Below are 57,671 nucleotides of genomic sequence, written 5' to 3' on the forward strand. Positions count from 1 at the left end.
GAATACGAGTAGAATCAACACCGTGCGCCATGTCCACCAAATTTAAACCGGACAGCAGTGGGACAGGCCCGAGCATGACGATAGAGACCCTAGAGGATGGCATCCTCAAGCGAAGGCGGCAGAAATTCTCTGCCGCATCCACTCTTCGCCCTCAGAGATAATCCCGCTTCACCGTTTCCAGAACGGCGGCGAAACGCTCCTTGCGCTCTTCCAGCCGGCCATCCGGGCTGAGACGCGGCTCCGCGCGGCTTGCCTGCCAGAGCGCCAGCGTGGAAGGTGCTGCCAGCACCTGCTTGGCCAATTTGCGCAATGACCGAGGCTGCGTTTCCTGCGGCCGCACCAGCACGTCACCCTCATGCGCCGGGCCTTCATGCGCCGGAACGGAACCGGTCTCGGCAATGACGGGGCCAGGCGGCGGCGGGAAGCTCATGCCCCAGAAGCGCGAGCCCTTTTTCGCCGCCTCGGCGCGGGTTGAAACGGGCACATAGCGCGGCTGATATTCGACACCCACGCTACCGGCCCAGTCGCTCCATTTGAAGCTGTTGATCGACGGCGAGGTGCTGACCGCGACCCATGGCACGCGGAAGGCATCGGCAAGAATTGCGCCATGCATGGATTCGGCCACGATGAATTCCGACTGGGCGATGGCGCGGATCACCGCTTTCGCCTCGCCGCGCGGGTCGAGATAGGTCAGTCCCGCCGGTTCGCAGACGGTTTCCCACATGCCGAATTCCGCCGATTCCCAGTGCGGAACGAAGGTCTTCTTGTAGAGCTTCGGCAGGCCTTTGAAATCGGGCATCTCGGTGACCATGACGGCCGGATCGACAATGCCCTTTTCGGGCGCGAGCCCCAGCTTCGCGGCGGTTTTTTCGCCGCGCACGCAGCGAATATCCCAGAACTCGGTGCTGGTATCCGGCACCGCGCCATAACCATAGCCGCTGCCGATCACCAGCTTGCGCTGCTTTGCGGGCAAAAGAACGTCGTTCAGCACGGTGCCGACGCCAACGAGCATGACGTCGTCATGCACATCGCGCAGGCCCGGAAGCAGAAAATCCCACAGCCAAAGGTTGAGATCGTCACCGAAATTTCCGTGATGAGATTCCCAGTGGTAAGGTTTCATGAGGTCACTCCTGGGTGAAAAAACATATAAATTCTTGCGGGCGAGAATTCGCTCATCTGGAGCGGACGATTTTTCCAGCACCGAGCTCGAACGCGGCGCGCAGCAGTGCCGGATCGCGCATCGCCCATTTCAGGAGCAGTCCGAATTCGGGTGCCTTGCGCCGTTTCAGATTGCCCGCCTGGCTCCACAGCGCCTGTTTGCGCGCCGTGTTTTTATAGGAAGCGATGGAGGCGACATCGTCCGGCCGGCGCGAAAAACGCCCCTCCAGCGTATCGAGCGCGACCCAGGTGTTGAACTGCTGGCGCAGGAATTCCGGCGAGGTATTGTCGATGCTGTGGAAGATATTGACCCCCATTCCGCGCATCGCGCCGGCGTCGTCACACAGAAGCGTGCGCTTCGATGCCAGGATGGAATCGCAGAAAAACAGCACGTCTTCCGCCGCCAGACGAAGCGCCGGGTCAAAGCGGATTTTCTCAAAAAGAGGACGGCCGATCACCATGCAGGAGAGATGCAGGAAGCTCCAGTTGCGCAGCATCACACTTGCCAGATCCGGCAGTTCGATCAGCAGCGGCCTCTCGGAAAGCCTCGCCGCACCCTCATTTTTCTCGAGCTCGGAAATGGCGAAATGATAATAAAATTCGTCACTTGCCTGCATGGATGCCCAGTAGCACTCGCCGCCATAGGTCTGAAGCGCAAAGGCCGCATTCTGCAGATGATCGGGTGTCCAGATATCGTCGGAATCAAGAAAGGCGACATAGTCGGTGCCGTCAGGCACATTGTCCAAACCGGTGTTGCGGGCGCCGCCCGGGCCGGCATTGGCCTGCTTAATGACGAGAATCCGGTCTTTCTCACCCTGCGAAAGTTCCGCAAGTTCCTGATCGATCGGGTATGGCGATTCGTCATCGACGATGACAAGATCGAAATCCTGGTAAGTCTGCGCAAAAACCGATGCGAGTGCACGTCCCAGGACACCGTGCTGCTTTTGGTAGTAGGGAATGACGACAGTAAATCTTGCCATTGTTTCGCCCCTTGCGTTGATCAAGAAGTGTCGGGCCCGATCCTAAAAGCGGCCCCGATGGTATCGGCAACTCCCAACCGGCTTTCCTCCCGCCGGCCTCCAGAAACAGGATGCTTGTATGCCCCCAGCGCCAAATGTAAAGACCATCACCACGAATGTCGGCTGGAGCGTTTTATCAAAAACAGGGACATTCGGGCTTAAATTTGTCACGGTCCCAATTCTCGCAAGACTGCTTTCCCCGGAGGAATTCGGGGTGGTGGCGGTAGGACTAACGGTTGTACAGTTTCTGACCATGATCGCCGGCGCGGGGCTGACCTCTGCCCTCATCGTCGAAAAGGAAGAGGATATGGAAACGATCCATACCGTCTTCTGGGCCAATCTTGCCATCTCCTGCACCATGGCCGCCGTCCTCTACATCTGGGCAGAATTTTTCGGCGGGCTTCTGGGCGCGGTGGAAAGCGCTTACCTGCTGCGCATCATGGCCTTCCTCATTCCGCTGCAGCTCGCAGGCGATGTCGCCTATTCGCTGCTCGCCCGGCGCATGAATTTCAGCAAGGATGCGCTTTGGAGCATGGCGTCGGAAAGCATTGCGGCGGTCGTCGCCGTCGCTCTCGCCCTTCTCGGCTTCGGCGTCTGGGCGCTCATCATCCAGCTTTTCGCCGCAGCCCTCATCCGGCTTGTCGGGCTTTATGCCGTTTCCCGCTATTGCCCGCGTTTCGTCATGAAACCGCGCCGGCTGGTGCCGCTTCTCGGCTTCAGCTCGGGGCTGATGGGCTCGGAAATCGCCAATTTCGTTACCTTCCAGTCGCCGATGGTGGTTATTGCCCGGCATCTTGGGCTGGCGGATGCCGGCGCCTATTCCGCCTCCAACCGCTTTGCCAGCATTCCCAACCAGGTGGTTCTGTCGGCCGTCATGGGTGTCCTGTTTCCCGCCTTCAGCCGCATGATGGACGACCCGCAACGCCGGCGCGATGCGCTGATGTTCAGTACGCAGGTGCTGACCGTGCTCCTGGCACCGATGATGTTTGGCCTCTGGGCCGTGGCGGAGCCGGCCATGCTTGTCATCTTCGGGCAGAACTGGGCCTATGCCTGGCCTGTCCTCGGTCTGCTCGCCCTGTCCAAGGCCATTCTGACGCCGTGCAGCACCTTCATCCCGTATCTGAAGGGAGCAGGTTACGGCCGCGTGCTGTTCTGGTCGGCGACGATCCGCGCCATCGTCACAACCGTCGCGGTCTGGCTTGCCGCGCTTTATGGCACCCTGATCGACGCGATGGTGTGGCTCTGCATCGTCAACGCGGTAACGCTGGTCGCCTATTCCTGGGCGGTGTTCAAGGCAAGCGATACCCCCTTCTTCCGCGGCCTTTATGTCAGCAGCCGGCCGATGATCGCAGCGCTGGTGATGGCCGTTGCGGTGCGTTATCTGCTTCACCTTCTGGCTGAACGCGTTCCCAATGCCACGCTTCAGGTTCTCATCGGCGCTGCCGTCGGCGGCGTCATCTATGCGGTGCTGATCCTGCTGACCGAACGGGCGCTGCTCGGGAAAATTCTCGGAATGGTCAAATCGCGGCGTATGCGGGATGCCGCAACTCAGGGTTAGTTCAACCGCAGAAAAACGCGCCTCATTTCCGCCGTTAACCGGCCTTTTCCGCGGTGATTTTCCTCACCGCGGCAGGACGGGATGGCGGTTCTTTTTGCAGCGCAATATCACGACAAATGACAATTTCACACGCTTAGGCGATTTTTAACGATGGCGATATTTATAAAAATTCCAGTAATTTCAGACATTTGAATTTTCACAGCAACAGGAATGACCGGAACGCCAGACATTCACCCGCAAAATCTAAGCTTGTGTTTTTCCCGCGTCGCCACATTTTATCCCAAAGTCGAAACCAGACTTTCCAGTGCGGGCTTAAGTTCGCTCTGGTTGCAACGCGGCGTGGGTGGACGCCGCCCAATAGGGGTGACTGATGTGACTGTCGATCAGAACCTATCCTCCCGTATCAATTTGATGCGCATATTGCTGATCTCCGGGATCGTGTTCGTCCATGTGCCGCACGATGCCGAAACCAGCCCATTTCTCGGCCTTTACGGTTTCTTCGACTGGCTGCGGGTTTTTCTGGGCGATGCGCTGTTTCGCATCGGCGTGCCCTGTCTCAGCGCCATTTCCGGTTATCTGCTGTTTCGCCGCGGCATGAGCGGTTTCGATTATCCGGCGACGATCCGTTCCAAGTCGAAAACCGTGCTGCTGCCTTTCCTTCTGTGGAACGGCGCGCTGTTTGCAGCCGTATTGCTGATCCAGCTCTTCGATGTCGGCGTTGGGTATTTCCCCGATCTGTGGAATGCGAGCCCCCGTGAAATCATCAGCCACGGAACGGCGCTTGAGGAACTGCCGGTGAATGTGCCGCTTTATTTCCTGCGCGACCTCTTCGTCTGCATCCTGCTGTCGCCAGTGCTCGCCTTTCTGATGCGCCGTTTCGCCCTGCCGACGCTCGCCATTTTGCTCTTCATCACCGCCATGCCAGACCTGACGATTTTCATCGTCCAGAAGAAATCCATTCTTTTCAGCTTCTCGCTCGGCATTGCGCTGGCGCTTCATCGTATCGACGTCAAGGCGCTGGACCCCTACGCCGTGCCGATCATGGCGCTGACCTTTGCCGCCTCGGCCATATTGGCGACGGGACTTTATTTCACCGGCCCGGAATTCACCTTCTGGCTCAACATGTCGCGCAATCTGCTTGCCGTTTTCGGCGCGCTCGGTTTCTGGGCGTCTTCCGCCCTGTTGATCCGCAGCCGCCTTGGTCAGCGGCTTGCGGAAACCGGCAGCCTGAGCTTCTGGATTTTCTGCGCCCATTATCCGCTGCTCGTCATCATGTGGATGGTGTGGAACAAGGGCGGGCCGGATTTCTACCCCGCCTTCTATATCAGCGCGACGCTTTCCGCCTTCGTCATTCTGGTGGTCAGCAATTCCCAGACCCGCAAATACCTGCCGGCCGTCTATGCCGTGCTGACCGGAAGCCGTAGCGGCAAAGGCAAGACGAAGGCCGACTTTGCGGCAAAACGGGCCGCCATGATCGGCCCGCCGACATCCGAAACGCTTTATTCGCAACGACAGAGGTGAACCAATGACAACATTTGTCACCCGCGTTCAGACACGCATTCTTCTCGCCGCGGCCCTTCTGGCTGCTCCCTTTGCGACGCCCGGCCAGGCACAGGAAGGCAATGGCGCATCCTTCATCGAGAACTTCGATTCCATGGACAGAAGCTTCTGGTACGTTTCCGACGGCTGGAACAATGGCGCGCATCAAAACTGCACCTGGTCGAAGAAACTGGCGACGGTGGAAAACGGCCAGCTGACACTCGGTTTCGAAGAAGCCAAGGCCGGCGACCGCAAATTCGCCTGCGGTGAAATCCAGACCAAGGGGCGTTATCGTTACGGCACCTATGAAGCACGCATGAAGGCCGCCACCGGCTCAGGCCTCAACTCCGCCTTCTTCACCTATATCGGCCCGACCGACAAGAAGCCGCACGATGAAATCGACTTCGAGGTGCTGGGCAGGAATACGGGCCAGGTGCAGCTGAACCAGTATATTTCCGCCAAGGGCGGCAATGAGAAGCTGGTGCCGGTGGAAGGCGGAGCCGATGCCGGCTTCAACGATTACGCCTTCGTCTGGGAACCGCAGCGCCTGCGTTATTACGTCAACGGCAAGCTCGTCCATGAAGTGACGGATGAGTCGAAAATCCCCCAGAATGCCCAGAAGATTTTCTTCAGCCTGTGGGGCACCGATACGCTGAAGGACTGGATGGGCAAGTTTTCCTATTCCGGCGCGACGCAGATGGTCGTTGATCGTTTTGCCTTCACCGCGCTTGGCGACAAATGTCAGTTCCCGGAATCCATTGCCTGCGCCCTCAACTGATTTTTTTGAACCAAACCGTCATCCGCGGCGTCTCTGACGCATGAACCAACCGGACCCTTGCATGACCCATGTTCTATATCTCGCGCATGATCTGTCGGACCCCGCCATTCGTCGGCGGGTGCTGACCCTGCTTGCGGGTGGGGCGCGGGTGACGCTGGCGGGCTTCCGGCGCGGACAGAACCGACTGGCGGAGATCGAAGGCGTCTTACCCGTCGTGCTCGGGGAAACCGCCGACGGGCAGTTTCTGCAGCGCATGGCGGCGGTGGCGAAAGCCAGCCTTTCGCTCGGCGAGACATTGAGCGGCATCCCCGCCCCCGATGTCATTCTTGCCAGAAATCTGGAAATGCTGGCGCTGGCAAAGCGGGCCATGTCGATCTATGCCGGACAGCCGGCGCTGGTTTACGAGTGTCTCGACATTCACCGCCTGCTTCTCAACACGGGCAAGCCCGGGCAAATGCTGAATGCCGCGCAGCGTTATTTCGCACGCGACGCCAAGCTGCTGATCACCAGCTCTCCGGCCTTCGTGGAGCATTATTTCAAGCCCGTGTCGGGCCTCGATCTTCCCGTCCTGCTGCAGGAAAACAAGGTGCTGGCGCTCGATGCGGCCGTTGCCGCCACGCCGCAACCACGCGCTCCCGCCCCAGGCGAACCATGGAAAATCGGCTGGTTCGGCGCGCTGCGCTGCCGCAAATCGCTGGAAATCCTTGCCGAATTTGCCCGTCGAATGGAGGGCAAGGTCGAAATCATCCTGCGCGGCCGGCCGGCCTATTCGGAATTTGCCGATTTCGACGGCTTCGTGGCCGCTGCCCCGCATGTGCATTTCCATGGGCCTTACAAGAACCCCGAGGACCTTGCCGCCATCTATAACGAGGTGCAATTCACCTGGGCGATAGACTTTTTCGAGGAAGGCCAGAATTCCAGCTGGCTGCTGCCCAACCGGCTTTACGAAGGCTGCCTCTATGGCGCCCTGCCGATTGCGCTGGCCGGCACGGAAACCGCCCGCTTCATCGAAAAGCGCGATATCGGCTTCGTGCTGCAACATGCGGGCGCTGGCGATCTCGCCGCGCTGTTTAACCGGATGAACCCGCAAACCTATGCGGACGCCTTCAACACCCTCTCGGCAACAGACAGGAAACAATGGCTGACCGACCGCGACGATTGCCGTCTGCTGGTTCAGCAACTGTCCTCTCTCGCCAAATCCGCTTCCGGCCATGCCCGTGAAGCGCAGTTTTCACCCGTGTAGTGCGTAGGGGGCAAATCATGGAAGGTCTTGGTCATTCCGGCATCAGAACGCTGATCGTCATTCCCTGCCTCAATGAGGCGAAGACGATCGAGGGGCTGCTTGTCAAATTCACCGGCGCGATGCAGGGGCGTCTTTTCCGCATCGTGGTTGCCGATGGCGGCAGCACGGATGGAACCCCCAATATCGTTTCCGCCTTCGCGGCGGCGGATGACCGCGTGACGCTTCTTCCCAATCCGAAGCGCATCCAGAGCGCCGGCATCAATCTTGCCGTCGCCACCTTCGGCGAGGATTTCGACTACCTCATCCGCATCGACGCCCATGGCGATTATCCCGATGATTATTGCCAGCGGCTGATCGAGGATGCCGAGCGCACCGGCGCGGATTCCGTCGTCGTCGCCATGGATACGGTCGGCCACGGCCTGTTCCAGAAGGCGACGGCCATCGCCCAGAATTCCAAGCTCGGCAATGGCGGCTCCAAGCACCGCGAAGGCGCGAAAGGCCACTGGATCGACCATGGCCACCACGCGCTGATGCGGATCGCCGCTTTTGATGCGGTGGGCGGTTATGATGAAAGCTTCAGCCATAATGAGGATGCCGAGTTGGATTTTCGCCTGCGCAAATCCGGTTTCCTCATCTGGATGACCGACAAGACCCGCATGACCTATTATCCGCGTGCGAGCGTCATGCCGCTCTTCAGGCAATATCTCGCCTATGGCCGCGGCCGGGCGAAGAACCTGCTGAAACATCGCTCTATCCCGAAAATCCGCCAGATGATCCCGCTCGCCGTGCTGCCGGTTTTCATCCTCGCGCTGCTGTCGCTTGTGCATTGGGCGGCACTTATTCCGCTCGGCCTCTGGATCGCCGCATGTGTGGGTTATGGCTTGTGGATGGCAATAGGTCAGAAAAACCCATACGGCCCGCTCGCCGCCTTTTCGGCGATGGTGATGCATCTGGCCTGGTCCACCGGCTTCTGGCTGGAACTCCTGAAATTCCGGGGAAGAAAGGCTGTCTCATGACCGACAACACCGTCACCCGCACAGATGATTCGAAAACCGTCGATATCGGCATCTGCACCTACAGACGCCCGGCACTTATCGCCACACTTCTGTCACTCTTCGAACTGGAGGTGCCGGAAGGCGTGAAAGTTCGGCTGATTGTTGCCGATAATGACGAGGAGCCGAGCGCCAAGGCGAGCGTCGATCGCCTGCGCGAAACAGCACCCTTCGAGATCACCTATGTGCATTGCCCGAAATCGAATATTTCGATTGCCCGCAATGCCTGCCTGTCGGAATGCAAGGCGGATTATCTGGCCTTCATCGATGATGACGAGACCGCCCCGCCGAACTGGCTGGCTGCCCTTCTGGAAAAGGCCGATGAAACCGGTGCGGAGGCCGTTCTCGGCCCCGTAACGGCGGTTTACCGGGACAATGCGCCGGGCTGGATGAAACGCGGCGATTTCCACTCGACAGTTCCGGTCTGGGTGAACGGCGAGATCATCACCGGCTATACCTGCAACACATTGCTCAAGATGGATGCGCCATCGGTGAAGGGCCGGCGCTTCGCGCTGGCGCTCGGCCAGAGCGGCGGTGAGGACACCCATTTCTTCTCGCACCTTCACGCCGCGGGCGGCCGCATCGTTTTTGCGGAAGACGCCATGCTGTCCGAACCGGTGCCGGAAAATCGCGCAAGCTTCATGTGGCTTGCCAAACGCCGCTTCCGCTCCGGCCAGACCCATGGCCGCGTGCTGGCGGACAGGAAACCCGGTATACGCCGCGTGGTGCAGGTGCTGAAGGCAGGTTCGAAAGTGCTGTATTGCGCCGTCTTCGCCGCCTTGAACGGCTTCAACGCCGTGCGCCGCAACCGTTATGCGCTGCGTGGCGCACTGCATATGGGCTCGATGAGCGGCGCCTTCGGCGTGCGTGAAATCCGCCAGTATGGCGTGGTGGAGGCGACCTGATGGAGAACCTTGCCTCGCCGCCCGATATCAGCTTCGTCATCGCCGCCTATAATGCCGCCGATACGATCGAAGCCGCCATTCAAAGCGCACTCGACCAGCAGGGTGTGACGCTGGAAGTGATCGTCGTCGACGACCGCTCCGCCGATGACACCATTGCGCTCGTGGAAGCTATCGCCATCATCGATCCGCGCGTCCGCCTGCTTGCTCTTGCCGAAAACCTCGGTCCGGGCGGGGCACGCAATGCCGGTATCGAAGCCGCGACCGGACGCTGGATCGCCGTGCTCGATTCCGACGATGTCATTCGCCCGGAGCGCTCCGCCTGCATGATGTGCCGGGCGGAAGCCGCCAATGCGGCGATTGCGGTCGATAATCTCGATGTCGTCTATACCGACGGCAGGCCCATGGAGACGATGTTTCCGGAAGAATTTCTGGAGGAACGGCCGGTTCTCACGCTCGAGGACTTCATTTCCTCCAACATCCTGTTCCGCGCCACCTTCAACTTCGGCTACATGAAACCGATGTTCCGGCGTGATTTCCTCAATAGCGAGGGGCTGCGCTTCCGCGAGGACATCCGCATCGGCGAGGATTATATCCTGCTCGCCTCGGCGCTCGCCGCCGGCGGTCTTTGCGTCATCGAACCGAAGCCGGGTTATGTCTACAATATTCGCGAAGGCTCGATTTCGCGCGTGCTCGAGCTACATCACGTCGAAGCGATGATGCGGGCGGATCAGGAATTCCTGAGCCATTACACTTTGCTGCCCGCCGCCATGGATGCGCAGCAGGCGAGAGCCCGCAGCCTGCGGCTGGCGCATAATTTTTTGACATTGGTGGAAAACATCAAGAGCCGCTCGGTACTCGGCGCCTTGAAGACCACGATAAGGGATCCTGCCGTGCTGGGACATTTGCGAATGCCGATTGCAGTGCGGCTGAGGAGGCTGCGGGACGCGATGTTAGCGCCCGCAGCGAATACAGGGGTGAAAAGACAGATTTCGTGAATTTACGCGTGGACGAAATCTGCGCGGGGACTGGGGACAGATCAAACCTTGATGAAGGAGAACGCGATGGACCTGAACAAAACTGTCAGAAAAGCCGTCATTCCCGTAGCTGGCAACGGCACACGGTTTTTGCCCGCCACCAAGGCAATGCCGAAAGAAATGCTGACGATCGTGGATCGTCCAGTCGTCCAATATGCCGTTGACGAGGCCATGCAGGCCGGCATCGAGCACATTATTTTCGTGACGAGCCGCAACAAGACCGCCATCGAAGACTATTTCGACAGCGCGCCGGAACTCATCAACACGCTCACCCGCTCCGGCAAGACCGTGCAGGTATTGCAGCTGGAAAAGATGCTGCCCGTTGCCGGCACCGTCAGCTATACGCGCCAGCAGGTGCCGCTCGGTCTCGGCCACGCCGTCTGGTGTGCACGCGAACTGGTGGGCAAGGAGCCTTTCGCCCTGCTTCTGCCTGACATGGTTTCCTATGGCGCACGCGGCTGCATTGCCGGGCTGATGGAGCTTTACGATGAAGTCGGCGGCAATATTCTCGGCGTCGAGGAATGCCTGCCGGAAGAAGTCTCGTCCTATGGCGTCGTCGGCGTCGGCCAGAAGGTCAATCATGGCTTCGCCGTCACCGAAATGGTCGAAAAGCCGGAACCTTCGAGGGCGCCTTCGAATTATTACCTGAATGGCCGTTACATCCTGCAGCCGGAAATTTTCGATATTCTCGCCAGGCAGGAACGCGGCGCGGGCAATGAAATCCAGCTGACCGACGGTATGAAGCGCCTTGCCGAAAAGCAGTCTTTCCATGCGCAGAAATATAGCGGCCGCACTTTCGACTGCGGCAGCAAGCAGGGCTTCATCGCCGCCAACGTCGCCTTCTCGCTGCTGCGCGCGGACATGGAAGCCCAGGTTCTCGCTTCGGTGAAGGAACTGGTGGCGAACCACGAAAGCCGCGTCCAGGCGGCCTGACTTTAATCGCGCCGCCGGGGGAGGCGGCCGGCGCACCAATAACGGGAGGCGGGAAGGCGAGCATGTGTTCGGCTTCCCGCGTACCATTTTAATTCACAAGGTAGGTCCATGCACCACAAGACCTTTAAATCCAACATCGGTTTTCCGGAGTCCGGCAAGGATTCCGATACGTTCATCGACCTCGACCGCCTGTGGGCCGCCGTGGTGCGTCGCGCCAATGTCATTGCCGCTTCGGTCATCGCCGCCGTGGTTCTGGCCGGCCTTTATCTGGTGCTTGCGACCCCCGTTTACACCGCGATGACGCAGGTGCTCCTGGATGAAAGCCTTTCCCGTTATGCGGAAGAGGAATCGCCGGTGCCCGCCGCGCAGATCGTCGACAACCGCATCGCCAGCGCCGTGGAAATCTTGAAATCCAAGGAAATGGCGCTGACGGTGGTCGACAAGGCCAGGCTCGATGAGAACGACACCATCGTCAATCCGCCGATGTCGCCGGTCGAACTCGTCAAATCCTCCGTTCGGGGCATCCTCGACCTCGTGCTGCCGGGCGATCCGCCGGTCTCCGAAGCCGCAATCCGCGCCGGACGCCGCGAAAAGGCCGCCGCCGTGCTGCAGCAGTCGCTGACGGTGGAACGTGTCGGCCGCAGCTCGGTCATCGCCATCTCCACCCGCTCGACCGACCGGCAGCTCGCTGCGCAAATCGCCAAGACCTATGCGCAGGCTTATCTTACCGAACAGCTGAACGCCAATTTCGACGCCAGCGAACGCGCCTCCGTCTGGTTGCAGGAACGCATGACGGACCTCAACCAGCGCGCCCAGGCGGCTGAACTGGCGGTGCAGAAATTCAAGTCGGACAACAACATCGTCTCCTCGCGCGGCGAGCTGATGTCCGAAGGCCAGCTTGCCGACCTGAACGGCCAGCTGATTGCCGCGCAGGCCGATGCCGCGACGGCCTCGGCCCGTTACAACCAGTATAAATCGATCATCGACAGGGGGCCGGATGCGGCCGTCGACAATGCCGTCGTTTCGGCCCGTGATACCGATAATTCGGTCATTCAGGATCTGCGCAAACGCTACATCACCATTTCCGACCGGCAGCAGGGCATCGTCCAGCAATTCGGCGCCGACCACCCGCAGGCGGTCGCGCTGGACGCAGAGAAGAAAGAGGTTTCGCGGCAGATCTATCAGGAACTGCAGCAGCTTACTGGCAGCCTGAAGAACGAATACGACGTCACAAATTCCCGCGTTCAGTCGCTGCGCGACAATATCGACCGGGTGGCTGGCCGTAATTCCGAAGCCAACATCACCATGGTCCAGCTGCGCGAACTCGAGCAGCGGGCAACCGCGCTGCGCACCCTCTACCAGTCCTATCTCGGCCGCTTCGAGGAGGCTTCCCAGAAGCAGTCGCTGCCAATCGCCAAGGCCCGCATCATCTCCGAAGCCGGCCTGCCGACATCGCCTTCCAGCCCGAAAAAGACCATGACCATGGCGCTTTCGGTCGTTCTCGGCCTGATGCTCGGCGGCGGTATCGCAGCGCTTCTCGAATTCCGGGATCGCTTCTTCCACACCGGCAATGATGTGCGTGACAATCTGCGCATGCGTTTTCTCGGTTACCTGCCCTTCATCGGTGAAAGGGGCGTGGAAAACGCCAAGGCGGGCAACAGCGCCGCCACCCCCGGCGGCGAGAATGCGACGCTTGACGAAAGCGGACAGGTCTCGTTCCAGAAAATGCTGCGCCTTGCCGTCGACAGCCCGCGTTCCAGCTTTGCGGAAACGCTCCGCAACGTGAAACTCACGGCAGATGTCGTCATTCAGGAGCGCCAGTGCCGGGTCATCGGCGTCATTTCCTGCCTGCCGAACGAGGGTAAGTCGGTCGTGGCACTCAATCTCGCCGGTCTCATCGCCTCCACCGGCAAGCGCACGCTGGTGGTGGATGCGGATATCCGCAATCCCGGCCTCAGCCGCATGCTGACGACACGGCAATCCGCCGGCCTCGTCGAAGTGGTGCTCGATGAAGTTCCATGGACGCAGGCGGTGAAGGTGGATACGCGCACGAAAATGGGCATCCTGCCGGTTTCGACCAGCAACCAGTTCGCCCATTCAAGCGAGCTGCTGTCTTCCTCCGGCATGCGCAAGTTCATCGACTCCGCGCGAGAGGCCTGCGATTACATCATCGTCGACCTTGCACCCGTGGTTCCCGTCATCGACGCCAAGGCCTTTGCGCCGCAGGTGGACGGTTTCGTCTTCGTCACCGAATGGGGCAAGACGCCGATCCAGATGGTGCAGAACCTGATGGCCAACGAACCGCAGATCGCCCACAAGACGCTCGGCATCGTGCTGAATAAGACCGACATGACGGAATTGCAGCGTTATGCCGGCCCCGGCGGTTCGGAGCATTATCACGAGAAATTCTCGGCCTATTACGGCGATGCGAAGCCGCCGGTAAAGGAAGATGCGTAATGGTGAAGATTTAACAGGCCGGTTGCATCCACACTCCGTCACCCCGGCCCCGAGCCGGGGTCCAGCCAGCCCAAGTCCTTGGGCTGAAAAGAAGTCTTGACGCCGCGCAGACGCGCGGCGGCTGGATGCCGGATCTAGTCCGGCATGACGGAAGAATCACAAATTCCCCCATTCCACCCATGGCATTGCCCCCTGAAATTGCGCATTTATGGCATGAAGCTAAAATCGCAAGCAGGATCAGTACCATGCCATCACCCATTGCCTTTGTTTCACGGATGAATGCGGAAACGGAAGCCGTCTGGAAAGAGGCGCTGCGCGCCGCAATGCCGCAGGAGGAAATCCTTTCCTTTTCCGAATTGTCGGGCGAACAGCGCCGGGCAGCGGATTTCGCCATCGTCGCCAATCCCGATCCGGCCGATATCGCGGCACTTCCGGGCCTCAAATGGATCCACAGCCTGTGGGCGGGTGTCGAGCGGCTGGTGCTGGAACTGGGCGATAAGGCACCCCCCATCGTTCGGCTGAAGGACCCGGAGCTTTCCCGCGTGATGGCCGAAGCCGTGCTGGCATGGACCTATTATCTGCAGCGCGACATGCCCGCCTATCGCGAAAACCAAAAAAAGGCGCTCTGGCAGGAGCTAAACTATCGCCACCCCGGCGAGATGACCGTCGGTCTCCTCGGCCTCGGAGCCCTCGGCACAACTGCGGCGGAGCGCCTCATCCATGCCGGTTTCAACGTTGCAGGCTGGAGCCGTTCGGCCAAGGCGATAGAGGGCGTGGAAACGCTGACCGGCGATGCCGGGCTGCAGGCATTGCTGGAAAAGAGCGACATTCTCGTCTGCCTCGTGCCCCTTACCGATGCGACGCGCGGTCTTCTTGATGCCACCCGTCTCGCCGCAATGAAACAGGGCGCGGCACTCATCAATTTCGCCCGCGGCGCGGTCATCGTCGCCGATGACCTGATTGCGGCGCTTGATTCCGGCAGGCTTTCGCACGCTGTTCTCGATGTCTTCGAGCAGGAGCCGCTGCCCGCCGCTTCCGCCTTCTGGCAGCATCCCAAAGTTACGGTCCTGCCGCATATTTCCGCGCCGACAAGCCGGGAAAGTTCGGCCCGGATCGTGGCCGGCAATGTTCGCACATGGCGGGAAACGGGCGGGCTGCCGGAGACGGTCGACATGGCCCGCGGTTACTGAACCGGCGGCAAGGCGGCCTATTCGGCCGCCACCGACTTGCCCGTATGGGCCTGTTCAACGGCGGAGACGATCTGCTGTTCGTCGTAAGGTTTGGTCAAGAGAACCGCGCTTGCCGGCGCTCCTTCCGGCAAATGGCTGTCGCCCGTCGCAAACACAATGGCAATCCCCGGCTTGCGGCGCAGGGCCTCCACCGCCAGTTGGCCGCCCTTCATGTCGGGCAGGCCGATATCGGTGACGAGAACGTCGATCTGATCCGCTTCGATAGCTTTCAGCGCCTGCGCCGCATTTCCGGCCTCCACGACGGCAAAGCCGCTCTCCGACAGCATCTCCGTCGAATTCATCCGGATCAACTCGTCATCCTCGACCAGAAGAACGCGTATGGACCGGTTTTGATTTTCGACCGCCCTGACCGGCTCGGAAAGTTTGGAAGAACCCGGAGCCGATGTCGGCCGCGCTCTCGACAGCGAAACCTGCTTGCGGTTGGCGATGACGTGGCGGATGCGCCGCGCCAGCGCTTCGCGCGTGTAGGGTTTGGAGAGAAGCTCCACCCCGGCATCCAGCTTGCCGCCATGCACGATGGAGTTTTCGGTGTAACCCGAGGTGAAGAGAACGGCGAGATTGGGCAGCCGTTCCTGCGCGCGGCGCGCCATTTCCCGGCTTTTCAACGGTCCAGGCATCACCACGTCAGTGAAGATGACATCGATCGGAATGCCGCTTTCCACCACCGTCAAACCGGCCTGCGCATCGCGGGCGGTCAGCACGCGGTAGCCGAGATCGCTCAAGGTCTCGACGACGGTGTTGCGCACTTCCTCGTCATCTTCCACCACAAGAATGGTTTCCGTGCCGCCCTCCACGGGGCCGGTCGGCATCACCACTTCCCTGTCCTCATCGGCGGCGGAGCGCGGCAGATACATCTTCACCGTCGTGCCCTGCCCCACCTCGCTATAGATGTTGACGTGGCCGCTGGACTGTTTCGCAAAACCGTAAACCATCGAAAGCCCGAGGCCGGTGCCCTTGCCTTCCGGTTTTGTCGAGAAGAACGGCTCGAAGACCTTTTCGAGAATTTCCGGCGACATGCCCGAACCCGTATCGGTGACGGCGAGCATCACATATTGCCCCGCAGAAACTTCCGAGTGCTTGCGGGCATAATCGCGGTCGAGAACCGCATTTCCTACCTCGATGGTCAGCTTGCCCTGTCCTTCCATGGCGTCGCGCGCATTGATGGCCAGATTGAGAAGAGCATTCTCCACCTGGTTGGGGTCGGCATAGGTGTTCCAGAGACCGCCCGAGGTGATGACCTCCACCTCGATCGCCTCGCCAAGTGAGCGGCGAAGCAGGTCGTCCATGCCGGTCACGAAACGGGCGATATTGATGACACGCGGCTCCAGCGCCTGGCGGCGGCCGAAGGCCAGAAGCTGGCTGGCCAGCTTTGCACCGCGATGAACGCCGGCAAGCGCGTTTTCCAGCCGCCGCTCCGCACGTTCATTGCCCATCACATCCTTTGACAGCAATTGCAGATTGCCGGCGATCACCTGTAGCAGATTGTTGAAATCATGCGCCACGCCGCCGGTGAGCTGGCCGATGGATTCCATTTTCTGCGCCTGCTGTAGCGCCTTTTCGGTCTGGCGACGCTCGGCCATTTCCGCCTCGACACGCGCCTCAAGGCTCTCGTTCAATTGCCGAAGCTGCTCTTCCGCCCGGATGCGGTGGCGAATTTCGCGCTCGAGATTGCTCGCATGTTCCTTGAGGGTGTTTTCGGCCCGCCGCTGTTCGGTGACATCCGTATGGACACCGACCCATTCGGCAATGGCGCCGGCCTTGTCGAAAATCGGCACGCCACGGATCGCAAAAGTGCGGTAGACGCCGTCATGGCGACGGACCCGATGTTCCCAGATATAGGTCGACTTTTCCGCAACCGCTTTGTTCCAGCTGTCGACAGACCCCTGCCTGTCGTCGGGATGAACCGCTTCCGCCCAGCCAAAACCCTGATATTCTTCCGGAGTCTGGCCCGTCAAAGCGCTCCAGGCGGGTTGCTCGCCCAGCATCATTCCTTCGGCGCTGTTGGTCCACAGCACGCCGTGCACGGCATCCACCGCAGCACGGAAGCGATTGTTGCTGATGAGGATTTCCCGCTCCGAGCGCTTGCGCTCCTCGATATCGATGATCAGCACATAGATGCCGTCGATGGAGCCATCGGCAATGTAACGCGGAACATAGCGGATTTCGGCGGCGCGCGTGCTGCCGTCCGGTCTGCTGATCACGGTATCCGAAACGATCTTTTCGCCGCCGAGTGCGCGGTCGAGATAGGCCCTGCGGGCCTCGAAAAACGCCTCGCCGACGATTTCGGGAACGCTGCGGCCGATCACTTCTTCGGCGCGGCGACCGAACCATTCCAGATAGCCGTCATTGGCGAATTTATAAACGTAATCACGGTCGACATATCCGACCAGAATGGGCAGGGCATTGGTAAGCCGGCTCAGTTCCTCGCGGCTCTGTTCCAGCGCCTCCACGGCCTTCACCTTGTCCGTATTTTCAAGCACGGTGCATAAAACGCCGTCCACCGTGCCGCCCTCATTATAGATCGGCGTGTAGAACAGGTCGAAGATCACCTCTTCCGGCAGGCCGTGCCGCATCAGCGTCATCGGCTGGTCGCGATAGGCCATGACCTCACCGCGAAAACCGGCTTCGAGAATGCGGCTGTTCCAGTCCCATATTTCCGGCCAGATGCCGGGCACGGTTCCGCCCAGCGCCTGCGGGTGATAATTGCCGGCGATCTCCGCATAGCCGTCATTATAGATCATCACATGATCCCTGCCCCACATCAGCACCTGCGGAATGGGGGAATTGACGACGGAATTGGCTTTCTGCCTCAGATTTTGCGGCCAGTCGCAAATAGGACCGAGCGATGTCTTCGACCAGTCGAAGCGGCGCACAAGCTCACCCGTTTCACCGCCACCGATCGGCCATACCGGCGCAGCAACAAGATTGGTCATTCAACATCACCACAAAAACCGAGAGAAAATCTCCCGTAATACAGAACAGGATAAAAGTCCAAGAAAACAAAAACTTCCGCTTATTGTTCCCACGCTTTTCAGAAAATTGAAAAAGTTCCATCGCGGCGTAAATGTCGCAAGGCGAATGCTAAACCATCAAACATTTCAGGACCTTCGTGCCAGAAATTTCTCTAATATATCCCTGCGACCCCGCCGTCGTTTGACAATTGGCATCCTCAATACGCCAGAAATTGCCGCAAACGGGATGGCGACAAAGGAATTATTAAGCCTCAATAAGGGCGCTGGCGGTCGCGGTGCCGTCAGCGCCCGGGTCTTCGCCACACCGCGACCAGAGGGAACAACAATGAAAATACTTTTGGGTGCCACAATTCTTTCCGCCGGCTTCGCCTTTTCAGGCGGTGCGGCCTATGCCGCCGACTGTGGAAACGTGACGATCGCCAGCATGAACTGGCAATCCGCCGAAGTCGCCGCCAATCTGGACAAGCTCATTCTCGAAAAGGGCTACGGATGCTCCGCCGAAATCGTCACCGGCGACACCGTGCCGACTTTGACCTCCATGGCCGAAAAAGGCCAGCCGGATATCGCGCCTGAGGCATGGGTCAGCCTGCAGCCGGAAATCGTCAAGCAGGGGCTGGAAGGCGGCAAGGTCGTTGCGGCCGCCAAGATCCTCTCGGACGGCGCGGTCCAGGGCTGGTGGATTCCGAAATATGTCGCCGACGCCAATCCCGATCTCAAGACCATTCCTGATCTCTTCAAACATCCCGAACTCTTCCCCTCGCCCGAAGACAAGTCCAAGGGCGCCGTGTTCAACGGCCCGCAGGGCTGGGGCGGCACTGTCGTCACCGCGCAGCTCTTCAAGGCTTTCGGCGGTGAAAAGGCCGGCTTCACCCTCGTCGACACCGGCTCCGCCGCAGGTCTCGACGGTTCCATCGCCAAGGCTTATGAAGCCAAGCAGCCATGGGTCGGTTATTATTGGGCGCCCACCTCGCTGCTCGGCAAATACGAGATGGTAAAGCTCGAATTCGGAACGGACTATGATGCGGCTGAATGGAAGCGCTGCACATCCGTCGCCGACTGCGCCGACCCGAAGCCGAACGCATGGCAGGTGGACGACGTGCAGACGTTGGTCAGCAAGTCCTTTGCCGATCGTGCCGGCCCCGCCATGGACTATCTCAACAAACGCGCATGGACCAACGCGACCGTCAACAAGCTGATCGCCTGGATGACGGATAACCAGGCGACCGGTGAAGACGGCGCCAAGCATTTCCTGAAGGAAAACGAAGCGCTGTGGACGGGCTGGGTATCTCCCGACATCGCGGAAAAGATAAAGGCCGCCCTTTAAAAGCCGGCCCCTGCATATCTGCCCGGCAAACGGCGTCCGCCAGCGGCGACGCCGCGCCCGCATCGGCCCTGGAATGCCTCCCGGCTTTCCGGTGGCGATGCGCCGGTTCAACAGAGCGTTCCGGCCTGCGTCCTGACGGATGCGCGGCGCTCTGACGATTTTACTCCCGGAGCGCGGAGGATATCGATCCCCGCCTCCGGTTCGTCATGGAGAACAGGATATGGAATGGCTTTTCAAATTTCCGACCATGAATGACGATGCTCTGCGCGCGCTAAAAAAAGTCATCGACGAGGGGTTCCGGGCTTTCACCCGAACCTATGGCGGCGCAATCGAGGGGTTGTTTACCCCCCTTCAGAGCTTCCTCATCTGGGCGGAAAGGCTTTTGATCGGCGCACCCTGGCCGGTCGTTATTCTTATTGTCGGCGCGCTTGCCTGGTTCGGCAGCCGCAGCGCCACCATTGTTTCGCTCTGTTGCGGCATTCTCTTCGCCATCGGCTGGTTCGGCATGTGGGAAGACACGATGAAGACGGTCTCGATGATCTTCGTCTGCGCCGTGCTGTCCATCGTCGTCGGCCTGCCCATCGGCATCGCCATGGCGCGCTCCAACCGCCTGCAGAGCGTGGTCAATCCCGTTCTCGACGTGATGCAGACGATGCCGAGTTTCGTCTATCTCATTCCTGTCGTCATGCTGCTCGGCATCGGCCGCGTGCCCGGCGTCATCGCCGTCGTCATCTACGCCATTCCGCCGATGATCCGGCTTACCAATCTCGGCATCCGCATGGTCGACCGCGACGTGCTGGAGGCTGCCGATGCCTTCGGCTCTTCGAAGCGCCAGAAGCTTTTCAAGGTGCAGCTGCCGCTGGCGCTGCCCACCATCATGGCCGGCATCAACCAGACCATCATGATGGCGCTCGCCATGGTCGTCATCGCCTCCATGATAGGCGTTCAGGGCCTCGGTCAGCCGGTGCTGAAGGCCATTGCCAACCAGTATTTCACGCTCGGCGTGTTCAACGGGCTTGCCATCGTCGGCATCGCCATCATCTTCGACCGCATCAGCCAGGCCTATGGCCTTCGCCTGCAAAAACACCGGGAAGTGGCGCATGGCTAGTCAATCGATCGAAATTCGCAGCCTCTACAAGATTTTCGGCCCCAAGGCGGGAGACTATGTCGAACCCGTCAAGGCCGGCATGTCCAAGTCCGATCTCAACGCCAAACATGGCCATGTGCTCGGCCTGCGCGATATCAACGTCACCATGCCGGGCGGGCAGATCACCGTTATCATGGGCCTTTCCGGTTCCGGCAAATCGACACTGATCCGCCACGTCAACCGTCTGATCGACCCGACCGCCGGCGAAATCCTCTATGGCGGCACGGACGTGTGTCGACTCAACGAGGCGGATCTGCTGGAGTTTCGCCGCCACAAGACGGCGATGGTGTTCCAGAAATTCGGGCTGCTGCCACACCGCAACGTGCTGCAAAACGTCGTCTATGGCCTTGAGGTGCAGGGCGTCGACAAGCGCGAGCGCGAAGAAAGGGCAGAGGTCTGGATCAGACGCGTGGGGCTGGAAGGTTTCTCCAACCATTATCCCAACCAGCTCTCAGGCGGCATGCAGCAGCGCGTCGGCCTCGCACGCGCGCTCACCAACAATGCCGAGATCCTGTTGATGGACGAAGCCTATTCGGCGCTCGATCCGCTCATTCGCGTCGATATGCAGACGGTGCTGCTGGAACTGCAGAAGGAACTGAAAAAAACCGTGGTCTTCATCACCCACGATCTCGATGAGGCCCTGCGGCTGGGCGACAAGATCGCCATTCTGCGCGACGGCGAGATCATCCAGCAGGGCACGGCGGCCGAAATCGTCATGTCTCCGGCCGACAGCTATATCGAAGCCTTCGTGGAAGAGGTCAATCGCGGCCGCGTCATTCGCCTTGGCGCCGTGGTGCAGCCGGAATTTGCCGGCCAGTCCCGCCTTCAGCTCGATGCGGATATGACGGTTGAAGAGGGCCTGCGCGCCCTCGTCCGGGAAAATGTCAGCAGCGCCACAGTCGTCGGGGAAAACGGCAAATCGCTCGGCGCCGTCACCACCGATGCCATCATGCGCTGCCTCGTCAGAACCGCACATGGTGAGGAAGCAGGCACAGCTGAACGTTTGTCAGGCTGAGCCTTCAAGCCACGCGGCCATGCCCTGTGCGGCGGCCTTGCCGGTTGCGAAACAGGCGGTCAAGAGATAACCGCCGGTCGGCGCTTCCCAATCCAGCATTTCCCCGGCAGCAAATATGCCGGGGAGCTTTTCCAGCATGTAGCTTTCATCAAGGCCGCTCCATGCGACGCCACCGGCAGATGAAATTGCCTCAGCAATCGGTCTCGTCCGCAAAAGCGGTATCTCCGCATGTTTTATTCTCGCGGCGACGAACTCATCCGGCATGGCCGCGATGTCGGGAAAGATTTCCCGCAGAAGCCCGACCTTCACCGCCGATAAGCCGGCCGCCTTGCGCATGCGGTTTGCAAAACTCTCCTTGCGCCCGAGCTTCGCCAGATCGCGGCTGAGGCGTTCGACCGTACGTCCCGGCGCAAGATCGATTGCGAGCGACACTTTGCCCGCCTCTTCCAGCCGGTCGCGCAGCGCGGCGGAATGGGCATAGATCACGCTGCCCTCAATACCATGCTTCGTGATGACGAATTCACCCTGAAAGGCTCCGTCCGGCGAAATGGTGATAGTGGATTTCACCGCTTCCCCCGCAAAACGCGCGCGGAAGATATCGCTCCAGTCAGCGTCGAAACCGCAATTGGCGGGGCGGAACGGGGAAAGCGCCACGCCTTTCTCCGCCAGCGCCGGAACCCATGCGGCATCGGAGCCGAGACGCGGCCAGCTTGCGCCGCCGAGCGCCAGAAGAACGGCATCGGCCTTGATGGTGATCTCGCCCTCCGGTGTCGTGAAAAGCAGGTCCTCACCGGAAAAACCCATCCAGCGATGTCGCGTCCTGATGGTCACCCCCTGCGCCTCCAGCCGGGCAAGCCATGCCCGCAGCAGCGGCGAGGCCTTCATGACGGCGGGAAACACCCGGCCCGAGGTGCCGACGAACGTTTCCTGCCCCAGCCCCTGCGCCCAGTCGCGCAGCATGTCCGGCGTAAAATCATCGAGAGCGGCGCGCAGTCTCGGTTCCGCATCGCCGAACCGGTGACGGAAGCTGTCGTAATCTTCGGCATGGGTGATGTTGAGACCGGATTTTCCGGCCATCAACAATTTACGCGCCACGGTCGGCATCGCCTCCAACACCGTCACGGCATGGCCTGCGGCCGAAAGCATCTCGGCCGCCATCAGCCCCGCCGGTCCGCCGCCGACAATCGCGACCTGCCTCGCCTCGCTCAAAACACTCTCCATCGCCATCTTCGCCATTGCGAGCCTTATACCGATTTCCGCATGCGAATATATGCGATATTGAAACGCCCATGTTCACGCTCGACCGCCCCGTCACCTTTTCGCAGGATATCAAGAAAAGCCGCTTCATCGCCTTTGCCGCGCCGGTGGCGGGCGAAGAGGACGCGAAAAACTTTCTTGCGGCGCATTCCGATCCCGACGCGAACCATAATTGCTGGGCCTGGCGAAGCGGCCAGACCTATCGCTTCAGCGATGACGGCGAGCCTTCGGGCACGGCCGGGAAACCGATCCTTCAGGCCATAGACGGTCAGGCGCTGGACAATGTCGCCGTTCTCGTCATCCGCTGGTTCGGCGGCATTCTCCTCGGCAGCGGCGGCCTGATGCGCGCCTATGGCGGCACGGCGGCCGCCTGCCTGCGGCTTGGCGAAACCTCGCCGGTCATCGCCTATGTCAGCGCGACGCTCAGTTGCCCCTTCTCCGATCTGGCGCTGGTGAAATCACGCCTTTCCGCCACACAGAACCTGCGGGTGGAAACGGAAGATTTCACCGGCACCGGCGCGGATATGCTGCTTTCGGTTCCGGCAGAGGAAGCCGAACGGCTCACCCGGCTTTTAAGCGACCTGACCAGCGGTCGCGTCAATTTGTATATTCCCGACTAGCGCCTGTCCGAATGCGCAATTCGTGCTAAGGAAGCGACATGTCTCCAGAGCTTTCCAACCCCGTCTATCTTCCGCCACTCGACCCCTGGCTCACCATCGTGCACCGCGACGACGATCTGCTGGTGCTGGATAAGCCAAGCGGGCTTTTATCGGTACCGGGGCGCGATCCGGCGCTTTCGGACAGCCTGATGACGCGGGTGCAGAAACAGTTCCCGAAAGCGCTGATGATCAACCGGCTGGACAAGGACACCTCCGGCATTGTGCTGATGTCCCTGAACCGCAAGGCGCATGCGGCGATTGCGTCGCAGTTTGAAAACCGCCAGACGCGCAAATCCTATGTCGCCATTGTCTGGGGAGAGATTGCCGGAGACGCGGGAGAAGTGGACCTGCCGCTCGCCATCGATCCCGAAAACAAGCCACGCCACCGGGTCGACCGCGAGAACGGCAAGCCGGCGCAGAGCCTTTGGCGGGTGCTGGAACGATTGCCGCTTCCGGCAACGCGACTGGCGCTAACCCCTCTTACCGGCCGCACCCACCAATTGCGGGTGCATATGAAGGCGCTCGGCCATCCGATCCTCGGCGATGAATTTTACGCCGAAGGCGAAGCGCTCGCGGCTGCGCCGCGCCTGATGCTACATGCACAGGAGGTCGGGTTCCGCCATCCCGATGGCCGTGACGTCACCTATACCGTACCCTGCCCCTTCTGAGGTCCAAGATGAAGGAACAAAACGAAAGCTTCGTGGTGGATTTTGTTGGCGGCGCGGTCGGGCACCGTTTCCGTTCCGGCGAAGGGCGCGGGCAGGCCCTGCCGAAAGCCGCGGGTTTCAGCAAAGGCCGCACGCCAAAAATCGTCGATGCCACGGCCGGGCTCGGGCGGGATGCCTTTCTGCTTGCCTCACTCGGCGCGGAAGTGACCCTCATCGAACGCTCGCCGGACATGCATGCTCATCTCGCCGATGGCATTCGCCGTGCGCTGGAGGCGGGCGGCGCCTATGCCGAGGCGGCGGCGCGCATGACGCTGCTTCACGGAGATTCACGCCAGTTGCTGCAAGAGCTTTCACCGGAGGTGGTGATTGTAGACCCCATGCACCCACCGCGCCACAACACGGCGCTGGTGAAAAAGGAGATGCGGGTGCTCAGGGAACTGGTTGGCTCCGACCCGGATCAGGTGGAGTTGATGGAGGCTGCACTGGAGAATGCGACGAAACGGGTGGTTCTGAAATGGCCGCTCCGCGCCGAGCCAATGCCGGGCATTCGCAAGCCTTCGCATCAGATAATGGGCAAGAACACCCGTTATGATGTCTTCATGATCTTCGGGAACTCTCTCGACCCGGAGGAATGATCAGCGGAAGCTCGGCTTGCGCTGCGCATTCATCAAAAGTTCGTGCCGCGAGGCGAACTCGCCGAACAGCTTTCTGAGCCGGGTTTCCTCGGCCTTGTCCAGCCGGTAACGCCGGCAGAATTCCGCAACGTTGAGAATCGGCTTGGTTCTGTTCCCGTCAATGGTCTTGTTGTCGATGATCTGCATGGCGCCCTCCGTATAACAGAGCCCAAACGTCGCTTGCGCCTTGCGGTTCCTTATGAATTCGCATGGATGAGAAAAGAGCGTGCCGCCTGCACACGGAGTGATCAAGTTTTCTTGAAACTATCGTAGGAAACGAAATCCTCCCCAAATGGTTCTCCGCCTGATGTAAACGATGGAAGGGAGACCCATGTTCCATACCAACCGATTTCTGAGTTCGACGATCCTGTGTGCGCTGCTCGCCGTGCCGCTTGCCGGTGTTGCGCAGGCCCAGGCCCCGGCCGCCGAAACGAAACGGCCGAATGCGCCGGATCAGAAACCGGCTTTTGAGGGCCAGACCCGCGCGCCGCAGGCCGCCACCCAGCCAAGCGTCGAAAAAACCGTGGTCGCGGACGGCCTGCCGCATCTGTGGTCGATGGAGTTTCTGCCCGATGGCCGCATGATCGTCGCGGCCAAGGAAGGCGCGATGCATATCGTCGCCGACGGCAAGGCCGGCCCGGCGATCGCGGGCGTGCCTGAGGTGGCATCCGACGGACAGGGCGGCCTTCTCGACATCGCGCTGGCTCCGGATTTCGAAACATCGCGCACCATCTTCTTCTCCTTTTCCGAACCGCGCAATGGCGGCAACGGCACGTCGGTAGCCTCGGCGAAACTGACCGAGGAGGGCGGCGCGGCAAAGCTGGACAATGTCTCAGTGATTTTCCGCCAGATGCCGACCTATGACGGCGACAAACATTTCGGCTCCCGCCTCGTTTTCGGGCCGAACAACGAGCTTTATGTCACCGTCGGAGAACGTTCCGATTCGAAGCCGCGCGTGCAGGCGCAGGATCTGTCGAGCGGGCTCGGCAAGGTCTTCCGCATCGATACGCAGGGCAAGGCCTTTGAAGGCAATCCCTTCGCCAGCCAGCAGAACGCCCTCCCCGAAATCTGGAGCTATGGCCACCGCAACCTGCAGGCTGCGGCACTTGATGGTGAGGGCAGGCTCTGGACGGTGGAGCACGGGCCGAAGGGCGGCGATGAGCTGAACCTGCCGAAAGCCGGCCTGAACTACGGTTGGCCGGTCATCACCTATGGCGTCGAATATAGCGGAAGGTCGGTTGGCGAAGGCGTTACCGCAAAGGAAGGCATGGAACAGCCGGTCTATTATTGGGACCCGGTGATCGGCCCCTCCGGCATGGCCTATTATGAAGGCGACCAAATCCCCGAATGGAAGGGCGCCTTCATCGTGGGCGGCCTGGTGAGCCAGGGTCTCGTCATCCTGCATATCGATGGCGACAGGGTTGCCACCGAAAGCCGGCTGCCGCTGGAAGCGCGCATTCGCGACGTAAAGGTCGGTCCGGATGGCGCCATCTATGCCGTGACCGAAGAGCGCGGCGGCGGGAACTCGCAGATTCTGCGGATCGCCAAGGCCGGCTGATTAAAAAGGCCGCTGAGAAAACTCACGACTGGAACGACGGGCCGCCGGAACGAAGGCGGCCTATTTTTCGTTTGCCGCAGCGTGAAACCTGCCGGAAAAAACCATGCCACAACCGCCCACCCGCCTTCTTGCCAAAATCGGACTTGCCTATGTTAACGATCAGGAGCCGGGTATTTCCCGCGAAAAACGCGGACGCGGTTTCTGTTACCGCCTTCCGGGCGGCGAACTTCTCTCCGACAGCGTCGAACTGAAACGCATCAAGGCGCTCGGCGTGCCGCCAGCCTATAAAGACGTCTGGATATGCATCGACCCATCAGGGCATCTGCAGGCTACGGGTTTCGATGCCCGCGGGCGAAAACAGTATCGGTATCATCCCGACTGGCATGCGCTCCGGGGTGAGACGAAATTCTTCCAGCTCAAGAGCTTCGGCAAGGCGCTGCCCGCCATTCGCCGCCGCGCCATCGCCGATATCGAAAAACAGGATCATGGGCAGGAAATGACGCTCGCGGCGCTCACGCTGCTGCTCGATGCCGCCTATCTGCGCGTCGGCAACCGCTCCTATCTCGAAACCAACGGCACCTATGGCGCAACGACATTGCTCAAGCGGCACGTCTCTTTCGGTGAAACCATCGAGCTGCGGTTTGCCGCTAAGGGCGGACAGAAGGTGAAACGGCAATTGCGCCACCCTCGCCTTCAGAAAATCCTTGAGGAAATCGCCGATCTGCCCGGCAAGGAACTCTTCGTCTGGCAGGACAGTGAAAACCGGGTGCATTCCGTCGATTCCAGCGATCTCAACGCTTATCTCTCCCGTATCGGCGGTCAGGGTATTTCCGCCAAGACCTTCCGCACCTGGGGCGGAACGCTCGCCGCCTTCTGCAATGCTATGGAACATGTGGCGGCGGGTGAAAAACCGAGCATAAAAGGCATGTGCCAGGCAGCAGCGGCGGAGCTTTCCAACACGCCCGCCATCTGCCGCAAGAGCTATGTGCACCCGGCCGTCCTCGACATCGCCACGGAAGAGAAAGCGCAGAAAAAGCTTGGCCGCATCCTGAAGGTCGGGGCAAAGCCAGTCTCCGGCCTCAGGGCGGATGAAAGACGGCTGCTTGCCTTCCTGCCCTGAGGATCAGCGGCTGCCCGCCCATTCCGCCAACTCCCGCTCGGCCCTTTCCAGCGCGCTGTAATTCAACAGCTTGCGCAGGAAAGCGACGGTAACGGCGCGGGTTCTGAGATTATACCGGCCTTCCGCCTCGTCATCGCCGGCTGCCTGATGCACGTTCAGTTTCTCATAGAGGCTTTGCAGCCGGTTCTGCACGCTGCGCAGCGACAGGTTGCGGCGGCGCGCAATCGCCTTGTCGGTGAGGCCGAGAGCGACATCGACAAGGATTTCATATTCGGAATCGGTAAAGCCATGCGCCTTGCCGAGGCTCTTTTCCTGCAGGCCGCGCACTTCCCGGTCGATCACGCATTGCGCCTCGATGAAGATGCTGCGCAGCGCCAGCCGCAGGCGGTCGTCGGAGGCCGATTTCAGCACGTAGCCATAGGCGGCCCCTTCCGGCACGATGCGGGAGACACCGCGCACATAGGCCTCGTCGGAATAATTGGACCAGAACAGGATGCGGGTATCCGGCCTTTCCTTCCAGATGGTGCGTGCAGCCTCGATGCCGTTGCGCTCGTTCATCTGCAAATCCATGACGATATGGGCGGCGCGATTTTCCCGTGCGAGCTTTTCGCCGGTTCTGCCGTTTGCCGCCTCCAGAACCTTGTCGCATTCCGGCAGCGCGGCACGCACCGCCTCGTTCAGATAGGCGCGGTGCAGCGCATCGTCCTCAACGATTAGCACGTCCATGTCACAACTCCTCCCCCCGGTCGAAAGCGCCTGCCGGCAAGGTGACGGTGATGCGGGTTCCCGCTCCCATGCCATTGCCGCCAATATCGAATTTCGCCGAAATCAGCCGCGCCCGCGTCTTCATATTGCCGATGCCGAGGCCGCCGGAGGCCCCGCCTTCGCCGCCGCCGCTGCCATCGTCGCTGACCGTCACCCGCAAGCCGCCGTCGATTGCGGTCAGTTTCACGGCAATCGCTTCGGGCTGTGCATGGCGAATGGCATTGTTCACCGCCTCCTGCACGATGCGGAACAGCGAGATGGCCACCGTCTTGTCCAGCCTTTCCACCAGCCCATCGGTCTCATCCGTCACCGACCAGTCGATTGCGGACCCGCTGTCGCGCACGGAACGGTCCACATAGGTCTCGATGGCCTCAACGACGCCGAACAATTGCAGGATCGAGGGTTTCGCCTCCTCGATGATCTCGCGCAAATCCTGCATGCAATGCTGCAGGCTGCGCACCACCGGCTCCAGCATCTCGCCTGACAGGTCGGGGGTATGGCTCATGCGCTCGATGCGCCGCGCCAGCCGCGTCAGATCCGCCAGCGTCTGGTCGTGCAGATCCATGCCGATACGTTGCCGCTCGGCCTCCAGCGCCTCGGTCAATTGCAGCGCGCCCAGCCGCAGTCCCTCCTCGCGGGCATTGGCGCGCGCTTCCTCGATGGCGGAGCGTTTGGCCTGCTCGGCGGCACGGATGGCGTAGAAATAAGGCGCCAGCAAATCCGCGACGGCGCGGGCATTCGCCACATCCTCCATCGTGTAGGCATCCGACTGGTGGGAGGAGCAACTCAGCGCGCCGATGATATCGCCATGCACCTTCATCGGCACATGCAGCCGGCTATGCAGGTTGAGTTCGATGATCGGGCTTGAAAACGACCCTTCGAAATGAAAGCGCGGATCGGAACAGGCGTCGCCGCTCAAGAGATATTCCACCTCGCCTGACAGCAGCGAACGGATCGGGCTGCCGGTCAGAAGGGCGGGCGGCTGCCGGCTCCAGGCGCTGACGAGACCGCTCTCATAGGCGATGTGATATTTGTCATCCAGCTGCTTGATGCAGACATCCATATGGTCATGCGGGATGATATGGCTGATCTCGGTGGCGACCGCCTGGATGATGGCATTAAATTCGAGCTGCCCGGCGAGCAGCCGCGAAATGCCCATATAATGATGAAAAAGAGCGCTTTTCGGCGTATCCAGCATGTGCGGACGCCCTCCCAAGCGCCTGCCTTCGACCATCGCGGCAAGATTCAACCCCTAGGGCGCCGCATCATCCATTCTGCGCCCGGCAGTGGCGTTTCGTCCTGCGGGTTCCCGCAAGCTTTCTGCGGAAACCCGCAGGAAGATTGCCGCGATCCGCCTATACAAGCCAAATCTTCTTGGTCATTCTCGCTTCTACTGGGGAAAGGAGCTCCAGTGCAAAGGAATTCCACCTGCCGCCGAGGAGATTTGCGGCGTGCGAGGATTCCGGGCTCGAAAAGGGCAAGCCACGAGGGAGGAAATCAAATGGCTTTCAGGAAGATGCTTCTGGCATCGGCCGCTGTCGCATGCGCAGCTCTGCCGATCACCGCTCATGCCGATACGTCGGCCAAAAAAATCGCGCTTTCAAACAATTATGCCGGTAATTCCTGGCGTCAGGCGATGCTGACGAGCTGGGACAAGATCACCAAGCAGGCGGTTGCCGACAAGCAGGTCGCTGCCGCCGACGCCTTCACCACCGCCGAAAACCAGGCGACCGAACAGGCCGCGCAGATCCAGAACCTCATTCTTCAGGGTTACGACGCCATCGTCATCAATGCCGCTTCGCCGACCGCGCTTAACGGCGCGGTGAAGGAAGCCTGCGATGCCGGCATCACCGTCGTATCCTTCGACGGCATCGTCACGGAGCCCTGCGCATGGCGCATCGCCGTCGATTTCAAGGCAATGGGCGAAAGCCAGATCGACTATCTCGCCAAGGCCATGCCGAAGGGCGGCAACCTGCTTGAAATTCGCGGCCTTGCCGGCGTTTCGGTGGACGATGAAATCCACGCCGGCATCGCCGCCGGCGTCGCCAAGAACCCGCAGTTCAAGATCGTCGGTTCCGTCAACGGCGACTGGGCGCAGGATGTGGCGCAGCGCGCCGTCGCCGGCATTCTGCCGAGCCTTCCCGAAGTCGCGGCAGTCGTGACGCAGGGCGGCGACGGTTATGGCGCGGCACAGGCTTTTGCCGCCGCCAAGCGCCCGACGCCGACCATCGTCATGGGTAACCGCGAAGACGAGCTGCAATGGTGGAAACAGCAGAAGGACGCAAGCGGTTACGAGACCATGTCCGTCTCCATCGCCCCAGGCGTCTCGACGCTCGCTTTCTGGGTGGCGCAGCAGATCCTTGATGGCAAGGATGTGAAGAAGGACCTGACCGTGCCCTTCCTGCGCATCGACCAGGCCAATCTCGAGGAAAACCTGAAGACGACCCAGAAGGGCGGCGTGGCGAATGTGGAATATTCGCAGGAAGACGCCGAAAAGGCCATCGCATCGGCCAAATAGGCCGGATCGGCCCAGAGCCTGACTATTGCGGCGCTACCGGAACGGGCGCCGCAATAGCCACCATATTCTCCGATTTTCACATCACTTTTTCACATCACTGGCGTAGTTGCTCATGAATGACATCATCGAGGCGGAAGAAGTCGTCGCTGCGCGCGGCGTGAAGGTCGTGTTCGGCGCGGTAAGAGCGCTGGATGGGGCCGATCTCGTCATCCGCACGGGGGAATGCCTCGGGCTCGTCGGCCATAACGGCGCGGGAAAATCCACCATCGTCAACGTCATCAATGGCGGGCTGACGCCGCATGAGGGTTCCGTTTCTTATGGCGGCAACGAAAACCGCCACGGCATTGCCGCCGCGCGCGCGAACGGCGTTCGCTGCGTGTTTCAGGAACTGTCGCTCTGCCCGAACCTGACGATCAGCGAAAATGTCCGCATCATGCATGCCGCCACGGGTGGGCGAAACTGGCGCGGCCGTGCGCTGACGACGATCCGCCAGACACTGGACGAGATTTTTCCCGGCCACGGTATCGATTGCGAGCTGACCATCGCCGAACTTTCCATCGCCGAACGGCAGATGGTGGAAATCGCCATCAATTTTTGCCGCATACCGAACGCGCCGAGACTGGTGATCCTCGATGAACCCACCTCTTCGCTGGATGCCGGTCTCGCCGAGCAGCTGATGGATTATGTCCGCCGTTTCGTGCGTGAGGGCGGGTCGGTTCTGCTGATCTCGCATATTCTCGGCGAAATTCTTTCGACGGCCACCCGTATCGTGGTGATGAAGGATGGCCGGGTGGTGGCCGACCGGAAGGCCACCGACTTCACCACCCGCTCGTTGGTTGAGGCCATGGGCAGCGTCGTCAAGGAACAGGACAGGCGGCGGGGTGAAAGCCGCAAGGCAGGCGAGAAGGTGCTTTCCATGCCGGCACGGCGCGGCGAAGGCCTTGCCTTCGAGGCCTTTCGCGGTGAGATCGTCGGCCTTGCCGGCCTCGGCGGTCATGGCCAGACCGAAGCGCTGCTCGATCTTTATCTTGCCCGCAACAATAGCTGGCTGCCCGCGCGCAAGACCGATATCGCCTTCGTGGCGGGCGACCGCAGCCTGAACGGCACCTTCCCGCTGTGGAGCATCCTCAAAAACCTGTCCATCGCCTCGCTCAGGGATATTTCAGCCGCAGGCATGGTGGACAGAGCCAAGGAAACCGAGCTCGGGGCGCAATGGAAAAAGCGCATCGAAATCCGCACGCCCGACATGGGCAACAAGATCCTTTCGCTTTCCGGCGGCAACCAGCAGAAGGTGCTTTTTGCCCGCGCGCTTGCCACCACCGCCAGCACGGTTTTGATGGACGACCCGATGCGCGGCGTCGATATCGGCACCAAACAGGAGGTCTATGACATCTTGAGAACCGAAGCCTCCCACGGCCGCACCTTCATCTGGTACTCCACCGAAATGGACGAAATCCGCCTCTGCGACCGGGTCTATGTGTTCCGCGACGGCGCCATCCAGGCGGAACTCGTCGGCGACGATATTACCGAGCAGAATGTACTGGCGGCCTCCTTTGCCGGAGAAGACCACGCATGAAACTCTCGGCAAACGCGCTCCGCCTCATCATTCCCGCCGCCTCGCTCGCTGTCCTGCTTGCCGCCGTCTTCTACATGCAGCCGCGCGCCATGAGCTATACCGGCATGAACCTGCTGTTCAATCTGGCCGTGCCGATTGCGCTCGCGACCATTGCACAGATGCTGATCATGTCGGTCAACGATCTCGATCTGTCGATGGGCACCTTCGTCAGTTTCTGCGCCTGTGTGACCGCCACTTTCCTGCAAACCACGCCCATCCTCGGAATTGCGATTTTTGCCGGTGCGATTGCGGTCTATGCACTGCTTGGCGCCATCATCCATATCCGCGCCCTGCCCTCAATCGTCGTCACGCTCGGCATGAGCTTCGTCTGGGGCGGCCTCGCCGTCCTCATTCTTCCCTCGCCAGGCGGCCAGGCCCCCGCCTTCATCCGGGCGCTGATGACGGCAAAACCGCCGCTCGTGCCGATTGCCATCGTCGCCAGCATCCTGATCGCGGTGGTCGCCCATTACATCGTCATGCGCTCTTCCTTCGGCGTGCTGATGCGCGGCGTCGGCGGCAATTTCCGCTCGGTCGAGCGCTCCGGCTGGTCGGTCGTCGGCATTCGCGCCGCCACCTTTGCGCTGGCCGGTTTCTTTGCGGTGCTGTCCGGTATCGCCCTTGTCGGGCTGACGACATCGGCCGACGCCAATATCGCGCTGCGTTACACGCTGCTCTCGATTGCCGGTGTCATTCTCGGCGGCGGCGAATTCGTCGGCGGCCGGGTATCGCCCATCGGCGCGGTCATCGGCGCGCTGACGCTGACGCTCGCCGGTTCGTTCCTCTCCTTCATGCGCATTTCGCCGGACTGGCAGATCGGCGCGCAGGGGGCGATCCTCATCATCGTGCTGGCGCTGCGCATCCTGCTCAACCGTCTTGAAAAACGGGAGAAAAACCAATGAACGGGCTCTCTTCCCTCACCAGAAAACCATGGATCTGGTCTTTTGCCGCAACGGCAGTCGTCTGGATTGTCACCGTGCTCTTCACCGGCGGTGCAAGCTCCTTCGGCCTGTCGCATGCCGCACTCACCTTCGCAGCCTTTTCGGTCATCGTCGGCATCGGCCAGATGTTCGTCATCACGCTCGGGCCGGGCAATATCGACCTCTGCGTTCCCGCCACGATGACGCTGTCGGGGACGCTGGCGCTCAAATTCATGGATGTGTCCGACGGTCTCATCCTGCCCGGACTGCTGATCGCCATCCTGATCGGCATCGCCATCGGCATCGGAAATTATGCGCTGATCAAGCTCCTGCGCATCCCGCCGATCATCGCGACGCTCTCCATGAGCTTCATCGTGCAATCCATCGCCATCTGGTCGAACCGCGGCCTGCGCATCAAGCCGCCGGAAACATTGGCCACATTCGCCACGTCAAGTTTCTTCGGCATTCCCAACGTCGCCCTCGTGGCCCTGCTGCTCTCGGTCATCGCCTGGCTGCTGCTCGACCGCTCGTTTTACGGACGCTGGATTTCCGCCATCGGCCAGAGCACCTTCGCCGCCCGCATGACCGGCATTCCCGTGGACGGCGCACGTTTCGTCACCTATGTGCTCTGCGCGGTGCTTGCTGCCATCGCGGGTTACCTGCTCGCCAGCTTCTCCGGAGGTGCTGCGCTCAACATGGGCTCGGAATATCTGCTGATGTCCATCGCTGTCGTCGTCATCGGCGGCACGGCGGTGGCGGGAGGGGATTCCAATGTGCCCGGCATCTGGGGCGCTTCGCTCTTCATGTTCCTGGTGGTTTCGATGCTGAATACCTATGGTTTCGGCGCCGGCATCCGCCTCATCCTCACCGGCCTCATCATCATCTCCGTCATTCTTCTGGCAAGCGGCCCCAAGGCCACGCGCTGAACCATAACGACAAGCCCCCAAGCGGACCACGCTCATGACCACAGACAAGACCTCCCCTTACGAAATCCACGACGACCGCTTTCGCCATCTGATCGTCGGCAATGCCGAGTTGGAAGAGCTTTATTCCGGTTGCCGCTGGGCCGAAGGCCCGGTGTGGTTTGCCGATCTGAACTGCCTGCTGTTCAGCGATATTCCCAATGAGCGCATGTTGCGCTGGGTGCCGGATGGCGGGATCTCGGTATTCCGCCAGCCCTCCAACTTCACCAACGGCAATACGCGCGACCGGCAGGGGCGGCTCGTTTCCTGCGAACATGGCGGCCGCCGCGTCACCCGCACCGAAGTCGACGGCTCGATCACCGTTCTTGCCGACAGCTACGGCGGCAAGCGGCTGAACTCACCCAATGACGTGGTGGTGAAATCCGATGGCAGCGTCTGGTTCACCGATCCAACCTACGGCATTCTGTCCGATTACGAGGGCTACAAGGCGGAACCCGAACAGAAGACGCGCAATGTCTACCGGCTCGATCCCGCAACCGGAAAAATCGACATCGCCATCGACGATTTCCTGCAGCCGAACGGTCTTGCTTTTTCGCCGGATGAAACGAAGCTTTACGTCGCCGACAGTTCCTACAGCCACGATGTCTCCCGCCCGCGCCATATCCGCGTCTTCGATGTGGTAGATGGCGTAAAGCTCACCAACGGCCGGGAATTCTGCAATCTCGACAATGGCCTGCCGGACGGCTTCCGCCTGGACACGGCCGGCAACCTGTGGACCAGCGCCGGCGATGGTGTTCACTGCTTTTCCCCCGAAGGTACGCTCCTCGGCAAGATCAAGGTGCCGCAGACGGTCGCCAACCTCACTTTCGGCGGCCCGAAAAAGAACCGCCTGTTCATCACCGCGACGAAATCGCTCTATTCGGTCTATGTCGCCGCAACCGGCGCGCAAACGCCTTGATCTACTGAAAAACCGGAGGAAACGGGCCGGGAAGGAACTGGCAAGACGGGTTCACCGCGCTATAAAAGCGGAATGAACGACGATTCCAGCCCCTTCCTGGCCGACGACATGGCGATGGACGGCGACACGCCGGCCATTGAACCCACCAGCCGGATGCTGTCCTGGGCGCGCAATTCTGCGCTCTACCGGCTGGAACAGCGCATGATGACGGAAAAGCAGCTGCGCGACGCCATCATGCGCAAGGCGCGGGAAAAATTCGATGATATCAGCCCGGCGCAGGTCAGGGCGCTTGGCGAATTTGCCGTGACCTTCGCTTATGGCATCAAGGCGCTCGACGACACGGCCTTCGCGGAAATTACCGTGCGGAGCGGCCAGCGCAGCGGCAAGTCAAAACGCGGGCTCGCGCAGAAACTTCAGATCAAGGGCATCGCCCGGGAAACGGCAGCCGTCGCGCTTCAGGAAACAAACGATCTCGTCGCAGCCGTCATCTTCGCCCGCAAGCGCGCCTTCGGGCCGTTTCGCCGTGTCGAACTGGACGAGAAGCGCAAGACCAAGGAATTCTCCGCTTTCGCCCGTAACGGCTTCGGCTTTGAGATCGGCTCGAAAGTCATGGCGATGACCTTCGAAGAGGCGGAAGAGATTATCGCTGAAGCGCCGCTCTGACCGCTATTGCGGCATGGGATGCGTTTTCAGATAGGCGATCAGATCCGCTATATCGGTTTCGCTCCACAGCCCGAAAAAGCGCATGGCATTTCCCGGGATCGCCTTTTTCGGGCTGGCGATGAATTTTTGCAGTTCCTCTTCCGACCACACCCGGCCAGCCGCACCGGCATCCTTCAGCGCCTGCGAATAGTGGCCGTAATCGGTGATGGAAGCCATCGGCCTGCCGACGACACCCATGAGATGCGGCCCCATGCGGGTGCGTGGCGTATCGGCGCTGTGACAGGTGGAACAGCGGCTGAAGACCTTCTCCCCGTGGGCCGCATCGCCCTCGGCAAAAGCGGCTGTCGCCGAAAGGAAAGAACAGACGGTTACTGCCGCGACACTTCTGAATGTGGAAATCATGGCCCGGATAATACAACGCCCTCTCCGTCTGACAACGAAGAGGGCGTATTTTGACATGCGACAGAATGCCCGGCCGGGGCCGGGCACTTTGCCGATCAGTTCATGGCCGTGAGCGTCACGGAGGTGCCGGTGGCGGCGAGGTTGAGACCAACCTGACCCGTCACGCTGACCGTCTGCAGCTGGATGGAGCCGGACGTGCCGCCAACGAGAACGTTGGTGCCGACACCAAGACCGACGGTGACTTCAGCCGTTGCGCCCTGATAAAGGCCGCCGAGCGAACCGCGGTGGTAACCGGCGGTCGGGGCGAAAACGGCCCAGACCAGACGGCCCTGCGTGGTGAAGCCGAGGTCGACACCCATCTTGCGGATGGCGCCGGTGTAATGGTCGGTGCGACGGGCGCCCATGGTGGACTGGAAGGTGCAATCCAGTTCCTTGGCCGAGCCGAGAACGTAACCGACGCCGCCGCCGATATCGCAGGTGAGGTAACCGATCTTGACGCCGTTGCGATCGTCCTGCTCCTGCGGAGCCGGCTCATATCTTGCAAGGTCGGCAGCGAGGGCGGATGCGGTTCCGCCGAGGCCCATCGTCAATGCGGCAAAAGTTACGGCAACAGCCTTTTTCATCTGATTTTCTCCTGTTTTATTCCTACCCGCAGCAGCCCTTCTTGCCCTCTCCGGATATTGAATTCCGCACTGTTAACGTTTGTTCCCTGAAATCGATCCAAAACAACTTAATTGGAGGCGATGAAAGCGGAACGGTTAACAATGTCTGATGGCGGTAGGATGCCATTAAGACATTGTTAGGGCGGGAAATACGTGGGGAATCGCCATCAACAGCCAGTGTTGCCGGCCGTTGTTTTGCTGCAACAACCTCAAAGCGGCAGGGCGACGGGAAAGCCGGTGGCGGCATGGGTCATGACATCCATGCGGACGCCATAGATGCGCTGCAGCGTCTCCGGCGTCATGATCTCCTGCGGCGTTCCCCGGGCGATAAGCTGGCCGGAATGAAGCGCGACGATCTCATCGCAGAAGCGCGCCGCCATGTTGACGTCGTGCAGCACGACGATGACGCCGAGCCCCTTTTCGCGCGACAGTCTCTGCACCAGCGAAAGCACTTCGATCTGGTGCGCCATGTCGAGTGCGGAGATGGGTTCATCGAGAAGCAGGCTTTCGGCGTTCTGGGCCACCAGCATGGCAAGCCACACGCGCTGGCGCTCGCCGCCTGAAAGCGTATCCACCAGCCGGTCGCGGAAGGCGACGGTGTCGGTGAGTTCGATGGCTTCGTCCACCTTCTCCTGATCCGCTTTGGTGAACTGCCCAAGCGCGCCGTGCCAGGGATAACGGCCAAGCGCCACCAGTTCCTTGGCCAGCATGCCGGAGGCGGCCGGCGTATATTGCGGCAGATAGGCGAGCTTTCGCGCAAATTCACGATTGCCCCATGCGCCGAGCGCCTTACCTTCGAATGAGACCCTGCCCGCCGTCGGCTCCTGAATCCGCGCGAGAATCTTGAGCAACGTGGATTTTCCCGAACCGTTATGACCGATCAGGCCGATGGTCTTGCCGGTCGCAAAACTGGCCGTCAGCGGCTGCAGCAATGTCCTGCCCGGCACTTCCATGGTCACGCCGTCGAGAGAAAAAAGCGGAATATCGTCATAATCGACGGCAAGTGCTGCCTGACCCATGGTTCTCATCTCCGTACGTCGTTCAAAAAAATCATCATCGCCTGCCTGAAAGCCAGATCAGATAGGGCGCGCCGGCAAGCGCCGCAAAAAGCCCGAGCGGCAGTTCGTAAGGAAAGGTGACTGTCCGTGCGCCAAGATCGGAAAGCGCCATCAGCACCGCGCCGAACAGGAAGGAGGCGAAGAGATGGTCGCGCGGCGTAGTGAAACCGGCGCGAAGTGCAATATGCGGCGCCATCAATCCGACGAAACTCAAGGGACCGACAAGCAGCGAGGCAGCCCCGGTGGCAATGCCCGCCACCGCGATGACGGCGACGCGCGCCGCACCGAGCGGCAGACCGAGGGAGAGCGGCACATCGCGTCCGAGCGGCAGGATCGTCAGCCAGCGCGTGACCGATAGCGCGCCCGCCAGCAGCACGATGGAAAGAATGGCGAGAAAAATCGCCGAAGCCGGCGTCGCCGTCGAACCCGAGCCGCTGAGCCAGGCGAGGATCTGCCATGCCCGCTGGTCGCCAATGGCAAGCAGCGCCGAGAGAACGGCCGAGCAGAGCGAACTGATGGCAATGCCCGCGAGCAGGATTTTTTCCGGCGCCAGGTGCCGGCGCATGGAAAACAGCAGGACGAGGATCATGACGGCCGCAGAGCCGATGCCTGCGCCGCAAAACAGTTCGAAAAGACCGGCGGCCGGAAAAATCGTGATGGCGGCGGCAAAACCGAGGCCGGCACCGCCGCTGACGCCGATCACCTCCGGGCTTGCCATGGGATTGCCGGTAAGCCGCTGGAGAAGCGCGCCCGCCATAGCCAGAAGTCCGCCTGCTGCAACGGCCGCCACCAGCCGCGGCCAGCGGAACGGCAGCAGGCTTTGCAGATCGTCAGCCTTCAGCACCGTCCAGCCATCGGGCCCCTTGCCGATGGCAAGCGCTGCAAAAACCAGCCCCGCCATGACGGCCAGCACCGGCAGCAGGGCCGTAAGCCGGCGTCTTGTCGCCAGCTCGACGCCTTCACCGCGATGCACATCGGTCGGCCGGATTTTCGGCAGCAGCCACAGAAGCAGCGGGCCGCCGATCAGGGCCGTTACCGCGCCAGTCGGAAAAACTTCGGCGGTCGTGCTTGCCAGAAGCTGCACGAGACCGTCGCAGAACCACAACAGCAGACCGCCCAGAAGCGGGGAAACCAGGAGCACCGAAGACGAACGCCGCACACCGAGCGCCCGGGTGAGCGCAGGTGCTGCAAGGCCGATGAAGCTGACGAGGCCGACCGCCGAAGCAACAAAGGCGGCCAGCATGACCGCGACGGCGGCGACCGCCAGCCTGATCGAAAACAGCGAGACGCCAAGCGATCGCGCACCGGCATCGCCGAGACCGAGGACCGTCAGCGGCTTCATCAGCAGGCCGGTCAGAACGAGCCCGGCAACAAGCTGAAACGCGAGGGACAAGGCGTTCGACCAGTCCTGCTGGCTGAGCGAGCCGCCGTTCCAGACGACCAGCGACATCAGATATTCGCCCTGTGCCAGCGTCAGCGCGGCGGAAACGGACGCGGCGGTGATGCCGACCAGCAGCCCCGACACCACCATGGTCACCGGCTCGAAGGAGCGTCGCCAGCCGAGAAGAAACACGATGCCGGCCGCACCGGCCGCGCCGGCAAGCGCCACCAAAGCGCGGTTGCCATCCAGCATCCACGGAAAGAACAGGGTTGCGACGACGATGGCCAGTTGCGCGCCGGCCGAGATGCCGAGCGTCGAAGGATCGGCAATCGGATTGCGCAGCAATTGCTGGAACAACGCGCCCGACAGGCCGAGCATCGCCCCCGCCAGAATGGCGACCGCCACGCGCGGCATCAGGCTGAAGGCGAAAATCACCTGATCCATCGACATGGTGGCAGCATCGAACGGCAGGCCGGGCCATGCACCGAAAGGCAGCCGCAACAGCCCGGCATGCAGGGAAAGCCCGCAGGCCAGAACGAACAGCAGCCCGAAGAAAAACTGAAGAGGCCGCGCCGTCACAGGGCTTCTCCCTGCGCCGAGAGCGCTTCGGTCAAAAGCCGCGCAAAGCGCATGCCGGCGGTGATGCCGCCATAGGGGCCGACATTGCCGAGCGTGACCACCCGGTTTTCCCGCACGGCGGGCAGCGCACGCCATATGGCGCTGCTGCGCAGGGTTTCCCGCGCCTCGACCGGAATATCGGAGACGATGACGATGCGGGCATCGGGCGAAGCGGCGAGGTTTTCAAGCGGCACCGGGGCCGCGAAGGTGAATTGCGAACGATCCACCCAGGCATTGGCGAGTCCCAGCCGGCCAAGAACATCCCCGAACATGCTATCCGCACCGAAAGCGCGAAAATGCCGGGCGTCGCCGATATTGATCACATAGGTCGGCCGCGCCGCAAAACCGGCAAGGCGGGTCCGCATGGCTTGCAGCGTCGCTTCCGTTTCGCCCAGAACCCTGCGCGCCTCATCGGCCCTGCCAAGCTTTTCGCCAAGGGCGGAGACCGCCGCCAGCGCCTTTGCGAAAGGCGGCTCGCCCTTCACGTAAAAGGGCAGCGAGAAGACCGGGGCAATCGCTTCCAGCCTGCCGGTATAGCGGGTGTAGAAGGGCGAAATCAGAATGAGATCGGGCCGGGTCAGTTGCAGAAGCTCGAAATTCGGCGCGCCGCGCAGGCCGAGATCGGCGACGGTTGCAGGGATTTCCGGCTCGACCGCGTCCGCCCGAAACTGGATGAGCTCGGTCGCCGCCACCGGCATGACGCCGAGCGCAACGGCGGTTTCCAGCATGGCCCAGTCGATGGCGGCGAGGCGTGGCGTGACCGCCGCGCGCGCCTTGCCAGCAAGAGCCGAAGCAGCGAGCAGGCCTAAAAATTCCCGCCGCCCCCAAAGGGGGGACATCCATCGATCCTTGCGCGTCATGCCCCTGCTGCTTCACTTTGATATGGCATCACCAACGATAGGTCAGCTTGCCCATAACCGTTCTTCCGTCACCGTAATAGCATCCGAAAGTGGAGCAACTAGAAATATATTCTTTATCAGTCAAGTTTTGTACCAGAAGCGAGGCGCGGTAGCCGTTCTTCTCGTAGTGCACGCCGAGATCGAGCAGGGCGAGGCCCTTCATCTCGAAGGTATTGGCGGCATCACCATAGCGTTTTCCGACATAACGCACACCGCCGCCGATGCCGAAACCCTCAAGGACGGTATCTTCCGGGAAAGTGTAATCCAGCCAGAGGCTTGCGGCGTGCCGCGGCGTGCTGTCCAGCTCCTTGCCGTTATTCACGCGGCCGGAGACCTCGCTGTCCATGTAGGTATAGGCCGCGCGCAGGTCGAGCCCGTCGGCAAGGCTTGCGACGCCTTCAAGCTCGAGGCCTTTCACATGCGCCTCGTCCATCTGCTGCGTCACGCCGCCCACCGTCGTCGTAACGTTTTTCTGTGTCAGATCGTAGATCGCGGCGGAGAAGAAACCGTCGAAACCCTCGGGCTGGTATTTGACGCCCGCCTCCCATTGTTCGCCGGTGGTCGGTTTCGGCGCATCGCCGACAGCCGGCTGCGGCACCGGTTCGAAGGAGGTCGCGTAACTGACATAAGGCGCGATGCCGCCATCGAACAGATAGCTGACGCCGACGCGGCCGGTCAGCTTGTGATCGTCCTTATCGAGCGAACGGTAGGTGGTGCCGTTGAAGGTCGTGCCGCTGGTGCTTGCCCAGTCCTGCCGCAGGCCGGCGGTAACGCGCCAGTTCTCAAAAGCCATCTCGTCCTGCGCATAAAGGCCGATCTGGGAAATATCCGTCTTCACATCGGCATAAAGCGTGCGCGAGGTGAGGCTGATCGGTCCGCCATAGACCGGATTGACGGGATTGAGCGGCGTCGCGGCCCAGAATTCGGTTTTGACGTTATTGTCGAAATAACGGTAGTCCAGCCCGACAAGCAGGGTGTGGTCGATTGGCCCCGTGGAGAACTCCGCCTGCAGGCTGTTGTCGATATTGAATGTGTTCAGCAGCTCGTCCTGGAACGTCGCATTGCGGCGGATGAGATTGCCGATCATGCCGCCGCTGGTCGAGGACATGCCGAGCGCGCGGTAGGACCAGTCGAAATTGGAATAACGCGCATTCTGCCGGAAGGTGAAGGTCTCGTCGAAACGGTGCTCGAATTCATAACCGATATTGGTGAATTTGCGGTTCGACGTATCGAAGGACGGATCGCCGACATAAAAGCTGCGATCCAGCATATTGCCGGGTCTGAGATAGGTCAGCGCCGGCGGCAGGCCGGAGGGCGAACTCGGATTGTCGTGCTGATAGGAGGCAAGAACCGTCAGCTTCGTATCCTCGTCCGGCTGCCAGGTCAGCGCCGGTGCGATGAAATAACGGTCGTTCTGCAAGTTGTCCGTCTGGGCATGGGCGTTGCGCGCAAGGCCTGTCAGGCGATAGGCGAAACTGTCGCTATCCGCCACCGGGCCACCAACATCGAACATCGACTGGTAATAGTCGAAGCTGCCGATCTGCACACCGACTTCGCCGAACCGTTCGAAGGTCGGCCGCTTGCTGATGAGATTGATAAGGCCGCCGGGATTGCCCTGACCGAAAAGAACGGAAGCAGGCCCGCGAATGACTTCCACGCGCTCCAGACCGTAAACCTCATAGGAAGGCGCACCGGCGGTACGCATCAGCCGCAGACCGTTCAGGAACTGCAACTGGTTTCCCTGGAACCCGCGAATGCGCGGCGCATCGAAACGCGGATCCGCCCCAAACGGCTGCGCGACGACACCCGGAACATAGTTCAGCGCCTCGCTGAGATTGCGGACGTTCTGAGCATCCATCTGGTCCTTGGTGATGACGGATACGGATTGCGGCGTCTCGATCAGGGATCGCCCCGTCTTGGTGGCGCTGGCGCTGGTTTTCGCCACATAGCCTTTCACCGGCGCCTTGGGATCCTGATTTTTGGCGCCCTCCACGGTGATGGTCTGCAGCACCGTCGTACCGGCCTCCTGCGCAAGGGCGGAAGCCGAGGCCAAAAACGCCACATAAGCGATGACGGCGCAACCGCCAGCCAGAATGGAAATGTGTTTGGTTTTTCCCTGCACCCCAAGACCCTTCGTCACCTGCGCCACCATAAGGCGGTATTTTTCTGGAGAATTTAAGTCATCTTATTACGCAAGGGACGGATTGCGATCCAATAAGCGCAGCCGGTTTTTTTCAGAACTATTGATTATGAAAACTCGCGGCGATAATAGCTTGGAATTATTCAAATCTGCCGGGAAAGGCCGTGACGATGGGCAGGAAACCGGCAAGCCGGGCAGAAACATTCGAATTGCGTCACCTGCGCTATTTCACCACGCTGGTGGATGAGCGCAATTTCGAGCGCGCCGCCGCCCGCCTCGGTATCGCCCAGCCGGGCTTGAGCCAGCAGATCATGGCGCTCGAACAGATTGTCGGCATGCCGCTTCTCGACCGAACGCGCCGCTCGGTGAAGTTGACCACGCCCGGACAGCTTCTCTACGAGGACGCCCGGAAGATCCTCGCCAATGCCGAGGCGACGCTTGCGGCGCTCAAACGTGTCGACCGCGGCGAAACCGGGCGCATTTCCATCGGTTATGTCGCCTCGGCCGCCTATTCCGGCCTGATGATCCGGTCCATCGCCAGTTTCCGCGCCTCCCATCCCGATGTGGAGCTGCAATTGATCGAGATGGAGATGCGGCTGCAACTGGCCAAGATTGCCGACGGCAATCTGGACTTCGCCTTCATCCGCCCGCCCGCGCCTGTTCCGGAAGGTGTGACAACCCATGTGGTGCTGCGCGAACCGTTGATGGCCGCACTTCCTGAAAACCATCCCCTGGCGTTTGCGCTGCAGCTCGATTTGAAAAACCTTGCCGGCGAGACCTTCATTACCCCGCGGCAACCGCCGGATGTCGGCTTTCACTACAATACGATAGAAGCCTGCAATGAAGCCGGGTTCCAGCCGGCGATCAGCCCGGAAGGCAGGGACTACACCACGATTACCAGCATGGTGGCCATCGGCCTCGGCGTCGCGCTGGTGCCGCGCTCGCTTAATTGCCTGAGGTTGCCCGGCGTGCGCTATGTGCCGCTTGCGGCCAGTTCCACGACCTCGGACCTCGCTATCGCCCATCGGAAAACGGAAGCGTCTCCTGCCGTCAGGGCCTTCATTCTCCATATGCGCAATTGAAGCGGCAGCACCCGCCCGCCTATCGGTCCCGTGGACGAAAAATCCGTCATTACCCGTTTGCGCCGCATCGGCGGCAACAGGCGGGAGCGGCGTAACCGCATGGGATCGCGAAAGGAATGACGCTCTTGCGGGCAGGCCGAACACGAGGCCGAAATTCTGCCCGGATATTTCCTGTCCCCGCTTTTCCCCGCAGCCGCAGCGCACCCCATAATCGCGGCAGATTTTAATTTACGGGAGACAGCAATGGCTGAGACTTACGAACACCACGCCGCCGGCCTCGAATCTCCGGCATCCCACGCTTTCGATGTGGTTCCGGACGATACGAACCCGCTTCCTTCCCCCACCCGCGCCATCTATGTGGGCAATGGCGGCCATCTCTGCCTGACCCTGCTTTCCGGGGCGACGGTGACCTTCCAGAACCTGCCCGCAGGCAGCCTGCTGCCGGTCAGGGCCACGCGCATATTCGCAACGCGCACCACCGCCACAGGCATCGTGGGCCTCAATTAAGGCCTCTATCGTCTCGACGATCCGAAACACCCCTGCCAAACGGCCATCACGGAGTGTGACACTTCCATGACAAGCTTTCAGGTTGATGTCAGCAAAATGACGCATCCGCCATTGATCGGCCCATGCGGCAGCCTGGATGACGGCGTTTTCGCCTCGTCTGCGTTGCCGCCGGCCTATTGGAAATCTGGTGGATCTGACAGTGGCTCTTTTTACCGCGAAAGCGACGGGAACAGTAACATATCGTCCGGAAATCGGCAGCGTGCCGCTCAGCCTGCTGACGGCGGCCTATCTGCTGTTTTTCACGAACCGGACATTCTGGTCGAAGGTTCACACCTATCTTTCCGCCTATCCGGTTGCCATCGTCGCGCTTTATGCCGCCATGGCCGCCCTGCTCGGCGCCATGATCATCATTTTTTCCGCCAAATATCTCATCAAGCCGTTTTTGATCTTCCTGGTCTTCGCGGCGGCCGCCGCTTCCTGGTTCATGGATCGCTACGGCATCGTCATCGACAGCGACATGATCCGCAACGCCATGGAGACGACGCAGGCGGAAGCCGGCAATCTGATCACGCCCGGCTTTCTCTGGCACATGGCGATTTACGGACTGGTGCCGTCCCTCCTCATCACCGCCGTGCGTGTGCGCCACCGCCCAATCCTCGACAAGCTTTTGTGGAACACGACCAGCATCCTGATCTGTCTTTCCATCGCCGGCATCATCAGCTTCGCCAATTCCAAGACCTTCACCACCGCCGTGCGCCAGCACAAGGATATCGTCAAAAGCGTCAATCCCCTGTCGCCAATCATGTCGGCCATTCATTATTTCACGCTGGCGGGCAAGGAAGTCGATATTCAGGTCAGCCCGGTCGGCGGGGATGCGAAGGTCCTGCCTTCATTGGGCGGCGTCCGCAAACCCCGTATCACCGTCATCGTGGCGGGCGAGACGGCGCGGGCCGCGAACTTTTCCCTGAATGGCTATGGGCGCGATACCAATCCCGAGCTTACAAAACGCGGTGTGGTCTATTTTCCGAACACGACCAGCTGCGGCACCGCGACGGCGATTTCCATTCCCTGCATGTTCTCGAAGTTCCCGCGTTCGGAATATAGCCACAAAAAGGCGCTCGCCAATGAAAACGTCATGGATGTTCTCGTCCATGCCGGGGTCAGCGCGACATGGCTGGACAACAATACCGGCAGCAAGAACGTGGCCGACCGCATCCCCTATTTCGACCTGCCCTCCACCAATGACAGCCGCTTCTGCACCGGCGGGGAATGCCGCGACGATATCTTCTTCGACAAGCTCGACTCCTGGCTCAACAACGTCACCAGAGACAGCGTCATCGTGCTGCACCAGATGGGCAGCCACGGGCCGACCTATTATCTGCGCTATACCGACGAATTCCGCAAATTTACCCCGGATTGCCGCACGGCCGAGCTTGGCAACTGCTCCGACGCGGAGATCGTCAACTCCTACGACAACACGCTTCTTTATACCGACCATTTCCTCTCGACCGTGATCGACAAGCTGAAGGCCCGTTCCGACAGGCTGGCGACGGGCATGATCTATGCGTCTGACCACGGCGAGTCGCTTGGCGAAAACGGCGTCTACCTGCATGGCGCGCCGTATCTTCTGGCGCCCGACCAGCAGACCCATGTGCCGTTTCTCGTCTGGTTCGACGATGACTTTGCGAAATCCATGGGGCTCAACAAAGCCTGCCTCACAAAAACCGCAGCGGAGGGCGGGCGCTCGCACGACAATTATTTCCACAGCATCCTTGGCATGATGAATGTCTCCACTTCGGTCTACGATCCCTCGCTCGATGTATTCGGCGGCTGCACCCAGCGGCAGAACAGCTGAAACACCGTGCTTGACGCTTATCCGGAGAAAGAGATACGCAGGACGAAGCGATAGAGGGAGCTGTCTTGCGGGTTCTGCTTGTTGAAGACGATCATGTGCTGGGCGAGGCGCTGCGGGACCATGTCGCGGCGGCGGGTCATGCTGTCGACTGGTTCAAGACGCTCGGCGACGCCATGGCGGCGACGCTGACGATGGGTTACGGCCTCATCCTGCTCGACATGCGCCTGCCGGATGGCGAGGGCATCACCCTTCTGCAAAGCCTGCGCCAGCGCGATGACGCGACGCCGGTGATCATTCTGACGGCCCATGACCAGGTCTCCGACCGGATCGCCGGGCTGAACGCCGGTGCGGACGATTATCTGGTCAAACCTTTCGATCTCAACGAGCTTTCGGCCCGCATGCTGGCGGTTTCGCGCCGTTACGAAGGGCGTTCCGCTCCCGTCATCCGCCTGCCCGGCATCGAGATCAACCAGGTGGCGCGCAACATCACGGTCGATGGAACGGCGCAGACGCTGAGCGCCCGGGAATGGGCCGTGCTGGAAAAACTCGTCGAACATCCCGGCGCGGTCGTCTCGAAAGCGCAATTGCACGACACGCTTTATGAATTCGGCGCGGAAATAGAAAGCAACACGGTCGAGGTCTATATCAGCCGGCTGCGCAAGAAAATCGGCCATGACCGCGTCGAAACCGTGCGCGGCGTCGGCTACACCATCCGATAGTCAGAATGACAAGCAGGCAGAAATGGCCAGACCGACCAGCATGACCCGCAAGCTCGTGACGGCGCTGACCAGCGTTGTTGCCATATCCTGGCTTCTCGCCTGCGGGCTGGGCGTCATGGTGATGCAGGATGAGTTCGCCGAAATTTTCGACGCCGGCGTTGAGGAAACCGCCGAAAGACTGCTGCCGTTATTGGTGGACGACCTGAGGGAAAACAACACCGCGCCTGCCGCGCAAAAGCTCAACCGGACGTCGGAACGGGCGGAATATCTGACCTATCAGGTCCGCGACCGGGAAGGACAGGTGGTGCTGCATTCGCATGACAGTTCGACGGAACCTTTCGAGGTCTCGCTCGAGCCCGGCTTTTCCGAAACCGCGACCCAGCGCATCTTTACGGTTGCGACACCGGACGGAAACTATTTCCTGCAGGTTGCCGATGCCTTCGCCAATCGCCGCGAGGCGATCGAAGAGGCAGGCACCGCGCTGCTGCTTCCCGTTCTCATCCTCATTCCCGCCAGCATTTTCGCCGTCATTGTCGTGGTGCGCAGAACGCTGCGACCGATACAGACCCTGCGCGACGACATCGGCAAAAAGGACGGCGGCAATCTCGCGCCGCTGCCGACGCAACCCTTTCCGGGCGAGCTCCATCCCATTGCCCGTTCGGTCAATCTGCTGCTCGGACGATTGCGATCGGCAATCGAGGCGGAACGGGAATTCACCGCCAACAGCGCCCATGAATTGCGCACGCCGATTGCCGGCGCGCTGGCGCAGGCGCAGCGGCTGCATGCCGACATACCGCCGGAACTTGCACCGCGCGTGGAAAACATCGAAAAATCCCTGCAGCATCTCGCACACCTGGCCGAAAAACTGCTTCAGATGTCGCGCGCGGAAGCGAGGATCGGGGTCACCGACACGGCAAACGATCTCATTCCCGTTCTCGAACTGGTTATCGATGACATGATGAGAACGGCCATCGGTTCATCCCGCATCCGCTTCACCAATCGCTGTGAAGGCGGCCTGTCCTGCAGGATCGGCGCGGATGCCTTTGGCATCATCATCCGTAACCTCCTCGAAAATGCGCTGATCCACAGCCCGGCGGAAAGCCCGGTGCAGGTCGTCGCCGAAGCGGACGGCACGATCCGCATCGTCAATTCCGGGGCGGCGATCGACGCGGCTCTCCTGCCCAAGCTGACGACGCGTTTTACCAGGGGCCAGACCACGGCGGACGGAACCGGGCTTGGCCTTGCCATCGTCAAGAGCCTGGTGGAGCAGGCCGGCGGAGAGCTGGTGCTTTCCTCGCCGGCGCCGGGCCGGCAGGACGGTTTTGAGGCCCGCATCGTCCTTCCCGCCGAAGCCGCCTGAATGCTAAAAAGAAAAAGCCCCATCGGAAGGACGGGGCTTTTTCCGGTCTGTATGGCGGTCGCTCAATCCTCGTGGATATGGCTGTGAGCCCGCGTATCGCGCATCTTCACATAAACCACCAGCGACAGGGCGATCATGATCGTCACATACCAGAAGAACCAGTTTTCGTGGCCGATCTGCTTGAACTTCAGGGCCACGAATTCCGCCGTTCCGCCGAATATGGTGTTCGCCAGCGCATAGGGCAGAGCCACGCCAAGCGCGCGGATATGGGCAGGGAACATTTCCGCCTTCACCACCGCATTGATGGAGGTATAGCCGGTGACGATCAACAGGCCGACCAGAACGAGGGCGAAAGCCATGATTGGATCGGTCGTCGTCGAAAGCATGCTGAAGATCGCATAGGTAAACAGCGTTCCGAGGATACCGAAGCCGACCATCAGCGGCTTGCGGCCGATCCTGTCGGACAGCGCACCCGCAATCGGCTGGCACAGCATGAAGACGAAGAGCGCCGCCGTGGTGATTTCCGTGGCGCTTTCCTTGCTGAAGCCGGAGGTGTTGACGAGGAATTTCTGCAGATAGGTCGTATAGGCATAAAAGGCGAGCGTGCCGCCGGAGGTGAGCGCCATGACCATCAGCGCTTCCCTTGGATAGTGCTTGAACAACGCCCATCCGCTGGACTTCGGCTTGTCGGCAGCGCCAGTCTTGGCATTTTCGAAGGACTGCGTCTCGACAAGGCCGCGGCGGATATAAAACACCGCAATCGCCAGAAGGCCGCCAATGAAGAAGGGAATGCGCCAGCCCCAGGAGCCGAGCTGTTCCGGCGTCAGAACCCGCTGCAGTACCAGAAGCACCGCCAGCGCCAGAAGCTGACCGGAAATAAGCGTCACATACTGGAAGCTGGAGAAGAAACCGCGGCGGTTCTTGCCGGCCATTTCGCTGAGATAGGTTGCGCTGGCGCCATATTCGCCGCCGACGCTGATGCCTTGCAGAAGCCTTGCGAAAACCAGAATGGCCGGCGCGGCAATGCCAATCGCCTCATGGCCGGGCGTAATCGCGATCAGCAGCGAGCCGAGACACATCAGCGTGACAGATAAGGTCAGGCCGGCCTTGCGGCCCTTGCGGTCGGCATAGGTGCCCATGAACCAGGCCCCGATGGGCCGCATCAGAAATCCGACGGCGAAAACGGCGGCTGCACTCAGAAGCTCGGCGGTCTGGTTTCCGGAAGGGAAAAACACCGGCGCGAAATAAAGGGTGAAGGCCGAATAAACGTACCAATCGTACCATTCGACGAGGTTGCCCGCCGATCCGCCGATAATGGATTTCAAACGGGTTTTCTGGTCCGGCGCGGTGGCGGGACCATTTGCCATAATATTCACGGGTAAACTCCAATTCATCTTCGTCTGGAGATGGAAGGGCGAACGGAAGGTGTGATAATTTGTCGCTCTCGGTGGGGGTATATACCCGTCATGTTGCAGTGCGCAAGTTTATACCGCATCGCAATATTGCCGAAAAACCAGCCAAACCCGCTCACCTGTGATCCGCCTTGTAAGCCGCCCGCGCTCAAACTAAAAAATATCAATGATTTACGATATATCGGACGTTCAGATTGAAAAGCTTCTCATTGCCGCCGCCCGTGCCGGCGAGGCGCTGGCGCGGCTGGACGAGCGGATCGACCGGTCACCGATGAAGCACGGCTTCATCGAAAGACAGGATTTCACCGATGCGATTTCCTCCATGTGGGTGGATGGCGAACTCGTTCACATGGAAGATCTGGTGCTGCATGACGCGCATATGGATGTGCGCGCGCCAACCCATGAAATGACGGCGGCGCACCGGATTCTCCGCTCGAGACGGCTGATCTTTTCCAGTCCCCCCGGCTGGGCCTTTACCGCGCCGGGCCTTTCAAGGCTACGCGGCAGGGCGGCACTTGCCCAAGCGCCAGAGCCTTCCAGACAAACGCTCGACCACGCCCGCGATGAAGACACCGACGCTGAGGAGGAGGAAACATCGCTGGATGGCGCTTTTTCCGAGCTCGATGCGCTTCTGGCGCGAAGCGCCGCAACGCTCGACGCGATCACCACCGGTAGCGCGCTTCCGCCAATGCACAGGGAGGAAAGCCATGCGATCATCAACGAACCCGACTGGGACGAGGATGAGCGGCTGAAAGAATGGTGGAACGTCTATGCGCGGACGGAGGAACTGCCGGCGATTCTTCGCACCGCCATCCTGCTCGACGCCTGGAACATGATCGAGGTGCTGCAACGCAGCCCCTGGCTCGGCCGGCTTCTGGCCTCCGCCTTTCTGCGCGACGGCGCCGTCACGCCCGATCACCTGCCGGCCCTCAGCGCCGGTCTCCGCGCGGTCCCGCGGGAGCGTCGGCACGCCCGAAACCAGACACAGCGGGTTCTCGCACTTCTCGACAGCTTTTACGAAGCGGCGCAGGTCGGCATGAAGGAACATGACCGGCTGGCCCATGCGCGTGAACGCATGATGCGCAAGCTGGCAGGCCGGCGTTCCTCCTCGCGCCTGCCGGAACTCGTGGAACTTGTCGTCTCCCGACCGGTGGTTTCCGCAGCGATGATCGTCAAGGAACTCGGCACCACACCGCAGGGCGCGATCGGGCTCGCCAACCAGCTGGAACTGCGGGAAGTGACCGGTCGCGGCCGGTTTCGCGCCTGGGGCATGCTGTAGCGAAAGCCGCTCCCGCCCCTCGCAAGAGCCCCGAAAAACGGCGGTATCGCGGCCTTTTTCCGGCAAAGACGTGCCGCACGAATGCAGCGATCACGAATCTTAACAAAATTTAACTATTGCGTAGGTCGATGAAGCCGCTATGTTCCTCGCTGCGTTGCAGCACCGATTTTCTTCTCCGGCAACGCGGTCGCATTCGGCCCCGGCAACTTTTCTTTGCCGCCCGCATTTAAGTGTCCATTCTGAGGGAGATGCAATAATGACAATTTCAATCTCACAACCCGATTCCGATCACGAAACCGATGCTCCTTTTGCCAAAAAGGTTCTCACCGCGCGCAATCTCGCCGGATATACGGTCGAACAGCTTGCCGTGACCTGCGGCCTGACGACCAGCGAAATACGCGCGCTCGAAGACGGCACGGACAGCGATCCGCTGCGCATCAGACGCGTTGCCGCAGCCCTTCATATTCCTGTCGAAACCGTTATCTGATCCACCTTAGCGATCATCAAAAATCTCAGCGCCGCCGGGGACGATGTTCCCGGGAACATCCGGGCGGCGCGCGTGGTCCGATGCCGCCAGTGCCTTCCGGAACATTTTCCGCGCCCCTCTCTTAACATTTTCGTTATCCGGCACCACATGGGGTTCACGAGCGACCATGTTCGGCCGAGTGCGACATGTGCCCCGCTTGTGCGAGAGCAGCAACAACCTCCGGAATCCTGCCATGACACTAAGTCTCGACACCGAAGAACGGGTTTCTTCAGCATTGGATGAATTGTGGCCAGCGGAAAAGACGGAAATTCTCGACTGGTTGATCACCGGCACCAAGGACGAACGCTTTATCGACGAAATATTCGTCGAGCTCTGCAACAGGCTGCGGGCGAGCGGAATTTCCGTGGCGCGGGGCGTGCTCGCTTTCCGCATTCGCCATCCGCAATGGCTTGGCGCGCGCATTCTGTGGAAAGCCGGCCTGTCCTCCGCCGAGATCGCCACCTATGGCTATGGGTCTGAAAATACGCCCGAATATCTGAACAGCCCTATCAACGACATTCACCAGGGCGCCACCGAAGTCCGCCACCGGCTGAACGGAGAGGACATCGATGAGCCCGGCTATACGATCTACGAAGACCTGCGGGCCGAGGGGCTGACGGATTATTGCGCCTGGCCGATCGAGCACACCTTCGGCAAGCGCCATGTCGCCAGCTTCTCCAGCGACCGGCCCGGCGGTTTTTCCGACAGCGAAATCCTCGCCTTGAAAAACCTGCTTCCGGCGCTGGCGCTCGTCAGCGAAATACGCCTGAAGAACCGCATGACGCGCACCCTTCTGGAGACCTATGTGGGGCCGCATGCGGGCGAAAAAATCCTCAATGGCGCCACCACGCGCGGTAGCGGCATGACGGTGGGTGCGGCGATCCTGATCTGCGACCTGCGCAATTTCACCCATATTTCCGACCTTTGGCCGCGTGACGATGTCATCGAGCTTCTCAACGGTTATTTCGACGCCATGTGCGATCCCATTGAGGAATTCGGCGGCGAAATCCTGAAATTCATGGGCGACGGGCTGCTGGCGATTTTCCCGCTCAGCGACCCGCAGGCCTGCGAAAACCTGCTGAAAGCCATCGCCAGCGCCCAGAAGAGCCTGGTTGCGCTGAATGAAATCAATTGCCGCAAGGGCCACGATCCCCTGGGTTATGGCATCGGCGTGCATGTCGGCGATGTCATGTATGGCAATATCGGCTCGAAAACCCGCCTCGATTTCACCGTCATCGGCCCCGCCGTCAATATCGCCTCGCGGCTGGAAACGCTGACCAAGGAGACCGGACGCAATGTGCTTTTCTCCGAGGAATTCGTGCGCATGGCCGGATATCAGGGAAAGCTGGAAAATCTCGGTCCATGGCTGCTGCGCGGCCTCGAAACCCCGGTCGAAGTATATGCCCTGCCCCACAATGCGGCCCTGACAGCTTCGGCTGATTGATTATCGCGAAGGGCTTTTAACGACACCGGCCATCCGCGCCGCATGACCTTCCCGAAGAGCGATTTCGGCCGTCTGGATCATCGTCAAAACGCTTGACACGTCTGCAATGTCGATCTAGCAAAATGGAACATATATTCCATATCGAAACATTGCTTGCATTCATATTCTGTCTTTCCGGGAGTGAGGGACGGGTGTGAGAAACCGGAGGAAAGATGGTTACGAAATTGGCACTGCTCGGCGCTGGACGGATCGGCAAGGTCCACGCCAAGGCGATCACCACCGACAGCCGTGCGCAGCTGGTGGCCGTTGTGGACGCCATGGCCGGTGCTGCGGAAGCAATCGCCCGCGAGGCGCAGTGCAAGGTCAGCACGATCGATGAGGTTCTGGCCGACGAGACGATCGATGCCGTTATCATCTGCACCCCGACCAACACCCATGCCGACCTGATCGAGCGTTTCGCCCGCGCCGGCAAGGCGATCTTCTGCGAAAAGCCCGTCGATCTCGATGTCGCCCGCGCGGAAGCTTGCGCCAAGGTGGTCGAGGAAACCGGAGCGAAGGTGATGCTCGGTTTCAACCGCCGTTTCGACCCGCATTTCCAGGCCGTTCACAAGGCAATCGACGATGGCCGCATCGGCAAGGTGGAAATGGTGACCATCACCAGCCGCGACCCCGGCCCGCCGCCGGCCGAATATATCAAGGTCTCCGGCGGCATTTTCCGCGACATGACCATTCATGATTTCGATATGGCCCGTTTCCTGCTCGGCGAGGAAGTGGAAAGCGTGTTTGCCACCGGTTCCGTCCTCGTCAATCCGGAGATCGGCGCGCTGGGTGATTTCGACAGCGCCAGCATCATCCTGACGACAAAAAGCGGCAGACAGGCGATCATTTCGAATTCCCGCCGCGCGACCTATGGTTACGACCAGCGCATCGAAGTGCACGGTTCGCTCGGTTCGGCCGCGGCCGAAAACCAGCGTCCTGTTTCCATCGAGATCGCCAATGCGGACGGCTACACCCGCCCGCCGCTGCATGATTTCTTCATGACGCGTTATACGGCCGCCTATGCCGCGGAAATCACCGCCTTTATCGACAGCATCGAAAACAACGTCGCGCCGTCGCCCTCCATCAAGGACGGTCTGATCGCGCTGAAACTGGCCGATGCCGCCCTGAAATCCGCGACCTCGAAGACGGCCGTGAAGCTCGGCTGAAGCCACAACCGGGACGCTGAGCGTCTTGCTGAACCTTCTGTCCGCCGCGCAATTGTTGACGGCGGACAGCCCTGCCTGTCCCAAAGCCCTCGGCAGCAGGCTCACATCATACTAGCTCTACGCCGACCTGCGGAGCGGCGTGCCCACCGCCCTCATTCCTGTGCTCGTCACAGGAATCCAGCCGACGCGCGTCTGTACGGCGAGAAAAACTCCTTTCAGCCCAATGACTTGGGCTGGCTGAATCCCTGTGACAGGCACAGGGATGAGGAGAGAATGCAGCAAAAGCATGCTCCAGCAATCGCCCCTTTAAAACGCAGCTTCCACACTTGCATGGCAGCTATTCGGAAAATAAGGTTGTCTGACAAGGTACGGCCGTAACATATGGCTGTTACCCACCTCATTCACCCCGAATACTCTTTTGCCGGCGGCAGTCGGATAGCGGTTTTTTCATGCCATCACCCAGGACCGGCTTTCTTTATGCGCTTGTCGCTTTCACGATCTTTGCGGCGCAGGATGGCATATCGAAACATCTGGGCAGCGCCTATCCGCCGGTTTTTATCGCCATGCTGCGATACTGGGCCTTTGCCGTCTTCGTTCTTTTGATGGCCGCAAGGTCGGCGGGCGGCATTCGGGGCGCCGTCATGGCCAACCGTCCCTGGCTGCAGATCGGCCGCGGCGTGCTTCTCGCCGTACAGATCGTCATTTCGATCTTCTCCTTCGCCGTCGTCGGGCTGGCGCACAGCCACTCCATCCTTGCCTCCGCACCGCTGATCGTTGCGGCGCTGTCCATGCCTTTGCTGGGAGAACATGTGGGCTGGCGGCGTTGGAGCGCCATTTTTGTCGGCTTCATCGGCGTTCTCGTCATCCTCAAGCCGGAGGGAGACGGTTTCGACAACCGGCTGATGATCACCTTCGTGGCCACCTTCATGCTGGCGCTCTACAGCGTCCTGACCCGCCTCGGCAGCAAAAGCGATTCGGCGATGACAAGTTTCTTCTACACCGGCGTGGCCGGTGCGGCGGCCCTGACGCTGGTCGGTCCGTTTTATTGGGTCAGCATCGAGCCGCAGGATTGGGGCTGGATGCTGGCGCTGTGCATTACCGGCATGAGCGGCCATTATTGCCTGATAAAGGCGTTCGAACTGGCGGATGCAGCCTCCGTGCAGCCCTTTTCCTATTATCAGCTGGTGCTCGTCTCCATCATCGGCGTCACCGTCTATGGCGAGGTGGTGACGTCCAACATGGTCATCGGTGCGGCGATCGTCATTGCCGCCGGCCTCTTCACCATCTGGCGCGAACATGTGGTTGCCCGCAAGAACCGCCGGGAGACGAAATAGGCAGCCGGCGCTGGAAAGCCCCTAGACGAGCGCCGCCTCACACCGCAGCAGCATACCGAACAGATCGCGCGGCTCATCCGGGTCGGCTAACAGATCGAGCTCGGTATAAAGCCCGGTGGATGGCAGCTTCGAGCGCACGTAACGCAGCGCCGAAAAATCTTCCGTCGCGAAGCCGACGCTGTCGAACAGTGTGATCTGCCGGTCGCTCGCCCGCCCCTGCTTTTCACCGGTTATGACCTGCCAAAGCTCGGTGACGGGATAATCCGCCGGCAATTGCTGGATTTCACCTTCAATGCGCGTCTGCGGCGGATATTCGACGAAAATATCCGACCGCAACAGGATGTCCCGATGCAACTCCGTCTTGCCGGGGCAATCGCCGCCAACGGCGTTGATGTGAATGCCGGGCCCGACCATGTTGTCGGTCAGTATCGTCGCATATTGCTTGTCGGCGGTGACGGTGGTGATGATATCCGCCCCTTCGACCGCTTCCTGTGCGCTTTCACAGATCTTGATGGCAAAACCCTGCCCGGCGAGATTGCGGGCGCATTTTTCGCTGGCGGACGGGTCGATATCGAATAGCCGCAGCGTGTCTATGCCAAGAATCGCCTTGAAGGCGCGCGCCTGGAATTCGCTCTGGGCGCCATTGCCGATGATGGCCATGCAGCGGGAATTCTTGCGGGCGAGAAATTTTGCGGCGACGGCGGAGGTGGCGGCGGTGCGCAGCGCCGTCAGGATGGTCATCTCGGTCAGAAGCAGCGGATAACCATTGCCGACATCGGAAAGCACGCCGAAAGCCGTCACCGTCTGGCGACCTTCCTTCATGTTCTTCGGATGGCCGTTGACATATTTGAAGCCGTAAAGCGTGCCATCGCTGGTCGGCATCAGTTCAATGACGCCTTCCTTCGAATGCGAGGCGATGCGCGGCGTCTTGTCGAAGCTTTCCCAGCGGCGGAAATCCTCTTCCACCGCCTCGGCAAGCTCGCGCAGGAACGTATCGATGCCGACGCGCAGCACGAGTTTCATCATGTGATCGACGCTGACGAAGGGCACGATATTGAGGTTCGGTATCACGGTCATCGCATCATTCCTTTCAGCCGGCCCGTGTCGGGCGGTCCATGACCCGCTTGCCCATCAGGCTGGTGGCGAGATCCACCATCAGCGTCGCGGTTCTGCCGCGCTCGTCGAGAAACGGGTTAAGCTCCACCAGATCGAGACTGCAGACCAGCCCGCTATCATGCAGCATTTCCATGACCAGATGCGCCTCGCGGAACGTCGCACCGCCCGGAACCGTGGTGCCGACGGCCGGCGCGATGGACGGCTCGAGAAAATCGACATCGAGACTGACATGCAAAAGCCCGTTTGCCGCCTGAACCCGTGCCAGAAACGCCCGCAGCAGAACGGCGACGCCATGCTCGTCGATCGAGCGCATGTCGTGCACGGTGATGCCGCTCTTTTCCAGCGCGGCCCTTTCGGCCGGATCCACACTGCGGATGCCGATCATGCCGATATTGTCTTCCGGAACCGCATGGGAAAGCGGTGGGAAATACCCGGCAAATCCCTCTCGCCCACTGAAATAGGCGACCGGCGTGCCGTGCAGATTGCCGCTGCGCGTCGTCTCAAGCGTATGATAATCGGTATGGGCATCGAGCCAGAGCACGAAAAACGGCCGGCCGGTCTCTGCCACCCGGCGCGCCATGCCGGCGACTGTCCCCGCGGAAATCGCATGGTCGCCTCCGAGAAAGATCGGCACGGCATCCGCGCTTTCACGATAGGCAGCCTCCGTCAGAGCCTCGGTCCAGGCCACGGTTTCAGACAGATGATGCACGGCGGGATTGGGATGGTTAAATTCGCGGAAGGTCGCCGGCGTCACATTGCCGGTATCGACAACGCGATGCCCCAGTTCTTCAAGGGCATGAGCAAGCCCCGCGACGCGATAGGCGCTCGGCCCCATCTCGCATCCCAATTGCCCGGCCCCGATTTGCAGCGGCGCACCGATCAACCTGATTTCCATTCCCATCCTCGCTTTCCTGCCAACAAGACCAGTTCACCACAGTGATCTGGCGAAATGAACATCAAATATTGGCAATATTATCGAAATAAGCTATCAAT

General features: G+C 60.7%; 50 protein-coding genes. 34 read left to right on the forward strand and 16 right to left on the reverse strand.

Annotated features, from left to right (window positions below; genetic code table 11):
• Positions 1-151: 151 nt before the first annotated feature.
• Positions 152-1,120, reverse strand: coding sequence for a polysaccharide pyruvyl transferase family protein (locus BTE54_RS19575; RefSeq protein ID WP_065657384.1), 969 nt, complete (start codon positions 1,118-1,120; stop codon positions 152-154).
• 52 nt (positions 1,121-1,172) lie between these two features.
• Entirely contained in the window at positions 1,173-2,138 is a 966-nt protein-coding gene (locus tag BTE54_RS19580) for a glycosyltransferase family 2 protein (protein ID WP_078053654.1), read from the reverse strand.
• A 118-nt stretch (positions 2,139-2,256) separates the two neighbouring features.
• Here BTE54_RS19580 and BTE54_RS19585 point away from each other — a divergent pair, with 118 nt between their 5' ends.
• The 10 genes from BTE54_RS19585 to BTE54_RS19630 all read left to right on the forward strand — a co-directional run bounded on the left by BTE54_RS19585 (position 2,257) and on the right by BTE54_RS19630 (position 14,866).
• Positions 2,257-3,735, forward strand: a complete 1,479-nt coding sequence (locus tag BTE54_RS19585; protein ID WP_078053655.1) for a lipopolysaccharide biosynthesis protein — start codon at positions 2,257-2,259, stop codon at positions 3,733-3,735.
• Positions 3,736-4,107: 372 nt separating this feature from the next.
• Entirely contained in the window at positions 4,108-5,256 is a 1,149-nt protein-coding gene (locus BTE54_RS19590) for an acyltransferase (protein WP_078053822.1), read from the forward strand.
• 4 nt (positions 5,257-5,260) lie between these two features.
• Positions 5,261-6,052, forward strand: a complete 792-nt coding sequence (locus BTE54_RS19595) for a glycoside hydrolase family 16 protein (protein ID WP_078053656.1) — start codon at positions 5,261-5,263, stop codon at positions 6,050-6,052.
• Positions 6,053-6,113: 61 nt separating this feature from the next.
• Positions 6,114-7,295 carry a glycosyl transferase family 1 gene (locus tag BTE54_RS19600; RefSeq protein WP_078053657.1) on the forward strand — a complete coding sequence of 394 codons (1,182 nt, stop codon included), beginning with the start codon at positions 6,114-6,116 and terminating at the stop codon, positions 7,293-7,295.
• Between the two features lie 17 nt (positions 7,296-7,312).
• Positions 7,313-8,311 carry a glycosyltransferase family 2 protein gene (locus tag BTE54_RS19605; RefSeq protein ID WP_078053658.1) on the forward strand — a complete coding sequence of 333 codons (999 nt, stop codon included), beginning with the start codon at positions 7,313-7,315 and terminating at the stop codon, positions 8,309-8,311.
• Positions 8,308-9,252, forward strand: a complete 945-nt coding sequence (locus tag BTE54_RS19610) for a glycosyltransferase family 2 protein (protein WP_078053659.1) — start codon at positions 8,308-8,310, stop codon at positions 9,250-9,252. The genes BTE54_RS19605 and BTE54_RS19610 overlap by 4 nt, the downstream gene beginning before the upstream one ends.
• Positions 9,252-10,247 carry a glycosyltransferase family 2 protein gene (locus BTE54_RS19615; protein WP_078053660.1) on the forward strand — a complete coding sequence of 332 codons (996 nt, stop codon included), beginning with the start codon at positions 9,252-9,254 and terminating at the stop codon, positions 10,245-10,247. Before BTE54_RS19610 ends, BTE54_RS19615 begins: the two co-directional genes overlap by 1 nt.
• A 66-nt stretch (positions 10,248-10,313) precedes the next feature.
• The gene (locus BTE54_RS19620) at positions 10,314-11,219 is read left to right on the forward strand and encodes a UTP--glucose-1-phosphate uridylyltransferase (RefSeq protein ID WP_078053661.1); all 906 of its coding nucleotides are present in this window, start codon (positions 10,314-10,316) and stop codon (positions 11,217-11,219) included.
• Between the two features lie 108 nt (positions 11,220-11,327).
• Positions 11,328-13,676, forward strand: a complete 2,349-nt coding sequence (locus tag BTE54_RS19625; protein WP_078053662.1) for a polysaccharide biosynthesis tyrosine autokinase — start codon at positions 11,328-11,330, stop codon at positions 13,674-13,676.
• Positions 13,677-13,921: 245 nt separating this feature from the next.
• Complete coding sequence (locus tag BTE54_RS19630; RefSeq protein WP_078053663.1) at positions 13,922-14,866, forward strand: glyoxylate/hydroxypyruvate reductase A; 945 nt, start codon at positions 13,922-13,924, stop codon at positions 14,864-14,866.
• Positions 14,867-14,883: 17 nt separating this feature from the next.
• On the opposite strand, the gene BTE54_RS19635 is transcribed toward BTE54_RS19630, so the two are convergent.
• Entirely contained in the window at positions 14,884-17,859 is a 2,976-nt protein-coding gene (locus tag BTE54_RS19635; protein WP_078053664.1) for a PAS domain-containing protein, read from the reverse strand.
• 364 nt (positions 17,860-18,223) lie between these two features.
• On the opposite strand from BTE54_RS19635, the gene BTE54_RS19640 reads away from it, so the two are divergent.
• The 3 genes from BTE54_RS19640 to BTE54_RS19650 all read left to right on the forward strand — a co-directional run bounded on the left by BTE54_RS19640 (position 18,224) and on the right by BTE54_RS19650 (position 21,384).
• Positions 18,224-19,222, forward strand: coding sequence for an ABC transporter substrate-binding protein (locus BTE54_RS19640; RefSeq protein ID WP_078053665.1), 999 nt, complete (start codon positions 18,224-18,226; stop codon positions 19,220-19,222).
• 220 nt (positions 19,223-19,442) lie between these two features.
• The gene (locus BTE54_RS19645) at positions 19,443-20,330 is read left to right on the forward strand and encodes a proline/glycine betaine ABC transporter permease (RefSeq protein WP_035263623.1); all 888 of its coding nucleotides are present in this window, start codon (positions 19,443-19,445) and stop codon (positions 20,328-20,330) included.
• Positions 20,323-21,384, forward strand: a complete 1,062-nt coding sequence (locus BTE54_RS19650; RefSeq protein WP_078053666.1) for a glycine betaine/L-proline ABC transporter ATP-binding protein — start codon at positions 20,323-20,325, stop codon at positions 21,382-21,384. The genes BTE54_RS19645 and BTE54_RS19650 overlap by 8 nt, the downstream gene beginning before the upstream one ends.
• On the opposite strand, the gene BTE54_RS19655 is transcribed toward BTE54_RS19650, so the two are convergent.
• Entirely contained in the window at positions 21,376-22,620 is a 1,245-nt protein-coding gene (locus tag BTE54_RS19655) for an NAD(P)/FAD-dependent oxidoreductase (RefSeq protein WP_078053667.1), read from the reverse strand. The two genes, BTE54_RS19650 and BTE54_RS19655, sit on opposite strands and share 9 nt — an antisense overlap.
• A gap of 53 nt (positions 22,621-22,673) precedes the next feature.
• On the opposite strand from BTE54_RS19655, the gene BTE54_RS19660 reads away from it, so the two are divergent.
• The 3 genes from BTE54_RS19660 to BTE54_RS19670 are packed head-to-tail and all read left to right on the forward strand — an operon-like array spanning position 22,674 to position 24,603.
• Positions 22,674-23,261: a YigZ family protein gene (locus BTE54_RS19660; RefSeq protein ID WP_078053668.1), complete on the forward strand. Its 588-nt coding sequence runs from the start codon at positions 22,674-22,676 to the stop codon at positions 23,259-23,261.
• A gap of 38 nt (positions 23,262-23,299) precedes the next feature.
• A complete protein-coding gene (locus tag BTE54_RS19665; RefSeq protein WP_078053669.1) occupies positions 23,300-23,968 on the forward strand; it encodes an RluA family pseudouridine synthase in 669 nt (222 codons plus the stop codon).
• Positions 23,969-23,976: 8 nt separating this feature from the next.
• Entirely contained in the window at positions 23,977-24,603 is a 627-nt protein-coding gene (locus BTE54_RS19670) for a class I SAM-dependent methyltransferase (RefSeq protein WP_078053670.1), read from the forward strand.
• Here the strand turns inward: BTE54_RS19670 and BTE54_RS25160 are convergent, their stop codons facing one another.
• Complete coding sequence (locus BTE54_RS25160) at positions 24,604-24,789, reverse strand: hypothetical protein (RefSeq protein WP_003508485.1); 186 nt, start codon at positions 24,787-24,789, stop codon at positions 24,604-24,606.
• A gap of 184 nt (positions 24,790-24,973) precedes the next feature.
• On the opposite strand from BTE54_RS25160, the gene BTE54_RS19680 reads away from it, so the two are divergent.
• Positions 24,974-26,200, forward strand: a complete 1,227-nt coding sequence (locus tag BTE54_RS19680) for a PQQ-dependent sugar dehydrogenase (RefSeq protein ID WP_078053672.1) — start codon at positions 24,974-24,976, stop codon at positions 26,198-26,200.
• A gap of 103 nt (positions 26,201-26,303) precedes the next feature.
• Positions 26,304-27,320: a DNA topoisomerase IB gene (locus BTE54_RS19685; protein ID WP_065657404.1), complete on the forward strand. Its 1,017-nt coding sequence runs from the start codon at positions 26,304-26,306 to the stop codon at positions 27,318-27,320.
• Positions 27,321-27,323: 3 nt separating this feature from the next.
• Here BTE54_RS19685 and BTE54_RS19690 read toward each other — a convergent pair whose 3' ends face one another.
• Both BTE54_RS19690 and BTE54_RS19695 read right to left on the reverse strand, forming a co-directional pair.
• The gene (locus BTE54_RS19690) at positions 27,324-28,046 is read right to left on the reverse strand and encodes a response regulator transcription factor (RefSeq protein ID WP_003522116.1); all 723 of its coding nucleotides are present in this window, start codon (positions 28,044-28,046) and stop codon (positions 27,324-27,326) included.
• Between the two features lies 1 nt (position 28,047).
• Positions 28,048-29,283 (reverse strand): sensor histidine kinase, encoded by a 1,236-nt coding sequence (locus tag BTE54_RS19695; RefSeq protein ID WP_078053673.1) that lies wholly within the window; start codon positions 29,281-29,283, stop codon positions 28,048-28,050.
• 303 nt (positions 29,284-29,586) lie between these two features.
• On the opposite strand from BTE54_RS19695, the gene BTE54_RS19700 reads away from it, so the two are divergent.
• The 6 genes from BTE54_RS19700 (at position 29,587) to recX (ending at position 35,679) form a co-directional block, all read left to right on the forward strand.
• Complete coding sequence (locus tag BTE54_RS19700) at positions 29,587-30,603, forward strand: ABC transporter substrate-binding protein (RefSeq protein WP_078053674.1); 1,017 nt, start codon at positions 29,587-29,589, stop codon at positions 30,601-30,603.
• A gap of 112 nt (positions 30,604-30,715) precedes the next feature.
• Entirely contained in the window at positions 30,716-32,179 is a 1,464-nt protein-coding gene (locus BTE54_RS19705) for a sugar ABC transporter ATP-binding protein (protein WP_078053675.1), read from the forward strand.
• Positions 32,176-33,117 (forward strand): ABC transporter permease, encoded by a 942-nt coding sequence (locus BTE54_RS19710; RefSeq protein WP_078053676.1) that lies wholly within the window; start codon positions 32,176-32,178, stop codon positions 33,115-33,117. Before BTE54_RS19705 ends, BTE54_RS19710 begins: the two co-directional genes overlap by 4 nt.
• Positions 33,114-34,061, forward strand: a complete 948-nt coding sequence (locus tag BTE54_RS19715) for an ABC transporter permease (protein ID WP_003522111.1) — start codon at positions 33,114-33,116, stop codon at positions 34,059-34,061. Before BTE54_RS19710 ends, BTE54_RS19715 begins: the two co-directional genes overlap by 4 nt.
• Positions 34,062-34,095: 34 nt before the next feature.
• Positions 34,096-35,016 (forward strand): SMP-30/gluconolactonase/LRE family protein, encoded by a 921-nt coding sequence (locus tag BTE54_RS19720; RefSeq protein ID WP_078053677.1) that lies wholly within the window; start codon positions 34,096-34,098, stop codon positions 35,014-35,016.
• 72 nt (positions 35,017-35,088) lie between these two features.
• Entirely contained in the window at positions 35,089-35,679 is a 591-nt protein-coding gene (gene recX / locus BTE54_RS19725; RefSeq protein ID WP_143240750.1) for a recombination regulator RecX, read from the forward strand.
• Positions 35,680-35,682: 3 nt separating this feature from the next.
• Here the strand turns inward: recX and BTE54_RS19730 are convergent, their stop codons facing one another.
• The 6 genes from BTE54_RS19730 to BTE54_RS19755 form a co-directional block, all read right to left on the reverse strand.
• Complete coding sequence (locus BTE54_RS19730) at positions 35,683-36,081, reverse strand: cytochrome c family protein (RefSeq protein WP_161987985.1); 399 nt, start codon at positions 36,079-36,081, stop codon at positions 35,683-35,685.
• Positions 36,082-36,176: 95 nt separating this feature from the next.
• On the reverse strand, positions 36,177-36,704 hold the full coding sequence (locus tag BTE54_RS19735) for a DUF992 domain-containing protein (RefSeq protein ID WP_003522107.1): 528 nt from the start codon (positions 36,702-36,704) through the stop codon (positions 36,177-36,179).
• A gap of 248 nt (positions 36,705-36,952) precedes the next feature.
• Positions 36,953-37,762, reverse strand: coding sequence for an ATP-binding cassette domain-containing protein (locus BTE54_RS19740; RefSeq protein WP_035263594.1), 810 nt, complete (start codon positions 37,760-37,762; stop codon positions 36,953-36,955).
• Between the two features lie 34 nt (positions 37,763-37,796).
• Positions 37,797-39,761 (reverse strand): Fe(3+)-hydroxamate ABC transporter permease FhuB, encoded by a 1,965-nt coding sequence (gene fhuB, locus BTE54_RS19745; RefSeq protein ID WP_078053679.1) that lies wholly within the window; start codon positions 39,759-39,761, stop codon positions 37,797-37,799.
• Positions 39,758-40,660 carry an iron-siderophore ABC transporter substrate-binding protein gene (locus BTE54_RS19750; RefSeq protein WP_198939196.1) on the reverse strand — a complete coding sequence of 301 codons (903 nt, stop codon included), beginning with the start codon at positions 40,658-40,660 and terminating at the stop codon, positions 39,758-39,760. Before BTE54_RS19750 ends, fhuB begins: the two co-directional genes overlap by 4 nt.
• Positions 40,661-40,688: 28 nt before the next feature.
• Positions 40,689-42,851: a TonB-dependent siderophore receptor gene (locus tag BTE54_RS19755; protein WP_198939197.1), complete on the reverse strand. Its 2,163-nt coding sequence runs from the start codon at positions 42,849-42,851 to the stop codon at positions 40,689-40,691.
• Positions 42,852-43,009: 158 nt separating this feature from the next.
• On the opposite strand from BTE54_RS19755, the gene BTE54_RS19760 reads away from it, so the two are divergent.
• From BTE54_RS19760 to BTE54_RS19780, 5 genes are all read left to right on the forward strand, one after another.
• Complete coding sequence (locus BTE54_RS19760; RefSeq protein ID WP_078053680.1) at positions 43,010-43,921, forward strand: LysR family transcriptional regulator; 912 nt, start codon at positions 43,010-43,012, stop codon at positions 43,919-43,921.
• A 243-nt stretch (positions 43,922-44,164) separates the two neighbouring features.
• Entirely contained in the window at positions 44,165-44,428 is a 264-nt protein-coding gene (locus BTE54_RS19765) for a hypothetical protein (RefSeq protein ID WP_078053681.1), read from the forward strand.
• A gap of 187 nt (positions 44,429-44,615) precedes the next feature.
• On the forward strand, positions 44,616-46,283 hold the full coding sequence (locus BTE54_RS19770; RefSeq protein ID WP_078053682.1) for a phosphoethanolamine--lipid A transferase: 1,668 nt from the start codon (positions 44,616-44,618) through the stop codon (positions 46,281-46,283).
• 65 nt (positions 46,284-46,348) lie between these two features.
• Positions 46,349-47,002 (forward strand): response regulator transcription factor, encoded by a 654-nt coding sequence (locus BTE54_RS19775; RefSeq protein WP_020010073.1) that lies wholly within the window; start codon positions 46,349-46,351, stop codon positions 47,000-47,002.
• A 22-nt stretch (positions 47,003-47,024) separates the two neighbouring features.
• Positions 47,025-48,362 carry a HAMP domain-containing sensor histidine kinase gene (locus tag BTE54_RS19780; protein ID WP_078053683.1) on the forward strand — a complete coding sequence of 446 codons (1,338 nt, stop codon included), beginning with the start codon at positions 47,025-47,027 and terminating at the stop codon, positions 48,360-48,362.
• Positions 48,363-48,424: 62 nt separating this feature from the next.
• Here the strand turns inward: BTE54_RS19780 and BTE54_RS19785 are convergent, their stop codons facing one another.
• Positions 48,425-49,729 carry an MFS transporter gene (locus tag BTE54_RS19785; protein WP_198939200.1) on the reverse strand — a complete coding sequence of 435 codons (1,305 nt, stop codon included), beginning with the start codon at positions 49,727-49,729 and terminating at the stop codon, positions 48,425-48,427.
• A gap of 211 nt (positions 49,730-49,940) precedes the next feature.
• On the opposite strand from BTE54_RS19785, the gene BTE54_RS19790 reads away from it, so the two are divergent.
• The 5 genes from BTE54_RS19790 (at position 49,941) to BTE54_RS19820 (ending at position 55,562) form a co-directional block, all read left to right on the forward strand.
• Positions 49,941-51,053 carry an RHE_PE00001 family protein gene (locus BTE54_RS19790; RefSeq protein ID WP_078053685.1) on the forward strand — a complete coding sequence of 371 codons (1,113 nt, stop codon included), beginning with the start codon at positions 49,941-49,943 and terminating at the stop codon, positions 51,051-51,053.
• A 256-nt stretch (positions 51,054-51,309) separates the two neighbouring features.
• Positions 51,310-51,540: a helix-turn-helix domain-containing protein gene (locus BTE54_RS19795; RefSeq protein WP_003522093.1), complete on the forward strand. Its 231-nt coding sequence runs from the start codon at positions 51,310-51,312 to the stop codon at positions 51,538-51,540.
• A 232-nt stretch (positions 51,541-51,772) separates the two neighbouring features.
• Positions 51,773-53,023, forward strand: coding sequence for an adenylate/guanylate cyclase domain-containing protein (locus tag BTE54_RS19805; protein WP_078053687.1), 1,251 nt, complete (start codon positions 51,773-51,775; stop codon positions 53,021-53,023).
• Positions 53,024-53,235: 212 nt separating this feature from the next.
• Complete coding sequence (gene iolG, locus BTE54_RS19815; RefSeq protein ID WP_078053688.1) at positions 53,236-54,228, forward strand: inositol 2-dehydrogenase; 993 nt, start codon at positions 53,236-53,238, stop codon at positions 54,226-54,228.
• A gap of 449 nt (positions 54,229-54,677) precedes the next feature.
• A complete protein-coding gene (locus BTE54_RS19820; protein WP_035264546.1) occupies positions 54,678-55,562 on the forward strand; it encodes a DMT family transporter in 885 nt (294 codons plus the stop codon).
• Positions 55,563-55,583: 21 nt separating this feature from the next.
• Here BTE54_RS19820 and BTE54_RS19825 read toward each other — a convergent pair whose 3' ends face one another.
• Positions 55,584-56,639 carry an ornithine cyclodeaminase gene (locus BTE54_RS19825; RefSeq protein WP_078053689.1) on the reverse strand — a complete coding sequence of 352 codons (1,056 nt, stop codon included), beginning with the start codon at positions 56,637-56,639 and terminating at the stop codon, positions 55,584-55,586.
• Positions 56,640-56,652: 13 nt separating this feature from the next.
• Positions 56,653-57,573, reverse strand: coding sequence for an arginase (gene rocF / locus BTE54_RS19830; RefSeq protein WP_078053827.1), 921 nt, complete (start codon positions 57,571-57,573; stop codon positions 56,653-56,655).
• Positions 57,574-57,671: the final 98 nt, after the last annotated feature.

It is taken from the genome of Agrobacterium sp. YIC 4121, assembly GCF_002008205.1.
In the GTDB taxonomy this organism is placed as follows: Bacteria; Pseudomonadota; Alphaproteobacteria; order Rhizobiales; family Rhizobiaceae; genus Agrobacterium; species Agrobacterium leguminum.

Excerpts from the sequence above, each read along its gene's own strand:
- BTE54_RS19575 (WP_065657384.1), bottom strand. The coding sequence starts at position 1,120 with ATGAAACCTTACCACTGGGAATCTCATCACGGAAATTTCGGTGACGAT.
- BTE54_RS19580 (WP_078053654.1), bottom strand. The coding sequence starts at position 2,138 with ATGGCAAGATTTACTGTCGTCATTCCCTACTACCAAAAGCAGCACGGT.
- BTE54_RS19585 (WP_078053655.1), top strand. The coding sequence starts at position 2,257 with ATGCCCCCAGCGCCAAATGTAAAGACCATCACCACGAATGTCGGCTGG.
- BTE54_RS19595 (WP_078053656.1), top strand. The coding sequence starts at position 5,261 with ATGACAACATTTGTCACCCGCGTTCAGACACGCATTCTTCTCGCCGCG.
- BTE54_RS19600 (WP_078053657.1), top strand. The coding sequence starts at position 6,114 with ATGACCCATGTTCTATATCTCGCGCATGATCTGTCGGACCCCGCCATT.
- BTE54_RS19605 (WP_078053658.1), top strand. The coding sequence starts at position 7,313 with ATGGAAGGTCTTGGTCATTCCGGCATCAGAACGCTGATCGTCATTCCC.
- BTE54_RS19610 (WP_078053659.1), top strand. The coding sequence starts at position 8,308 with ATGACCGACAACACCGTCACCCGCACAGATGATTCGAAAACCGTCGAT.
- BTE54_RS19615 (WP_078053660.1), top strand. The coding sequence starts at position 9,252 with ATGGAGAACCTTGCCTCGCCGCCCGATATCAGCTTCGTCATCGCCGCC.
- BTE54_RS19620 (WP_078053661.1), top strand. The coding sequence starts at position 10,314 with ATGGACCTGAACAAAACTGTCAGAAAAGCCGTCATTCCCGTAGCTGGC.
- BTE54_RS19625 (WP_078053662.1), top strand. The coding sequence starts at position 11,328 with ATGCACCACAAGACCTTTAAATCCAACATCGGTTTTCCGGAGTCCGGC.
- BTE54_RS19630 (WP_078053663.1), top strand. The coding sequence starts at position 13,922 with ATGCCATCACCCATTGCCTTTGTTTCACGGATGAATGCGGAAACGGAA.
- BTE54_RS19635 (WP_078053664.1), bottom strand. The coding sequence starts at position 17,859 with ATGACCAATCTTGTTGCTGCGCCGGTATGGCCGATCGGTGGCGGTGAA.
- BTE54_RS19640 (WP_078053665.1), top strand. The coding sequence starts at position 18,224 with ATGAAAATACTTTTGGGTGCCACAATTCTTTCCGCCGGCTTCGCCTTT.
- BTE54_RS19645 (WP_035263623.1), top strand. The coding sequence starts at position 19,443 with ATGGAATGGCTTTTCAAATTTCCGACCATGAATGACGATGCTCTGCGC.
- BTE54_RS19650 (WP_078053666.1), top strand. The coding sequence starts at position 20,323 with ATGGCTAGTCAATCGATCGAAATTCGCAGCCTCTACAAGATTTTCGGC.
- BTE54_RS19655 (WP_078053667.1), bottom strand. The coding sequence starts at position 22,620 with ATGGCGAAGATGGCGATGGAGAGTGTTTTGAGCGAGGCGAGGCAGGTC.
- BTE54_RS19660 (WP_078053668.1), top strand. The coding sequence starts at position 22,674 with ATGTTCACGCTCGACCGCCCCGTCACCTTTTCGCAGGATATCAAGAAA.
- BTE54_RS19665 (WP_078053669.1), top strand. The coding sequence starts at position 23,300 with ATGTCTCCAGAGCTTTCCAACCCCGTCTATCTTCCGCCACTCGACCCC.
- BTE54_RS19670 (WP_078053670.1), top strand. The coding sequence starts at position 23,977 with ATGAAGGAACAAAACGAAAGCTTCGTGGTGGATTTTGTTGGCGGCGCG.
- BTE54_RS25160 (WP_003508485.1), bottom strand. The coding sequence starts at position 24,789 with ATGCAGATCATCGACAACAAGACCATTGACGGGAACAGAACCAAGCCG.
- BTE54_RS19680 (WP_078053672.1), top strand. The coding sequence starts at position 24,974 with ATGTTCCATACCAACCGATTTCTGAGTTCGACGATCCTGTGTGCGCTG.
- BTE54_RS19685 (WP_065657404.1), top strand. The coding sequence starts at position 26,304 with ATGCCACAACCGCCCACCCGCCTTCTTGCCAAAATCGGACTTGCCTAT.
- BTE54_RS19690 (WP_003522116.1), bottom strand. The coding sequence starts at position 28,046 with ATGGACGTGCTAATCGTTGAGGACGATGCGCTGCACCGCGCCTATCTG.
- BTE54_RS19695 (WP_078053673.1), bottom strand. The coding sequence starts at position 29,283 with ATGCTGGATACGCCGAAAAGCGCTCTTTTTCATCATTATATGGGCATT.
- BTE54_RS19700 (WP_078053674.1), top strand. The coding sequence starts at position 29,587 with ATGGCTTTCAGGAAGATGCTTCTGGCATCGGCCGCTGTCGCATGCGCA.
- BTE54_RS19705 (WP_078053675.1), top strand. The coding sequence starts at position 30,716 with ATGAATGACATCATCGAGGCGGAAGAAGTCGTCGCTGCGCGCGGCGTG.
- BTE54_RS19710 (WP_078053676.1), top strand. The coding sequence starts at position 32,176 with ATGAAACTCTCGGCAAACGCGCTCCGCCTCATCATTCCCGCCGCCTCG.
- BTE54_RS19715 (WP_003522111.1), top strand. The coding sequence starts at position 33,114 with ATGAACGGGCTCTCTTCCCTCACCAGAAAACCATGGATCTGGTCTTTT.
- BTE54_RS19720 (WP_078053677.1), top strand. The coding sequence starts at position 34,096 with ATGACCACAGACAAGACCTCCCCTTACGAAATCCACGACGACCGCTTT.
- recX (WP_143240750.1), top strand. The coding sequence starts at position 35,089 with ATGAACGACGATTCCAGCCCCTTCCTGGCCGACGACATGGCGATGGAC.
- BTE54_RS19730 (WP_161987985.1), bottom strand. The coding sequence starts at position 36,081 with ATGATTTCCACATTCAGAAGTGTCGCGGCAGTAACCGTCTGTTCTTTC.
- BTE54_RS19735 (WP_003522107.1), bottom strand. The coding sequence starts at position 36,704 with ATGAAAAAGGCTGTTGCCGTAACTTTTGCCGCATTGACGATGGGCCTC.
- BTE54_RS19740 (WP_035263594.1), bottom strand. The coding sequence starts at position 37,762 with ATGGGTCAGGCAGCACTTGCCGTCGATTATGACGATATTCCGCTTTTT.
- BTE54_RS19750 (WP_198939196.1), bottom strand. The coding sequence starts at position 40,660 with ATGACGCGCAAGGATCGATGGATGTCCCCCCTTTGGGGGCGGCGGGAA.
- BTE54_RS19755 (WP_198939197.1), bottom strand. The coding sequence starts at position 42,851 with ATGGTGGCGCAGGTGACGAAGGGTCTTGGGGTGCAGGGAAAAACCAAA.
- BTE54_RS19760 (WP_078053680.1), top strand. The coding sequence starts at position 43,010 with ATGGGCAGGAAACCGGCAAGCCGGGCAGAAACATTCGAATTGCGTCAC.
- BTE54_RS19765 (WP_078053681.1), top strand. The coding sequence starts at position 44,165 with ATGGCTGAGACTTACGAACACCACGCCGCCGGCCTCGAATCTCCGGCA.
- BTE54_RS19780 (WP_078053683.1), top strand. The coding sequence starts at position 47,025 with ATGGCCAGACCGACCAGCATGACCCGCAAGCTCGTGACGGCGCTGACC.
- BTE54_RS19785 (WP_198939200.1), bottom strand. The coding sequence starts at position 49,729 with ATGGCAAATGGTCCCGCCACCGCGCCGGACCAGAAAACCCGTTTGAAA.
- BTE54_RS19790 (WP_078053685.1), top strand. The coding sequence starts at position 49,941 with ATGATTTACGATATATCGGACGTTCAGATTGAAAAGCTTCTCATTGCC.
- BTE54_RS19795 (WP_003522093.1), top strand. The coding sequence starts at position 51,310 with ATGACAATTTCAATCTCACAACCCGATTCCGATCACGAAACCGATGCT.
- BTE54_RS19805 (WP_078053687.1), top strand. The coding sequence starts at position 51,773 with ATGACACTAAGTCTCGACACCGAAGAACGGGTTTCTTCAGCATTGGAT.
- iolG (WP_078053688.1), top strand. The coding sequence starts at position 53,236 with ATGGTTACGAAATTGGCACTGCTCGGCGCTGGACGGATCGGCAAGGTC.
- BTE54_RS19820 (WP_035264546.1), top strand. The coding sequence starts at position 54,678 with ATGCCATCACCCAGGACCGGCTTTCTTTATGCGCTTGTCGCTTTCACG.
- BTE54_RS19825 (WP_078053689.1), bottom strand. The coding sequence starts at position 56,639 with ATGACCGTGATACCGAACCTCAATATCGTGCCCTTCGTCAGCGTCGAT.
- rocF (WP_078053827.1), bottom strand. The coding sequence starts at position 57,573 with ATGGAAATCAGGTTGATCGGTGCGCCGCTGCAAATCGGGGCCGGGCAA.